The following is a 49,733-nucleotide window of genomic DNA, read 5'->3' as shown; positions in this document are numbered from 1 at the left end:
CCCGGCTGCGCCGGGTAACCACGGGCCTTCGGCCCGGGTTGCTTGGGCCTTCGGCCCTGCGCGGCGCGCGGAGCGCGCCAAAGACGCCGCCGCTGCGCGGCGGGCGTCGGGGCGCTGCCCCGACGGGCCGGCCCTGCGGGCCGGTGGCGGCTGCGCCGCCTCGGGGCGCGCGCTCCGCGCCCTGCCCCGGCTGGGTGGGGGCGGGCGCTGCGCGCCCTCAGGCGTGCGTGATGGGACCAGGGTGGCCGCTTCGCAGCCACCCTGAATGCCCGTCATGGGGGTGAGGGGTGGCGGGCTTCGCCCGCAGCACCTGACAGACCACCAAGGCCTGCCATGGGCGGGGTGACGCGGCAACAGCAGGCGGGGGCTCCGCCCCGATGGTGCGACAGGCGACTGAGAGGGGTGGGGGTGCTTCGCACCTGGGGTGGATCACTCGCTGGGGTGGTGTCGTGACGGGCGTTCAGCGTTCGCCTGCATCAAAGATGGCAGCGCGCTAGACTCTGGGATAGACAGATGGTCCCGGAAGATTCCACCAGACGCAGAAAACGACACCACCAGCGCCACGGAAAAATTATCCCGGACCACACCAAACCCCGAAAGAAGAAAGGGGAGAGAAATGCACCAGACGGGTGGGGAATTCATGGACGACGACGCGATCGGGCTGGCATTCGCGCGCGTCAGCGTCCAGGACGCCGCCGAAGGCAAGGATTGGGACGGGCTCGCCGCCGCTTTCACCGACGCCCGCGCTCGGGAGCAGCGACTGCGGGAGGAAGGGAAGCCGCTGGCGTCCCGCGCGGGCCAACAGGTCGTGGAGTGGCAGCGACTGATCGGCCTGGTGGCCGAGCTGGAGTGGCCGGCCTACGAGCTGGCCCTCGATGAGCAGGCGCAGGCTTGGCGTACCGAGCATGACGCCTGGGTCGCACAGGCCAGGGAGCAGGCGGGACGGCTTCTGAGGAAGCGTCTGGGGCGCGCACAGGAGGCGGAGCTGCCGGTGCATCTGTCCGGGGACGGTTGGAGGCGGCTGCAGACCCTGTCGCGGCAGTTGGGTGTCGGTCCGGACCGCGTGCTGGAGGTGCCGGCCGAGCACGTCCAAGCGGCGGGCGGCGAGGGCCTGGTCCAGGTCCCGGCCGTCTCCGTGGCCTACCCCCTGCAGCCCGGCGAGCAGGGGGCCGGATCGTGGCGCTGACGGCGGAGCAGGAGGTCGAGATCGACGTGCTGGAGGCCCGCATGGCCGCGCTGCAGCTGCTGATGCGAACCCAGGGCCGCGCGGGGCGTCACCGGGACGCGGCGCGGGCGGATCTGCACAGGGCCCGTTTGCAGTGGGAGCACGTGCTGGAGCCCCCGCCGGACGGCGGAGCGGTCGACGGATAACTCGTTCGAAAAGGCTTGGATAAGGAAGTGGTGTCGTCGTGATGAGCAAGGCGAAAAGGCTCCGTCCGCACCAGGAAAAGGCGTGTGATTCTTCCGTACGACTTCTGACGGTGCCGGCGTCCGGGATGGTGCCGCTGGAGGGGCTGCGGTGCCAGATCCGCGCGGCGACGGGCTCGGGCAAGTCCCTGACGGCGGTTCACGTCGCTTCCCGGCTCCACGCCGAGCGGGTCCTCGTCCTGGTGCCCTCGCTGCCGCTGCTGGAACAGACCGTGGCCGTCTGGCAGGCCGAGGGGCGCGGCGGGCGGATGTTCGGCCTGTGCTCCCTCACCGCCGGTGAGCAGCCCGGGATCGACTGCACCACCGATCCGGCCGAGCTGGTGGCGTGGACGAAGGGCCCCGGCCGCGTGACCGTGTTCGCCACCTACCACTCCCTCGGGCTCGGCTACCTCGAGCAGGCCCACCAGGAGGGCCTGGAGCCGTTCTCGCTCGCGGTCGTGGACGAGGCCCACCGAGTCTCAGGCTCGGCCGGGCGGCCGTGGGCGGCGATCCTGGACAACACCAAGGTGCCGGCCGATCGGCGGCTGTTCATGACGGCCACCCCGCGGTTGTGGCAGGCCCGGGACGAGGACCGGGAGCGGGCTGCGGCGGCCGGGATGGAGACCGCCGAGCTGATCGCTTCCATGGACGACGAGGCGTTGTTCGGGCCCGTCGCCCACGACTACCCGCTGGGCAAGGCCATCAGCGACGGTGTCGTCGCCCCCTACCGGATCCTGTGCGTCGACGTCCACGACCCGCTCCTGCACGAACTGGACCAGCGCGGCCTGGACGAGCGGTCGGTCGAGTACCGCGGAGCGCGCCTTGCCGCGCTGCAGACCGCTGTCCTCACCGCCGCCGCGGAGTGGGACCTGGGACGGGTCCTGTCGTTCCACCACCGGGTCGCGGAGGCGCGGGCGATGAGCACCGGCCTCCTGGAGACCGCCCGCACCCTATGGGAGCAGGACCCCGCATTGCACGCGCAGCCAGGGCAGATCGGCACCGCCTGGCTGGAATCCGCGCACACGCCCCGCGAGCGCAAGGCCGTGCTGGAGGAGTTCGCGGACCTGCTCAACCAGGACGGGTGGCGGCTGCTGCGCTACATCCTCGCCTCCGTCAAGGTCCTCGCAGAGGGTGTGGACACCTTCCACTGCGACGGCGTGTTCTTCGCGGACGTGCGCGGGTCCATGGTCGACCTGGTCCAAGCCGTCGGGCGCGCGCTGCGAATGAGCCCTGGGAGCGGCAAGGTCGCCACGATCGTGGTCCCGATCATGCTCGCGCCCGGCGAGGACGGCGACCACCAGCTGCTCACCTCGAAGGCGTACAACGGCCTGGCGAAGATCCTGATGGCGCTGCGGTCCCACGACGCGGCCGCGATCGAGCGCCTGGCGATGCCGCAGTCCGAGGGGGCCGAGGGGCTCGAGCGGAAGGCGCGCAGCACCACGGAGGCGTCGGCCGTCGGGGAGCGGGAGCTGCTGACCTTCTCCACAAGGCGCGACCCTGCCGCGATCGCCGCGTTCATCGCCACACGGGTCCTGGAGCCCGAGCGGGAGGAGTTCCGGCGGGGCCTGGCCGAGCTCCTGGCCTACAAGGCCGCGTTCGGGGATGTGAAGGTGCCCTACGCCTGCGTCGCGCCGTCGGGGCACCGGCTCGGGGTGTGGGTGGCCGACCAGCGCCGCTACAAGGCCGCCGGCGTCCTGGACGACGAACGCATCGGCCTGCTGAACGAGCAGGGGTTCGTCTGGAGCCACTTCGACACGACCTTCACCGACAACCTCACCGCCATCGCCGGCTACGCCCACGAACACGGGCACGCCTGCCCGCCCAACGACGCGGTATGGAACGGGCTGCCGGTCGGCACCATCATGAAAAACGCCCGCACCGCCCAGCGCCGCACCGAGAACCTCCAGCGGCGTGCCGAGGCCGGAGAGGAACACCTGGACTGGACCGGCGCGCTCAGCCCCGACCGCAAAGCCGCCTACGACGCCATCGACCCCGCCTGGTGCCCCACAGGGTGGTCGCTGGAGTGGCAGAGGTGCTTCACCCTCGCACGGCGCCACGTCCAGGCCGGCGGAGTGCTGCTGGGCGCAGAGCCAGGCAGCGTCGCGGTCCAGGACGAGGACCTCGCCGGGTGGGCCCGCACCCAGCAGCTGCGCTGGGAACAGCTCGGCCCGGCACAGCAGTGGATGTGTCAGCACGCCCTCGGACTGGAGCCACTCGCGGCCGAGGAACGCCCCAAGGGGCCCGTAAGCCACGCGGAGAAAGAACGCCGGAACCTCGCCGCCGCCGCCCAGTACCGGGCGCGTGAAGGCCACCTGGACGCCCCACGCACCCACAAGGAACCGCTCGTACTGGACGACGGCAGCACCGAGCTGATCAGCCTCGGCCTCTACCTCGCCAACAGCCGCAGCCGACGCGCCACCATCCCCGCCGAACGCAGGCAACGGCTCACCGAACTCGGCATGCGCTGGCAGTAGAGCAGTGGGGGCGCGGACGGAGCCGCCCTGAGGGTCGGAATGGCGGTCCCGGCTGAGCGGCTGGTCAGATGTCTCCGGCGCGGGCCTGGGCGTACCAGTCGGGAACATGGTCGTCGGGCAGCGCGAGGATGCGCAGGATCTTGGCCAGCATCTCGGGAACGGCCTCGGCGGCCAGAGCCCGGGTCTCGTCCAGGGCGCGGGTGAACTGGACGGAGCCGACGGGCACGGTCCAGGTCTTCTGCTGCTCGTGCACGTAGTCCTCCAGGCCCTGGTGCCGATGGACGACCCGCAGGTCGAACGCGGCGAAAGCGTCGTCGACCTGCGGGTCGTCCAGGTGGATCAAGAACGAGAACTTCACCAGTGCCCTGCCGCCCTTGTCCGGCGAGGTGAACATCGCGCCGCGGTGGTGGTTCCAGCCACCCCGGGGGGTCGCCATCAGCCTGATCGCGTCATTCGGCTCCTGCTGCGCCTCGCTGAACCGGAACTTGCTCTGCAGCATCCCGTCGACCGTGCCGAAGACATCGCTGTGCAGGATGTTCACCTCCTGCATGACGCCTTCCAGGAAGTTCCGCCGCTCCTGAGCCTCCTGCTCGGCCAGGTGCGGCGCGGCGGTCAGGGCGACCAGACGGTCCTGCATCTCCGCGAGTGACGCCGCGGCCCCGCGCAGCTCGGGCGGCTCGGCCAGGCAGGCACGGACTTCCTTCGCGAGGGCGGCCATCGTCGGTCGGCCTGCCGGGGTGATCCGGGTGCAGTGCTGCATGAGCCGGTCCAGTTCCGCCGCCCACGGCAGGGCGATGTGCCCCTGGAGCGTGTACTCGCCGCCGGCCCGGTACTCGCCCGGCAGCGGCCAGCGGACCCGGCGCAACAGCACCCACATAGTCTTCGCCAGCGACCAGACGTCCGCCGGACCGCCGTCCACGTCGTGGCCAGGTTCGAGCATCTCGGGGGCGTGGAAGTTCGCCGGCCCGAGCTTGGCCGTCGAGCTGGTGAGGTCGGCCTTGTCGGGGAAGGTGACCAGTCCGAAGTCGCCGATCTCCCACCGGCCGTCGCGGTAGAACAGGTTCGACGGCTTGATGTCGCGGTGGTGGACACCCTGCTCCGCCAGAGCGGCCAACGTCTCGGCGTAGGAGGCGACAGCCTCGAGCATCGTCTCGTCGGCTGGAGTGTCGCCGAGGGCCTGGTCCAGCGGGACGGCCATCGGCATGACGTACCAGCAGATCTCGCGTGTGTCCTCGGGCACGTGCGAGTCCACGAGCGGCACGACGCCCTCGCCTGTATAGCCGCGCAGGAAGGTGATCTCGTCCGCGAACCGCTGGCGACGGTCCGCCATGGACCGCCCGAGCCCGAACATTTTGATCGCATACCGGCCATCGTCACCGTCTCGGCGAGCCTCCCAGACCTCGCCGTTGCCGCCCCTGCCCAAGTAGGCGCGCCCAACCAGGGTCCACTCCCCCAGCCTGGCGCCTTCCTGCGGCTTCCAGTTCTTCCCGTCGACCCGTCCCACCATGCCATCCGATCTCACGCCCGACCCATCGCGTGGATTCTCCTGCTCTCACCCGCCGACTGCGAATCGGACTTGCCCTTCAACTCGACGTGCCAGCGGCACCGTTCAGAAGATTCCCACGCGGACGGCCGGGAGCGGAGGCCGGGGGTGCTGGTGCCCCGGACGCCGTGTTGGATATTCGATCGCCGCTCGGCAGGTGGCCTGCGAGCGCGGGCGACACCTGTGAAGGTGCCCTCGGCATGCGCTGGTGAGTATGGGCCGCCGGCTCACATTTTGGCGGCGTGTCAGGTCCGACCCTGCCAGTCTGACCCCTGGCGGAACTATTGTGCTCACAGGGAGGGAATCCGTGGCCAAGGTCAGCTCGCGTCGAAGAATCGAACGGGCGGGCGTCAATGCCTTACGGTCACTGCTCGAAGAGCACGATCACCTGGTACAGGAGATCGACGGCGGCGCGGACCACGGCGAGGATCTCTACGTCGCGGTGGTCCGAGAGGGCAGGCGGACGGGGCATGTCGTAGCCGTCCAGGTCAAGAGCGGCCAGAAGTACGCCCGGGCCCGGGGCTATGCCATCCCCGTCGACGACCACCGCGAAGACTGGAAGCAGAGCCGGATCCCCGTCATCGGAGTGGTGTACGACCTCGACAGGAAGCAGTTGTTCTGGACCAACCTCACGCAGGAGCTACGGACAGGCAACGACGCCAACTGGATCCACATCCCGCGTACAAACGAGCTCTCCCGAGAGACGATCGACCGCTTCATCACGGCAGTAGAGGTATTCGGATCACCGCAGGCCAGCCGCAGCAGGGCAGAGGGCCTCGGCGGTTGGGCAGGCGTGACCGCGCCGGATGCCGCCGGGGCACCGGGCCATCGGCGGGATGACCCCCGAGGGGTCGGCACCGGACCAGGGCTTGCCGCGACAGTCGCCGCACAGCAGTCGGTCGTCCGTGTCATCACTGTCAAGGGCATTCTCGGGAGCATCAACTTCGACGGCCACACCGTCTCGATCCGCAAGGACGGCTTCGGCCCGCGCATGAAGGGGGTCCAGACGATTCCCGTCGTGCAGATCGAGCGCGTTATCGTCAAAGCCGCCACGAGCATGGTGCATGGCTACATCCAATTCGTGACCCGGCACCAACCCCCGGCATCCGACAGGCGCCTGAGTGCAGCCTTCGGCCGCCCGCACCGCGAGGACCCCGACTCCATGTCCTTCCCGCGCCGCGCGAATGAAGAGATCATCGAGCTTAAGACCGCGATCGACAACGCCGCAGAACAAGCGCGCCGCTCGTCACGCCGTCGATGACGGGCACGTCAGCATCCGAACCCGAACAGACGCCCGGTGGCGAGTCGTCGTCGGAGTCCTTTAGCGCATGGTTTGGGGCGTTGTCAGCAGTAGCGGGGTTCCGGGCCGCGGGGGCGCAGGCCTGTGGGATGCCGGGGAGGGTGACTGCAGCATCCCGTTGACCACTTTCAGGCGAGCCGAAGAGCAGTCCTGCACCAAGCCCCTCAGAGGCAGCGATCCTGGAGGACGAGCAGCACCCGAGGTAGGAGGCGGGACCGTGGCGCAGGCCGGTGTTCTTCGAGTCGCTGCGCTCCCGGCGGAGACCGCGTGGTCGCTGATGGGCCGTATCGCCGCCCGCTACGCGATACCGGTCGCGGAACTGCGGGCGTCGTGGCAGTGGCGGAACACTCCCCCGCGCTCCCCAGGCTTCAGCGGTGTGCGGCCGGACGCCGAGGTCCTGCTCGATACCGCCGGACAGGACCTCCTGGCCGCCATGTGCGGCGCCGGACCCCACAGCCTGGCAGGCGCGCTGCCCACCTGGACCATCGGGCCGACGGCCTTCACCGAGCCCTCCCCGGAGGGGCGGCCCCAGGCGCGCTGGCAGGTGGGCGCGACGGCCCACGGCCCGGTCGCGTTCGCCTGCCGGCTGTGCACGGCCGGGCGCACAGGGCAGACGGTGGCGGCGATGCGGTACCGGAAGGGATGGCAGCGGGTGTGCCCGCGCCACCAGCGCTGGATGCTCGGGGCCGGGGACGGACACGGCCTGGAGTACCTCGACCTGACCGGCAGCCCCGACGTCACGGCGGCGCAGCGGCGGTGGCCGGCGGTAGCTCGACGGGCGGCGGTAGCTCGACGGGCGGCGAATGCCGGGGTGGCGCCGGGGGCGGTGTTCGCTCTCGCCCATGCGGTGGTGTGCCAGTGGTGGGACCTGGCCTTGGAATGGCAGGAAGAACGGATCTGGCCGACGCGGCTGCATCAACTCGCCGGCGGGGACGCCGGAGGGCGGCTTTGGTGGTGGCGGGCGGTCGCCCGCGAGCCCGCGGTCTTCCCCGAGACTGTGGCTCTGGCCGAGGCGCTGCTCGACCCGGCCGTGGCGCAGATGGTGTGGCGCGACAGCGGCGCGGAACGCGTCCGGCCCTTCCCGCTCGACGGGGAGTTCGGCCGGGAACTGGGGCGCAGGCTCGGGCGGCCCTGGCTCGCTCACGTGGATGCGGTCCCCGACAGCAGCGTGCTGAACAGGTGGTGGGGCGCGATCGTGCGCCGGCGCCGCGAGGTGGGCCAGCCCGGCGACCGGACCTGGGACCCCTGGTGGATCCCCCGCGAGGACCAACCCGCGTCCGTCGCACTGCAGTTGTGGACCCTGGCCCAGCGGGCGGAGGGCACCGCCACCTGGCGGGCTACCGTGCCCAGGCCGGAACGCGCCTGGATCAACGAGAAGATCCGCGAGGCAGTCGAGCTCCTGACCGTCCTGGACGTCCACGACACCGCGCCCCTCGCCGATGCCACCCGGAACCTGCTCGACTCCCTCGGTCAGAGCATCGACGCGCTGGACCGCGCCGTCATCGCCGTCACGAGCGCCGCCCACAGCGCCGGCGTCCCCCTCGACCACCTCGCCGCCTGGACCCGCGTCCCCGCGGAGGACCTCCAGTGCGACATCGACGACCACCGCGCCGACCTGGAAGACCAGTACGGATACCGACCCGGTCCAGGACGCGTATGAGCGGGGCTGCGAAGCAACCGGGGTCAGGGGCTGACCGAGTCCGTTCGCCGGGTGTCGGGGACAGCGGGAGCGGGTAGGCCCGGCTCGATGAACAAGGCCAGGTACCGGAAGGCCCCGTTCGTCCCGGGCTGCAGCGAGTACGGCCGCCAGCGCAGGGGATACGTGCCGCGCAGGACTCGCGTGTTGGGGGTGTAGTCACCTCCGCCCCACAGCAGCGTGCCGGCCAGTTCGCCGCCTTCGTGCAGGCGGAACTCGTGGTCACGGGGCTGCTTCCGCGACGGCTTCGGCTCTACCCACAATGCCGGCTCGTTGGTGACCATCAGCGCCAGGCCGTTCTGGTCCGGCCGGTCGCAGAACCGTTCCAGCCGCGCGACGTCGAAGACGAAGTCCCGCCGGGCCAGGTCAGGGGCTCCATGCGACTTCAGGACGTACTGCTCCTGCGCGGGGCCGGCAGCCAGTGTGCCGTTCCAGGCACGCTTCACGTACTTGAACTCCACCGCTGTGCGCTGCGATGGTCCGATGCACAGCAGGTCCAAGTGTTCAACGTCCCCTGACGCCGTCTGCTGCACCTCCAAGCGGCACTCCACCTCCGGTGCCAGCTTCCACAGCACCCGCGAGAAGGCGTGCTGCAGGTCCGCCTCCGAATGGAACACCGGCCGCACCGCCGTCAGCTCCGCCATCACCGCTGACAACGCCACCCGGCCAGCGACAAGATCTTCCATGCTTCGAGCCACCCCTCCTGCCTCAAGGCTCCCCGGGGACATCCTCGCCCGGCTCGACGCGGCAAGGGCGAGACCACCGGTAATGATCTTGCCCGCAGGCCGGGTCCTATAGCGCCACAGGGATCGCGACGCCGGACGTTTGCCGCCCTCTCCATCCTTTCGGATGCACCGCCGGGCATCGCTGTATCTGCGAGACCGCTGCCTACTTGACTCGCGTCATGGACGATTCGGGTGCCACGCGGGCGGCTGGTGCTGGAGTCCCGGCGGTGGAAGCGGCCTTCGCCTCGGGATCGGGGCGGGTGGCGCAGTTGCGGTGGGAGCAGGCGGCGGCTGCGGTGCGGTTCGAGGACTTGGGGCCGGTGTCGGCGTTCCCGGTGATCCCGGGCAAGCGGTGGGGACCGGGGTCGTGGTGGTCGGCGACCACTGGCCGGCATGTGGCCCACGGATCTGCGGCGATGCTGGTGCAGTTGATGCTGCTGGACCGCGACCGGTCGGTGACCGGGCTGGCGGGGCGCCCGGTAAGGATGGTGTGGCGCGAGGAGGATGGGTCGGTTCGCTCGTGGGTGCCGCAGCTGTTCGCCCGCTACGCCGACGGGTCCGGGATGCTCGCAGACTGCCCCGGTGCTCCGGGAGCGGGCGGCGTCCGGGCGCGGCGCGCCGGTGAGGTGCTGGCGGTGGCGTGCGGTCAGGTGGGGTGGGTGTACCGGCGGTTGGAGCCGCCGGGGCTGGTGGTGGCGGGCAATGTCCGATGGCTGGCGGGGTACCGGCATCCGCGTCACCGCGGCCGGCCGGGTCTGCTGGAGGCCGTGCTGGAGGCGTTCTCCCATCCACGGCCGCTGACCGAGGGCGCGGCCGTGGCAGGTGAGCCGCTGGAGGTACTGCCGGTCGTCTTCCACGCCCTGTGGTGCGGGTACCTGGACACCGCGGTCGGCGAGGTACTGCACGAGCGGATCCGGGTTGGGCCCGGCCGCAGCATCCACCAGCCGTCGGCCGAGGCCCCATCCCCGCGCACGAGTGCAGACGCCTTCCCGGACGCGGGCGCGGGCGGCGCCGGTACGGCCGCGGGGGTGGGACGATGAGCGCGGCGCGGTGGCGGCCGGTGATCTCGGTGGGCTGCCATGTCGTCTTCGAGGGACGTGCCTGGCAGGTCGTCGCCCTGCGGGACGCGGTGGTGAGCCTGGTCGACGAGCACGGGACGGCAGCCGCGGTGCTGGTATCGCACCTGTGCGAAGCCGAGGGCTTCCAGGTGGCCGGCAGCCGACCGGTGGCCGACGTACCGCAGTGGGGCCTGTTCGAAGGGGTCCCGGAGCGCCAGCGCGAGCGGGCGCTTGCCTGGCAGCGGCACATCAAGGAAGTCGAGACGGGGCTGCCCGTCGGCGCCGGAGGCGAGCCGCGCCCGCAGTACCACCCGGAGCGGACCACAATGGCCGAGCGGGAGCAGGCCAAGGCCGATGAGCTGACCGCGCTGGGCTGGCCCGGAGTGAGCCGGTCCACCGTGACCCGGATGCGCTCCCACTACCGCCGGCAGGGGCTATGGGGGCTGGTGGACCACCGCACCACCCGTAGTGCCAGTCGCACCGGGCGCGCGGACGAGCGCGTGGTGGTGGCGATCATGGAAGCGCTGCGGCGGCAGCGCGGGCGCTCCAAGGGAACGGTGCGGGGCCTGCGGCACCTGACCGGGCAGATCCTGGAGGAGACCCACGGCACGGGCGAGGTCAAGCTTCCCCCGGAGTCGACGTTCCACCGCTTGGTCCGCGCGCTGGCCGATCCGCAGGAGCTGCCCGGCCGTCCGGCACGCACCGCGACCAACCCGGCTCGGCCCTACCGCCCCACCTCGGTGCTGCGGCCCGGTGAGCAGGTCATGCTCGACACCACCCGCCTGGACATCATGGCCGTCTTCGACCACGGCATCACCGGACGCCCCGAACTGACCATCGCCCTGGACGTGGCGACCAGGTCGATCCTGGCCGCGGTCCTGCGCCCGGCCGGCACCAAATCCGTGGACGCGGCGCTGCTGCTGGCCGAGATGGCCACCCCGCACCCCATGCGGCCCACCTGGCCGCAGGCGCTGGAGCTGTCGCGGGCCGCCGTCCCCTACGAGCGGCTGCTGTCCTTGGACGAGCGCCTTCAGGGAGCGGCCGCGCGCCCGGTCATCGTGCCCGAGACCGTCGTGGTCGACCGCGGCAAGGTCTTCGTCTCGGAGGGCTTCCTGGCCGCGTGCGAGACCCTGGGGGTGAGCGTGCAGCCCGCTCCCCCGCGCCAGCCCGCCGCCAAAGGGCCAGTCGAACGCACCTTCGGCTCCATCAACACGATGTTCTGCCAGTACGTGGCCGGCTACACCGGCTCCAACCCGACCCGCCGCGGCCGCGACGTGGAAGCAGAGGCGTGCTGGACGCTGCCGCAACTCCAGGACCTCCTCGACGAGTGGATCACCGCCGGGTGGCAGAGCCGGCCCCACACCGGACTTCGGCACCCGATGATGGCCGCCGCCGCCCTGTCGCCCAACGAGATGTGGGGCGCCCTGGTCGCGGCCTGCGGCTACCTGCCCATCCCGCTGACCGGCACCGACTACCTCAACCTGCTGCCCACGGTGTGGAAGGCGGTCACCGAGCGCGGCATCCGCGTCGACCACCGCACCTACGACCACCACATCCTCAACCCCTACCGCGGCCACCCCTCCCCCGCCGGCGGCAAGCAGGGCAAATGGGAGGTCCACCACAACCCGCACGACCTACGGCAGGTCTGGATCCGCCTGCCCGACGGGAACCTGACCGAGATCCCCTGGATCCACCGCGACCACACCTCCTCCCCCTTCAACGACCACATCTGGCAGTACCTCAAAACCCAGGTCCACCGCCGCCCCGACCACCAGGCCTACGAAGCCGACCTCCACCGCGCCCTGGACGACCTCCTACACCGGGCCCGCACCGGAACCGGCACCCCGGCCGAACAAGCCCGCACCACCCGCCACCTCCCCACCCAGGCAACACCACCGACAGCCCCCGCAGCAGCCCCCCGCGGAACACGCCGACCAGAAGCACCCGCGAGGGCACCCGAGCCCGCAACCGCCCCCCTCCCGCCCGGGGTCCCGCCCCGAAGCAACGGGGACCGGACCGCGGGCACGGGCACGGGCACCAGCGGGCCGGACCAGCACGGGCTCGGCGCCGGCACGCAGCAGGGGTGGGGCGAGAGCCTGGACGACTTCGACGACGACTACGACCCCGACGAGGACGACCGCGACGGCGGCCCGAGTGCCGCCGCGGCCGGTTTCGCGCTCTACGACGCCCGCAAGGAGGCCGAGCAGTGGTGACCCGCCCCCAAGCCCCAGCACACGAGCGGGAGCAGGAACCCGGGGCAGGAGAGGTCGCCCCGACCACCTGGCAGGAATGGCAACGCTTCGCCGCCCAGCCCCCGCCCGCCCCACCGCGACCCGGCCAGCCGCGGCGCAGCGTCGAGGACCGGATCGCCTACCACTCGCGGTTCGTCACCGTGCGCACCCCCGCCATCGAGAAAACCTCCCGCGAGGTCCGCACCCTCATGGTCCTGGGGCGCCACCAGCACACCACCGCCCGGCCCGCCCTGATCGTCACCGGACCGCCGACCACCGGCAAGACCACCCTGCTGCTGGAGATCGGCCGCACCTGCCACCTGGCCGAGCACGCGCGCACCGGACCGGTCCCCGGCCGCATCCCCGTCGCCTACCTCCTCGTGCCGCCCGGCGCCACCGCGAAGACCCTCGCCCTGGAATTCGCCCGCTACCTCGGCATCCCCCTCACCTCCCGGATGACCCTCGCCCAGATCACCACCGCGGTCTGCCACACCTACCAGCAGGCCGGCGTACACCTGGTCCTGCTCGACGAAGTCCACCGCCTCAACCCCCGCACCACCACCGGCGCGGGCGCCGCCGACTTCCTCAAAGACCTCACCGAACGCATCCCGGCCACGTTCGTCTACGCCGGCATCGACGTCACCCGCACGAGGCTGTTCACCGGCACCGCCGGCCACCAACTCGCCGGACGCTCCCAACTCATCGACTGCGACCCACTACCCGCCGCCCACGGCGCGGCCACCCCGTTCCGTCAGCTGGTCGCCGCCATGGAAGACGCCCTCGACCTCGACCACCACCGCCCCGGCACCCTGCCACGCCTGGCCCCCTACCTCCACCGGCGCACCGCCGGACGCATCGGCAGCCTCTCCCGCCTCCTGCGACGCGCCGCCATCACCACCCTCCTCGACGGCACCGAGAAGATCACCAAAGCCGTCCTGGACACCATCGCCCTCGACCACCTCGCCGAACAGCACTACCGGCCCCGAACACCCGGAACCCGACGGCGATGACACCGACCACCACCGCGCCTTCGGCAAAGCAGCAAGCCGCGCCGACCGGCCTCCCCAACACCCCAGAACGACAGGCCGCACCCGTCCCACACCACCACGCCGCACCCACCGCCGACCGGCCACGGCCCGCGCCGGCTACAACACCGGCTCCGGCAGCGGGATGCCTCCGAGTGCGGCCCATGCAGTTCGAGAGCACCGCCTCCTACCTGCACCGGCTCGCCCACGCCTACCGCCTGACCCTCCCCCAGCTCCTGGACGGCCTCCACATCACCACCCGCGGCCGACCCGCGAACAACCCGGGCACCGGCACCACCGAGATCCGCCTCACCCCCGCCGCACAACAGCACCTGGCCACCTTCACCCGCACCCCGGCCGAGCGCCTGGCACAAGCCCTGCCCCGCCTCTCCGACACCGCTCCGCGCCCGGCCCGAGCACGGCACCACAGCGTCCCGGCAACCGGCCCGGCCCTCGCAGCCTGGTACCCGCCGGACCCCGACCAGCAGCCCGTGCCCTCCTGCCCGGCCTGCACCCTGCGGCACACCGCCGGCACCACCGGCCACGCCCTGGCCTACCTCCCCGACCACCTGCTCCACTGCCCCCACCACAGGTACTGGAGCACCCGCCACCACGCCCTGGACGTCCACACCCAGCCCGACCTCACCACCTCCCAGCACCACCACCGCAGACTCCTGCGCCACCCGGCGGGCGCCGCTTCCCTGACCTGGGCGCAAACCATCACCACCCGCTGGTACGACCACCAACAGCACCCCGCACTGACCCGCCGCTGGACCAAACGCCTCAACCAACTCACCACCACCAACCCACAAGCGGCCGCGAGCCGGCCCTCACTGACACACCTGGCCCGCCAAGCGGTGACCTACCCCGAGACCATCACCCTCGCCCGACACCTCGCCCACGCCCGGATCACCACCACCCCAACACCCCACCCGAAACGCCACACCGACCCCGCCACCACACACTTCCTGACCCACCTCGCCCACCACCTCCACCTCACCGCACTCCACCCCCACACCAGCGACCCCCTGTGGAACTGGATCCACCACCACACGCAACGATGACCTGGGCCTTTCTGGCTTGGTCGCTCACAGCTACCATGGCGTTCTTGGCCGTAAGGGGGACGGGTGCGATTCGAGCAGCGGATGTACGCCCGCGTGAAGTTCCTCGAACTGATGGCCGATCTCTATCAGACAGCCTTCGAGGACTTCTTCCACCGGGTCATGGTCACCCGCCATCCCAACTTCCTCGACGTACGCACCCACGGCAACCTCGGTGACCAGGGCGCGGACGGACTCACCCTCAGCAGCCGCAAGCTCTACGCCTGCTACGCCCCGCAGACGGTCAATGCATCGGAAGTGAAGACGAAGTTCACCAAGGACCTGGGCAGCGCCATACGTCAGCGCAACGGGCAGTTCGACACCTTCGTGTTCGTCCACAACGACCGGCGCGGGGTCCATCCCGAGGTCGCAACAATGCTCTCCGCCGCGGATGCGGCCCACCCGGACCTGGCGTTCGAGCAGATGGGGACGCGCAGCATCTGGCAGGAGTGCATGGGCCTGGAACTGAACCAGGTCGAAGACGTCCTCGGCTGCGAGATCCCGGTCAAACCCACCGTCTACGGGGTGGGCATGGACGACCTCAAACCGCTGCTGCAGCATCTCAAGGAGCTGCGGACCGAGTCGGACCCGCTCATGGAGCTGCCCCAGGTCCACGACGAGAAGCTCGCCTTCAACCAACTGCAGGGCGAGTCACGCGATGACCTGCTGCGCGGTATGCGGCACACCCATCTGGTGGATGCCTTCTACGGCGGTGGCATCCGGGCAACGGAGCACGACGAGGTCGCCCGAGGGTTCCGCATCTTCTACGAGCAGGTCCGCAAGCAGTATGACGACCCCGACGACGTGCTGTGGCAGCTGGAAATGTACGTCCTGGGCAACGAGCGCCAGCGACCTCAGGTGCACCGCGCGGCCTGGGTGGTCCTGGCGCACTTCTTCTTCCGCTGCGACATCTTCGAAGCGCCTCCCAGCGGCTGGAGCCCGGCCGGGCTGGTAGGGGCACAGCCGTGATCACACCGACCAAAGGCATCGCTCCGGACCGCTGTCTGCTGGCCGTGGGCGCCCAGGTCCTCCTCCAGCTCGACGAGCCGCGGACCGTGAGCCAGACCTGGGCGCGCCTGAAGACATGGCGTCGCGAACACCACCACTACTCCCCGGTATCGTTCGGCTGGTTCGTCTTGGCCCTGGACGTCCTGTTCGGAATCGGTGCGGTCGAACTGCACGAGGACCTGCTTGTGGCAAGGAGTGCAGATGCTGCGTCGCCTCAGCGCTGACGACGCCCGGTTCAAGGAGATCGTCTTCCACGGCGGCCTGAACCTGCTTCTCGCCGACAAGACGGACACCTCCGCGTCCACCGACAGCCGCAACAGCGCCGGCAAGTCCAGCATGGTCGAGCTCGTCCACTTCCTCCTTGGAGCGCGAGGCGACACCCGAAGCCCCTTCACCAAAAGAGCGCTGAAGCAGATCACCTTCGGCCTGGACCTGGACTGGCCCGGGCTACCCGAGGCGCTCCACGTGAGCCGCAGCGGCGCACGGCCGGCGTTCGTGACCCTGCAACCCGACGTGACCGCGCCCGCCCCGGACTCCCTGTTCGACTTCGAGCGGCAGGGCCCGGTCGAGATCCCCATCGAGCAGTGGAACCATCTGATCGAACACCGGCTGTTCGGGCTGGGCGGCGACCATCCCGGCGTCAGCGGCCGGACCCTGCTCTCCTACCTGGCCCGCCGGGTCTCCGCCCATGGTTTCAACGAAGCCGGACGCACCTTCTCGCGCCAGGCTGCCGCCGACGCCACCACGAACCTGGCCTACCTCCTCGGCCTGGACTGGCAACTCGCCGACGGCTACCGCCAGCTCGCCGCCCGCGACGCCACCCGCAAACAGCTCCGCAAGGCCGTCAACGACCCGGTCTGGGGACAGATCGTCGGCTCCACCGCCGAGCTACGCGGCCAGATCGCCCTGGCCGAAGCCCAGGTCCAACGCCTCCAGGCCCAGGTCGCCGCCTTCCAGGTCGTGCCCGAGTACGAACACCTCAAGGACCAGGCCGACGAACTCAGCCGGCGCGTCAAGCAGCTCTCCCAAGACGACATCATCGAGCAGTCCAACCTCGAGGAGCTGCAGCAGGCCGTCACCGAGACAGCCGACGTCGACACCCAGTACCTGCAGCCCGTCTACCAAGAGCTCGGAATCGTACTCAGCGACCAGGTCCGCCGCCGCTTCCAGGAAGTCGAGGCGTTCCACCACTCCATCGTGCGCAACCGCCGCCGCTACCTCGACGAAGAGATCAACGACCTCACCGCGCGCCTGGCCGAACGCCGCACCGAACGCGCCCGCCTGGGCGAACAGCAAGCACAACTGCTGCGCCAACTCGCCGAAGGCGGCGCCCTGGAGGCACTGACCTCCCTCCAGCAGGCCCTCGCCCGCGAACAGGCATCCCTGGGAGCACTGCGCCACCGCTACGACGCCGCCCAGACCCTCGAAGCCAGCTCCCGCCAGATCACCGCCAAACGCATCGAACTCCAGCAAGCCGTCGACACCGACCTCGACGAACGCGCACAGCAGACCAGCGAAGCCACTCTGCTCTTCTCCCGCTTCGCCCAAGCCCTCTACGGGCCCCGCGAAGCGTTCCTCGCCATCCAAGCCGGACGCGAGAGCCTGACCATCACCCCCCGCATCGACAGCGACGACAGCCGCGGGATCGGCAACATGGTCATCTTCTGCTTCGACCTGACCCTGGCCGTCCTAGCCCACCGCCACGGACGCGGCCCCGACTTCCTCATCCACGACAGCCACCTCTACGACGGCGTCGACGACCGCCAACTCAAAGCGGCACTCCAACTCGCCGCAGACGTCACCCGCGAAGAGAACATGCAGTACATCGTCACCCTCAACACCGACGACCTCGCCAAAGCCACCCGCCAGGGCTTCGACGCCGTCCCCTACATCCTCGACACCGTCCTGACCGACGAACCCACCGGCGGACTCTTCGGCTTCCGCTACTGACCCACCCGCAGGACTCCCCGCACAACCGGCCCACCGAGCCGATGACCCGCGCCCGCACGGCCCCACCCGCGACCCATCCCGGACGGCCCATCAGCAGGCCCCGGCCAACGACCTATAGCGCCGTCACCACACCTGCAACACAGAGAAGATCAGCCAGTACATCAGCACTATCCCAGACAAACAGCGAAACCTGCAGGCCCAGGCCATCCTGATACTCCCAGACACAGAAAACAATCAAGGAATCAGCGGAGCCAGCCGCCAACGCCCTCCCGAACACCCTCCAACCAACCAGCGAAACCCCACACCAAACGAAGATCAAAAATCACAATCAGTGGGACCCCATAGTGGCCTGGTGTGGGAGGGAGGTTGCGGGCAACCTCCCATTTCCTCCGTCGCGGCCCATCGGAAGTGGTGGTGGGCCGTGCACAGTGGCCACAGGGTCTCCGCGGACACCTGCTTGCAGCGGCCGGCCCCCCCGCCGGGAACGGCCACGAGGCGGCTGGGGCGGGCGCAGTTTGCAGGCCTCGGCGAAGCGTTCCAGGGTGGGCAAGCCGGTGCCCTGCGGCGGGCCCTTGTCGAGCAGGGGCAGGTCGGTTCCGGTCAGGCGCTGCAGGTAGGCGGTGGCCAGAAGCAACGGGCGGGCCCAGGGCGGGAGGCAGTCACGATGCCGGAGCAGTCGAATTGAACGGCCTGCCGCCCACCCAACGCGAACGCCTCTCCGCCCTCGCTGTGGGGGTCTACCGGGCCCCGGCAGAGGCGGCCAAGCCCGCGAAGACAGCCTCCGCAGGCCGCGCTGGGGCGTTCGAGTGAGGCCTTACGGCACTGGCCCGGTGCAAGCAGCGGGACGGCACCGTCGAGCGCATCCCTCGCAGCCACGTCGAGACCATCACCGACCGACGAGAGGGGACCGAGGTGACCAAGAGCCGGCGGGCCAAGCTCGGCGAGGAGCGGCTGGCCACGTCGGCGTCACTGGGGCGGGACCTCTTCCGTGCACAGGTTCACAGGCTGCGGGCGGTGATGTCGCCTTGGCCGGTGGTGGCGCGGATGTCGAGGACGGCGGCACCGTCGTTCTTCAGGGCGTTGCTGACCCGGCCGTGACCGGTGCCGGCGTCCAGACAGGCCGAGGCGCCGGGTGCGGCGCCGACGGTGATGTCGCCCATGTGGGTGTGCAGCACCACCGCGCCGCGCGTGGCCTCACCGATGCGGATGGCGCCGCGTGCGGTGCTGATCTGCGCGGGGCCACGGAGGCGGCCGACCTCGACGTCGCCGTCGACCGCGGTCAGGCGCAGGCTGGTGGCTTCATCGAGCTTGATCTGCCGGTAGGCGCCCTCGAAGACGACGTCGCCCAGGCGGCCGACGCCGCGGAACTCGGTGCTGGCGGTGGTGGCTTCGAGGTGGGAGCCGGTCGGCACCTGGACGGTGACCTCCACCGAACCGGTCGGGCCGAAGTACTGGTTCTTCGGCTCGGCGGCGCGGATCTTCAAGACCCCGTCGGTGAACTCGACCGCGACCTGCCCGGCCGCCTTCACGTCCCGGCTCTTGCCGGGGTTGCTCGGCCGGACCTCGACGGTGGCGTCGCTGCGGTCGGCGGCGATGACCTGGATCCGGCCGGCGGGGACGTCCACGAGGGCGGAGACCGGGGCGGCGGTGGCGAACTTCTGCATCGTTCTCTCCTTGCGTGCGCTTCGTTTCTGACATCGAGAACGCTACGTTGCGTTCGCATCTCAAGCAACCATTCCCCTGCAGAAAATCGACATTCATGCAGGTAGATTGCGCAATATCGTTGCACTGACCGAGAATCTAACGCAATGACAGACACCTGCATCGTTGCGTTGAAGTAAAGCGAACGCTACCGGCGCCGGACACCACACCAACCCGGGGTCCTCGACCTCAGCGTGTGGGGACCTGGACCATCCCCGCGCCCGGGTGGCCTTGGTGAGGCAGTCGTCTTTGCCGCAGGCGGAGCGGATGTACTGCCCGGTCTCCAGGTTGCGGAGGTTGGCGTACTGGACGCGGACCTTGATGGTCTTGCGGCCGGAGGCGACCAGGTGAGGTCGTCCGCCTCGCCCGGTACACCAGCTTCGAGGAAATGCCCGACACCGAGGGCCCGGCCAACGTCAACCCCGACGCCCCCGGAACGAGCAACCCACCAACACCCGCCTCATCCACGGCCCCGAGAAGGATCGCTCGGCATCCTCGCCATCGAGATCGAGCGCGTCACCCCCGAAACGAGCTGACCCAGGACCACCCTCACGCAGGCCTGCGCGAACCGCGCAGGCCTGCTCCCGTTCACGGCCAACCGCCGGGCGGGACAGTCGCCGAGCAGGGCTCACCTCGAAGAGGCCCTGATGCGCCGTCTGCCGTCGTGCGCCGTCACCGCCCCCGTGCTCGGGTCGACCACCGCCTGCAGCGGCCCCGTTCCGCCCCCCACTGGTCGGACCCGAGGCGCTGCTGCGCGGTGTACCAGTCGGTGGCGACGGCCTGCTGGGCCGCGGCGAGGGTGACCCGACAGGCCACCCAAGGCGGTGCTGTCGCGGGTCAAGACCGGCGGTGCCCCACGCCGCCGAGTACTGCCCCGGCATCGGCCACGGCCACCTCGCCTTCGTCCGCCGTCCCCTCGACAACCAGCACGGACGGACCCGAAAACACCACGCATACAAGCTCGTTGACATCCCGCATGAAACGTCAACGACAACCATCACACATCGTTGCCGCCGATTACGGGACACGGCCTTCTGCCGGACGGTCCCCCAGACAGCCACGCACGATGGGCGCCCGGCGGCGCGGGCTGTTGTTCCGTCCCTGATCGCGGCTCAGGGCCTGATCAGGGGTCATTCAGGGGCATCCCCCACATCCACCGCACCTGCCCCTCGGAAGGATGGGACACAGCGGGTTGTGCCAATGCCGAGCCGCATCAAAGACGACAGCGGCACAGTCGGCGGACAGGGAGGCACACGGTGAGCGGCTCTGCGCGGATACCGGGGCCGGGCACCGTCAGACGGCAGGCGTACCGGTGGTGGGTCCATCTGGGACTGATAGTGACCACCGTCGTCTCGCTCGTATTCGAGCCGGTCCTGACAATCCACATCCTGGTGGGACTGGTCTTCGTCGGACTGGTCGTGGCGCACCTGGTCCAGCGCCGTCGCGCATCGGCCAGGCTTGGGTCACGTCTGGTCCGGGTCCAGACCCTGTACGGCCGCGGCGGCAGGCTGGCCCTCGCCGACGCACTGCTGGCGGTGATGACGGTGGCCATGCTGGCATCCGGTCTGTGGGACTGGCTCGACTGGCATCCGACTCGGATCCGTTGGCACGCAATCACCGGCGTAGTTCTGACCGCGCTGCTCCTGGTGCACACCATGCGGTGCCGGGCTCGCATTCGGCACTCGCGGGTGCGCTGACAACGTGCCTTTCCGACAGGCTTCCCGCCGGCCACTGCGACATACGGATCACGAACCACCGCCGACCCGCTGGGAAGTTACCGGGACGACTCCCGATTCGCGATCCGCAGCCGTCACGGGGAGACGACCATCCCGAGAGGTCGTGCGCGTCATTCCCCGACTGACGGCCACCACGTTCGCACCCCGACCGTGAGGCCGTGACATCAACTCCCGGACCCCGGCGCCGACTTCGGCACTACCGTCAATGCCGTGCACCTGGTCGTGCCCGGGCTCGCCGACGGCCCCGGTACCGCGGACCTCGTGGTTGGGTCGGCTACCAGCGATCCGCAAAACCGCACATGCCAATCTGAACGTAATGCCGAGGCGTTCTCGCAGGTCAATGGTGCAACGCGCACCGCGTTTCCTTGTGTCTCCCCGAGGACCGGCTCGGGAGAGCGGCCTCCGTATCCGCCGCGGTGCCGCTCGAACGCTGCTTCAAGGTAGGCGAGGTCACCGTCGGCCGACGGCACCAGCGCGGTGTGAATTCCCTCGCGGGAACCGCACGGGACCCGGCACCGCCACGCCGGCGGCGGCCACGGTCCCGATGAACCTCCTGCGCTTCAACGTGCTGCCCTCCGAACCGTGCGCGCCGGCACCGCCGCGACGCTGCGCAGGCCCGGCTCACCCGCTCCACAGTCAGACCGCAGGCCCGCGACCGGCTGGAACCAGGGTCTCCTGCGGAATCCGCCGTACTGTCTCCCAACGCTTGACATCGGCGACGTCGAAGGGCTCGCCGAGATGCTCCTCGACCATGCGCGCCTGTTCCTCCCCCGTGAGGCCAGGTACTTCACGAATCGTCCGCAGCAGCACGCCGATACCGTCCGGACACACGCCCACGACCGCACCGCCCCGTGGACGACCGACTGACGCCGTCTCAATTGCGGTACCCCGAACCGGCACCCCGTCACCGAAATACCCCCCCATGACCGGCACTCCTCCGCCTCGCGCCCGGTGCTTCACTCGGTGTAGCCGCTCGGCAACACAGGCCCCCGTGGTCAACGACCGCCGGGCGGCCCCGGGAAGGAGCACCCAGGTGACGATCGACCCGGCCGACTTCATACCCGCCGACCTGCGGGACTTGGCGCGTACCCTCCCGGCACCGGTCTGCACCGACGTGCAGGCCGCCCCCATCGAGGACCGCCGGCCGCCGTATGCGTGCCCCCAGTGCAAGACCCGGACACAGCCCGCCCCGCGAGCGCGGCACCGACAACGACCGGCCGCGCGAGCCTGCTTCCCCCGTGGCAGCTCCCGCCGCCGTGGACGGACCCCCGCGCAGGAGACGCTGGGACCGCAGCGCTTGCGGTCACAGAAGAAGCGCCGGACCCGCAGGCGTATCGCAGGCTTGCGGCCGATCGCGGGCCGCTCGCTCAGAAGCCGTTGTCGTACCGATCTTGGCGAGTGCCCATTCGAGTGTGATGATTCGGTCGGGTGATGTGTCAACGCCAGGGCACACGGCATTCCGCACGGCTCGTGGGTGCTGTGACGAGAGGTGCCTCCTGTAAGGGTCGGGAGGTTGACCGCCGGCCACAACTTCCGCAACTGGTCATGGACCCTACTGGCCGGACACTGATGAGCGGGCCCCAGTCCGAGCCCGAGAGTGCTGGTGGGGCGACCGCGATCGATCCATCGTTCGACGGGGCCGCTTGCTCGTGATGGCCCACGCCCCTAGTGGATCCCCTCGGGGGGCTGTGCGCCTGACGCCCCCGGCTGTCGGCGCCGGCTGACGGCACCCATGATGATCTTGATCGCCAGTCCGAGGACAACGAGATCAGCGATCATCTGCCCGGTGACCACGAGCCGGGCTCCATCGCTCTTAGCCGTAATGTCGCCGAACCCGACCGTCGAGAAGACGGTAACGGCGAAGTACAACGCGCCAGTGCGCGTCAGCGACCCGTCGAAGTTGTCGGCCGACATCGCGGCCATGACGACATATGTGCTGGCGAACAGCAGCAGGAACAGCGGAACGCTGGTGGCCAGGGCTTCGACGGCCCGTAGTCCCGGGAACGGTGACCGGATGATCGAACGGACCTGAAACGCGACCAGTCCGATGAAGATCACCAGCCCGATTACCAGCATCGTGACGGCGGACCAGGTTGAGGAGCGGTCCAGGGGCAGCAGAAAGTACAAGGTCACCAGCGCGGTGGTGGATCCCACGATCCGCAGAACAGCCCGCACGATCATGCGGTGCGGGAGCCTGGCCCCCCGCCGGGCGTCCGGCCCGGGGCCGGCACTATCAGTCACTGGTCGCGGCGTGTGTTGGAGGCCTTCTCACCGACAGCGGCGCGCACCCAATCGTGAGCACTGCCGGGGTCGAGGGAGGCGAGAAACTCCGTGAGCGAGCCAGTCCAGCTGTCGATCGCACGTTCGGCCGCTGCTGCGGCGACCATCTGCCGTGTGTCTGTGTCCTCGCAGCGAACCAGCGTGATGGCGGCATGGGGGCCGACTTCCGCGAGGATCCTGTGGGCTTGGTGCTCGGTGGACCCGACGTGTCCTTTATGCACTTCAGCGGCGTGGGCCCCGACCATTGCCCCTTTCAGGGTGGAGAACAGACCCATGAATCCGACCATCCATGAGAGGGAGATGCGGAGCAGGGCGCTCGCAAAACCGTTGGCCGTCAGCACGCGAGACTGCGTTAGCCTCAGCGAGCCGTCGGGGTTTCCGCTGACCACTACAGCAGTCGTACGGCCCTTGCGGGCCTTCCTGCGGAAGCCTCGCCCGAGCGACGCCAGCATGTGTTCGGCGCGATGGCGGTTATCGAAGCTGGCGAGGACTACCGATTCCTGCCCGGGTTGCGCGACCGATGGGGTCTCCGACGTCATAGGGGGCGTCCTTCGCAGCCGAGTGACCGAGATCAAGACCTGACTGAGGGCAAAGCCAAGCCTGCCTGATGGGCTTAATGTCCCATTTTAGCTGGCCAGAAGCCCGTTTCTATCGATCACGGTGGCCGTGGGTTGGAGTGTTGCGGCTCGGTCGGGTGATGTTGGGTCCGGGTGCGCATGAAGTCAGGGCCTCCGGCGCAGCTCGGGGTTGTCGAAGACCATCGAGCGCGCCAGGAGGCCCTGATGTCGCAGTTGTACGCCCTTGTCGAGGTTGGCTCCAACTCCGCTGTTCTCGAGTGTGATTGTCTCGCGCACCGGTTCGGGAACGCCGGGGACCGGCCGTACAGGAGGCCGAGGTATCCGTCCGACATGAGGGACGGGGAGTGGGCGGTGGTGCGCGACGCGATGCCCGTGCCGTCGTGGCTGGAGGGGCGGGGCGGTCAGCCGGAGGGGTACTGCCATCGGCAGATGGTCGACGCGGTCCGTTACCTGGTCGCGGGCGGCATCGCCTGGCGGGCGATGCCGGTGGACTTCCCCGCCTGGGACCGGGTCTACGCATTCGCCCGGCGTTGGCGCATCTCGGGTCTGCTGGCCGAGTTGCACGATCGGTTGCGCGGCCTGGTCCGCGAGGACGCCGGGCGGGATCCGGAGCCCACCGCCGGCATCGTCGACTCGCAGACGGTCCGCGCGTCTGCGGCCGTGCCGCGGGCCACGTCCGGGTGGGATGGCGGGAAGCGGACGCCGGGCCGCAAACGGCACGTGGTCGTCGACGCGCTCGGCCTGCTGCTGGTCGTGATGGTCACCGCCGCCAGCGTGCAGGACCGCGACGCCGCCCGGCCGCTGTTGGATCGCCTGTGCGCGCGCTTCGCGAGGATCTCTCTCGTGTGGGCCGACGGCGGCTACGCGGGCCGACTGGTGACCTGGGCCAGCGAGAAGCTCCAGTTGAGGTTGCAGATCGTCAAGCGAAGCCACGACGCCTCAGGATTCGTGGTGCTGCCGCGCCGGTGGGTGGTGGAGCACACGTTGAGCTGGCTGGTGCGCACGCGCCGCTTGGCGCGCGACTACGAGACGCTGCCCGCCGTCCATGAGCAGATGGTGCTGTGGTCGATGACGATGCTCATGACGCGGCGGCTGGCCCGGCTGCCAGGGTGAACCTGCCCGGGACCGGCTCGGCCAGCCAGCCCCGGCCCACCAGCCGCTTCGCCTTCACCCGCACGCCTTCCACCCGGGCCGGGAGCAGATCCGAACCCAGGGCGGTCGTGATCTCCTGACAGCTCATCACCCCGCTCCCGCCAGCGCGGCGGTGCTCGACCAGCACGGCGATGATGCGCTGGTAGTCAAACGCCAGTACGCCCGCTGGCAGCCCGGGCCGCCACACCGGCACGATGGACCCGCCACGGGCCGCCTTCGGCGGCACGACCTCGGGTGAGGGCTCCACCGGCTCGCAGGCCGCCGATCCCAGCGTGGCTTCACGGTCGACCTGGGCCGCCGGCACCGCCTGCGGCGCGCACAGGACCTGCCCGACGCGCTGCCGGGCGCCGACCCAGCCCTCCCAATCCGTCTCCGCCTCGGCCAACGCGGCCAAGACCCGGTCAGCTTCCTCCCGAAGCCCTTCCACACGCTCGCGCGCGGCCAGCTCCCGCTCCTCCAGCAGACCCAACACCGACGGCATCCGGCACCTCCACCGACGAGACAATCCGACGGCACGACCCTGCGTCGCTACGAACGACTTCACACCTGACCTGCAGAAACACACCGATCAGGTTCGGTACGACAACGGCTTCTCAGGACCCGTCAGTAGGACGAGTGGACGCGCCGACCGGCAGTCGCGCAGCCCGGGGCACCGCGGTGGCTCCCCGCGTCCCGCCGCCTCGATCACCAGCAACCCCGGGCTGACGATCAGCCGCTCCAACTCAACATCGACGCCGGGAAACAGCACACCCCCGATCGCGCGCAGACCCCTACCAGGAAGATCCCGCGAGGAAACCATTCGCCATGCCGCCCGCTGACCTGGCCTTTCACGGACTTCCAGTCAGAACCGATTTCAGGAAGCCTCATCAGGGCCGGCATCAAGAGCACGTATGGAAATCCTGCCGTCCTGGCCCCCTTGTGGATCTCGGGTCCACGGTCATCGATCGCCGCACCCGGACTGACGGGGACGCAGGGACGGAGGGGGAACGACGGTGGCCTGGAAGAACACGAAGCAGCCGAGCCCGACCGCAGCAGTGCCGAAGCTCAACGACGACCGGCTCTGCTGGCTCGCCATACGCGACCACATCGACAAGCACAGCCGCAAACTCGGCTTCTGGGGCTGGCTCTCGACGCTCGCCGGCGCCAGCGGAGGCGGCCGCGGTGTGGGCGGCGGTGCCGGCGGGGCCGTCCGTATGGGCGGGGACATGCGTCGCGAGTCCATGTCCGACAAGAAGCTCGACTACGCCGTGGCCGTGGACGCCGCCTCCGAACAGCTGACCCACCAGGAACGCCCCCACCTCCGCGCCACAGGCCAGATCCCGGACTGGTTCGTCGACGATGTCGAGCAGCGCGTCGCCGCCCTCCGCAAGCAGCACCGCTGAGCCGAAGGCGCAGCCACCGCTACGCGTTCCCACGCTTCAGGTGCACGGCCAACGCCAGCAGCAGGAAGCAGTCGACCGACCAGCTGACAGGCCACGCCCACGGCCGTCCCGGGCCTCACCGTGCACGTCATCCCCACAACGAACCCGACGACGGCGAATGCCAGCCTGCTCGGCTGACTGATCCTCAGCTTCGGTCCACGCTCGACTCCCGCCCCGCCACGCGCGCGGACAGCGCCATGATCCGGTACGAGCCACACCAGTTCAAGGTCACAGCCGGACCTGCTCCCAGAGTGCTGAACGACACGTTGGACAGCGATGCGGGGGTGGCTCCGCGACATCCACGGTGCACATGAGTCGAGCCGTGCAGGGGCAGCCTCCCTGCGGTTCGCGGGCGACGACACGGTGCCCGCAGCAGCCGGCACGCAGGACCGCCGGCCGCCGGTCGCGGACGAGGATCAGATCCGGATTGACGACCACGACATCGTCGTCCGCTGACCTACTTCCCCATGCGATGGAGCATGGCGGTGGAGGCATCTGCCTACGCAGCGGGAGTCGCTTCGTCGATGCCCCCCTCCAAGCCCCGCAGGAACAGCGAGGCGAACCGCGCCACCTGGTCGGCGTGGGAACTGCACCAGCTCGCGCGGCGTCGCTTCCTCGCCCGGCTCCCCCTCGTCCTCGCAGGCGTCTCCCCCATCGTCGTCCAGGACGTCCTGCGGGACGTCGGCCGAGTCACAAGGCGCCTGACGGGGTTCCAACGCGCGCGCGGCCTTCGCTGCGGCTTCCCGTTGTTCCCACTCCCGGGCGCGACCGTCGCGGTACGCCTTGGACTGGCAGCCCCTGCCACACCACTTCCTGGGCCGCCCCCGCTTCCCACCGGACTCCCTGCCCGAGATCGGCTTCCCGCACCCCTGGCAAACCGGCGTCCCGGCCGCAGCGCCAGCCTCCACCTCATCCATGAACCGAGAGTATCCGCGCGCGTCCCAACTTCCAGCCGCGCGCGCCGAAATGACGAGCTGTCACCGCAGCGCCGTCGCCCGGTTCACGCCCACAGGCGCGCAGACGGCGTCATGGCCGGGGATGCTCTTCGCTCCCACTCCATTGAGCGATCAACGAAGGACCAGGGGCCGCCATGGGCCCGGCGACGTGCGCCGTCGCCGGACCGGTCGCGGCGCGGTGCGAACCGACTCGTCGGGCAGTCCAGACAGGCGGGGCTGTCGGCTTGCGGTGATGCTCCTGTGTCGATTGTCGCGGGGCCTTTGACGTTGTGTTGTGGAGCTGTAACGGCGCTGGCCTGGGCGATTGTGTGTGTCAAAGTCGTTGCTGCCACCAGTGATCGCGTTTGTCCAGGGGCCGGACCGGACAGGTCGCCGCCGGATGCGGGGCGACAACATCGAAAGTGAGAAAGGCATGGACTCCATGCGTACGAAGATCGCCCGCCAGGGTCTGTCGGCTGCCGCGCTCGTCGCCGTCGGGCTGGCGCTGACCGCGTGCAGTGCCAGTGGTTCGGCCAGTAGCCCGGCTTCCTCCTCCGCCGGCTCGAATGGCGTGCAGTCCTCGACGGGGAGCACCGCCTCGGCTTCGGACGAGCCGACTGCCCAGAGCAGCTCCGGCTCCACGGGAAGCAGCTCAGGTACGGGGGGCGACTCCGTGGCTGGGGCGGCCTGCCACACCTCGGGCCTGTCGTTCAGCAGCTCCTGGGGCATGGCGCAGGGCGAGGTCCTGATCAACTTGAAGAACATCGGGTCAACGACGTGCTCGATGCACGGCTTCCCGGGCGTGGACCTCAAGGGCCAGGACGGTACGGTCAGCGCTGCGCGCAGCACGATGGCCGTGCCCACGGTCCGCCTCTCGCCCGGGCAGACCACCAACTTCACCCTGCACTTCCCGCCCAACAACACCGGCGGCAGCGGGGTGACGTTCACCAGCGCCGTGGTCACCCCGCCGAACGAGACGCACTCCCACACCATGTCACTGGGTATCAACGTTCCCGCCGACAGCAACTCCGCCCCCGTCATCACGGTGGACCCCGTAGGCGCCGGCAAGTGAATCCTCGCGGAGGTCACCCCCCTGAGGTCACCCCCCTGAGGTCACCTCCCTGAGGTACACGGTCCCTGCGCCATCGTCACGGCGGATCCGGTGGGAAGCACGCGTCGCCGCGCTGCGGCACCCAGGGACCGCGCGGTAGGCCTGCGCGGCCTGGTCACCCTGCGTGACGACTTCGGCGATGCTCGCCACGTGGCCGCCCGATCTCCACGCGGTTGATCGGCTGTCAGTCCCGAAGGAAGAAAGCTCTCGAAGTCCCTCGCCCGGCGCCGACCGCTCGCTGCGGCGGTCCTGGCGAACGCGGTCAACACAAACACCTCGCCCACGCCGAGGGAGGCAGAAATGCTGAAACTCCTGGGGCCGTTGGTGTACAGGAGGTCTACCGTGGGCCCATGGTCAACATAGCGTCGCGTGTCGAACTGAGTGCGCTCACCCTCGACGACGAGGAGGAGTTCTGCGCCCTGGTTCGGGCGAGCGTCGAACTGCACCACCCGTGGATGCAGTTGCCCGCGAGCCCGGAGGAGTTCCGGGCCTGGATGCGGCGTTTCGAGGACGGCAGCAATCTGGGGTTCCTGATCCGAGTGAGGGAGACCGGCAACGCGGCCGGGGCGGTGAACATCAACTCGGTGATCCGGGGCCGCTACCAGGGCGCGTCCATCGGTTACGCGGCCTTCGCCCCCTCTGCAGCGAAGGGGTACATCACCGAGGGGATCGCCGCCGTCATGGAGTACGCATTCACCCAGCTGCGGCTGCACCGGTTGGAGGCGTGCATCCAGCCCGGCAACAAGGCGTCCCTGGCCGTGGTGCAGCGGCTCGGCTTCCGCTTCGAGGGCGTCTCCCCCAACTACCTCTACATCAACGGGGACTGGAGGGATCACGAGCGGTGGGCCGCCACCGCGCCGAAGCCATGGACGCCCGATCCCTCGCTGCCGGCTGTCTGACCCTCCCGACAGGCGCTGCCCTCCAGTTCCCCCTCGTAGACCTGTGCGATGAGCTTCGCTGTTGAACGACACGTTGGACGACCACGTGTGGCGCGTCGGCGACAATCGCGCTGCACGTGATCCCTGGGTCACAGGCCAGTCTCCTTCCGGTTCATGGGCGACGACACGGTACCCACGACGGCCGGCAAGAGGGATCACCGGGTACCGGTCGTCGACGTCGATCCGGGCCGAGTAGAACTCCTGCTGCCGCGGGCACGGTTGATGTGTTCGGGCCGCCGCGGGCCCTTGGCAGGATCGGGACACCCGCGGCCGCGTGCGGTCCGGGACCGGCTCGGTGAGGCACTCCGGCTCCGACCTCGCCCGGCACGCTGCTCCGCCTGCTCAGCGACTCACGTCCCGCTGTCCGAAGCGGAGCAAAACGCCACCGCGCTGCACACGGCAGACTCCCGGGCCGTACCAGGCCTCAACAGGCACGGTCACGCTGCTGCCGCGCTGCACGAAACGCCATACTGCTGCCTCGGCTGCTTCCCGGACCACCGCGCCCGCCGGAGGGCCCCCACAGGGATGCGCTGGCAATAGCCCCCCAAGACCGCAGCGGCGGGGTGCCCCGCGCAACGAGCCCCCACACGCTCTGCGAGCTTCCGCGCAGGTCCCAGCTGTCCCGCGCCTCACCGCAGGACAACTGCAACACCAACACGGGACACCCGCGGGACAGCACCACGGGACACCCGTGAGAGACCGGATCGCATCCGGTGTCAGATGCAGGACCCCATAGCCACCCTGAAAACAGATCAGCGACGGGCAGTCCACAGCCACAGCATCCGCTCACGGCTCGCATGCTGCGCAACGCTGAAGATGTGCAAGAAGGCAACGTGGCCGCTGTCGATGAGGCACCGTGCAAAGACCCCGGCAGCCGTAGCCGCCGAGCTGGTTGGGGCTGCTGGCTTCGAGGAGGGGGTCGGCTTGAAAGAAGCGGCCGGTGGTGGGGTTGTAGGTGCGGGCCTGTGACGCTTCCAGAAGCCAGCGGGCCGCTGGAGGTCGGTCACCGCGCCTCTAGACGCGTTCGTCGGCTGGGCGGACGCGTCGTACCGCGTCTGATCGGGCCCGTCGGTAGCACGACGGTGTGGGAGAGCGGCTGGACCGCCCCCTCCCAGATCGGCCTGACCAGGCGCGGGTGGAAACCGGACCTGGCCGTCGACGGCCACGTCACCGCAGGCGGCGTGGCCATCCACAGGAGGCCAAGAACGATCCGTACGGCCTCCTGCGCTGCTGCCACCCGGCGCGAGCGGCCCGAGTGCCGGCGGAGGCGAGCCGCAGCGACTCCAGTGAGCAGGGCCAGCCCAGCGGCACACAGGGCCAACAGGTACTCCTTGCCAATGCCGCGCCCAGGCCCGTCACCGGGACTGGGATGGTGGAGTCAGGCGGCTGCTGGGCAAGACCGGTACGTGGCCACCGGCCGTCCGCCGTGCGTACCACGAGTCCGTCGTTCTGATCCGCCACGATCACCACATGCCCCGCTGCGACGAGGAGCACCACCAGCGAGGTCGAGTCCAGATGGAGCCTCGCACCGGTGGTGTCCTCGGCGTATCCGCCGCTGCGCCGCAGGAACAGCTCGCGCCCGGCCGACAACTGCCAGGCCGTGAACCAGTGACGTCCCGCGTCCCGCGTCTCCTGGACCAGGGCGTGCCCGGGCACCACCCGGTAGCAGTGCTCAGGTGCTCCCGGCACGCAGTCCTCAGTGCGGAGTGACAGCCTGGGCATCCTGGAGGGGTCCGTCGGCGTCGGGAAGGTCTGCGAGACCTGCCAGTGGAGGCCGTCGTCCGACGTCACCAGGGTCTGGCCGGTGCCCCCGCCCCGGCACCGCCGAACTCCAGTACCACGACGCTGCCCTGCTCAGTGCCCACCACCGCGTCGCTGAAAGGCCGCCAGTACCCGCACCCGGCCACCATGACCAGCGCCAGCAGCGAACCAAGCATCCCGACCAACCGCCTCCGCAGCTTCCGCCCGGTGACCCACCCCTGCGCCATGCTCCCCAACTATCAGTGACCGGAATCACGGCCAGGGCACAGGGCGGCTTCAATCGACCGGCCACTTAGCTTGACTCTGTCGGTGATCTTGGTGGCCCTGGGCTGAGTGGCGTGGTCAGTGGGCAGGTTCGTGACGGTGGTGCAGGCCGACCCAGTCGCGAGGTGCACGTTGTCTGTCCGTCCCCGTTCCGGCGAGCAGGTTCCCGCTCTGACTGTGCAGGTTGCGCGGGCAAGCAATCCGAACGGGACGACGGCGATGTGGGTGCGGGACCGGTTGGACGGACTGTGGCATGACGACGATTTCGCCGGCTGGTACCCGCGCGATGGACGCCCGGGTCTGTCACCTGCCCAACTGGCCACGGTAAGCGTGCTGCAGTTCCTGCTGGGACTGTCCGACCGCGACGCCGCGGAGGCCGTGCGGTGCCGCGTCGACTTCAAGTACGCGCTCTGCCTTGAGCTGGACGATCCGGGCTTCCACCACAGCGTGCTGTCCGACTTCCGGGAGCGGCTGGTGCAGGACGGGCGCGCGGACCGCCTCCTGGACCTTGCTCTGGCCCGCTTGAAGGAGGCCGGTCTGGTCCGCGAGCGCACCACCCAGCGCACCGACTCCACCCACGTGCTGGCCGCGGTGCGCGACTTGACCCGGCTGGAACTGGTCACCGAGGCGGCCCGTGCCGCGCTGGAGGAGGCGGCCCGCACGGCCGGGCACCTGCTGACCGGCCTGGTTGATGAGGACTGGTGCCGCCGCTATGGCCGCCAGGTCCGGCTGGGAAAGAACCCGACCCGGCCCAAGACCCGGATCCTGGCCGCCAGCAACGACGCCTGCAGGCTGCTTGAACGCCTCCACCAGCACGGGCTGGGTTACCGGCCCGGCCCGCAGGCCGAGGCCCTGCGGCGGGTCGTCGTGCAGAACTACTACCGTGACGCGGCAGGCCACCTGCGCTGGCGCACCGCCGAGGACGGCGGACTGCCACCTTCAGCAGCAGCGATCGTCTCTCCCTACGACACCACGGCCCGCTACGTCCGCCACGGGCACATCATCCGCTGGAAGGGGTTCGCCGCCACCTCACCGAGACATGCGCCCCGGGCAGCGGCGCTGCGGCCCGGTGACGCGGCCTGGATCAGACAGCATGACGAGGTACGAAGGAGGCATCGTGGACAAGAAGATCACTCGCACCGCAGCCAGAGCCGGGACAGACGGCGACGCACTGCATGCCCGTGGACTGCTGAAGCGGTACGGCGGCGTGCCCGTGGTGAACGGGATCGATCTGCACGTCTCCCGCGGTGAGGTTTTCGCACTGCTCGGCCCGAACGGGGCGGGCAAGACCACCACGGTGGAGATCCTGGAGGGCTACCGGCGGCGCGACGGGGGCGAGATCGAGGTGCTGGGCCTGGACCCGGGGCGGGAGCGGCAGCGACTGAAGCCGCGGATCGGGATCGTGCTGCAATCCACTGGGGTCGACCGGTATCTGACGGTCAAGGAGACCGTGGCGATGTACGCGAGTTACTACCCGCGTCCACGTCCCGTGGGCGAGGTCATCGACCTGGTGGGTTTGACCTCCAAGAGCGACAGCAGGGTGATCCGCCTCTCCGGAGGCCAGCAGCGGCGCCTGGACATGGCGGTCGCCCTGGCCGGGGACCCCGAGCTGCTCTTCCTTGACGAGCCCACCACCGGCTTCGACCCGTCCGCCCGACACGAGGCCTGGCACGTCGTCAAGGACCTGGCTCAGCTGGGCAAGACGGTGCTGCTGACCACCCACTACATGGACGAGGCCCAATACCTGGCCGACCGTGTGGCGGTCATGGCCGCAGGCAGGATCGTCGCCGAGGGGGCCCCGGACAACCTTGCCGGCCGGAACAGCGCCAGGACACGGGTGCGCTACGCCCTACCGCCGGGGGCGGTGCCACCGGACGGCCTGGGCCAGGCAACGAACGTCGCGGACGGCTACGTCGAGTTCGTCCCCGACGACCTCGCGGCCGCCCTGCACCGGCTGACCGGCTGGGCCTTGGAGCAGGCCGTCGATCTCGACGACCTGCAGATCATTCGGCCCTCCCTTGAGGACGTCTACCTGAGTCTTGTCGCCTCCGTCACCGACGCCACGACGCCGGCCGGGGAGCCTGACGAGGAGGCGCGGTCATGAACCCGCTCACCGCAGCGTTGCGGCAACTGCGCTACATCAACAAGATGTTCTGGCGCAGCCCGGCGTCGGCATTCTTCACCTTCGCCTTCCCGCTGATGTTCCTGGTGATCTTCACCGCCCTCCTCGGGCACGGTGTGGTGGTCGTCGGCGGCCGGCCGGTGCATCAGTCCACCTACTACGTGGCCAGCATGGGCTCCTTCGCCGTGATCAGCTCCTGCTTCAACAACATCGCCATCAGCATGACTTTCAGCCGGGACGCCGGTGTCCTCAAGCGCACCAGCGGCACCCCCCTCCCGGCCGCCGCCTACCTGGGCGCGCGTGTCATTCACGCGCTCCTGGTCGCAGTCCTGCTGGTCGCTATCACCGTTGCCTTCGGCCGGTTCGCCTACCAAGCCGACGTGCCGACCGGGAGCAGCCTGGTCCGCTTCGCCGTGATGCTTGTGGTCGGCGCGGCAAGCTTCTGCTCGCTGGGGTTCGCGATCACCGCAGCGATCCCGGACTTCGACGCGGCCGCACCCATCGTCAACGCCTCGATCCTGCCCCTGCTCTTCCTGTCGGGCATCTTCATCCCGCTCGGCGACAATGCACCTGCCTGGATCCAGTGGACCGCGCGGATCTTCCCCGTCAAACACTTCGCCGACGGCATGCAGGCAGCCTTCCTCGGCACCGTGTTCCGCTGGACGGACGTACTCGTCGTCGCCGCATGGGGCCTGGCCGGGCTGATCGTCGCCGCCCGCTACTTCACCTGGGAGCCACGGGTCTGACGGGACGAGCACAGGCCCCCATGGTCCTGGCGCGGATCCGTCCGGCGACCGATCATATGGCAGCCCCCATCACGCCCTGGTCAGGGAAGGCTCGCGAGTGGCGGCGCTCTGACATCGGACACCGGTCCTTCACGGACACCGCGGAGATCACAGTGGAGGCGTGGTCACAGGCGGTGGAGGGGTGCATCGGACATTCCATGCGCGCGCTGCTGGCGGGCTGGGCCGACACGTCCGGGGGCGACGGCCTGCACGGACCCCGACTAGTAATCCAGTGAGAGTTCTCCGTTTTCCCTGGTCAGCGGCCTGGTGGTCGGGAGTGTAGCCGGGCTGCGGCAGGGTCTGAGCGGTGTTCGGCAGGATGTCGCGCGAACGGGTGGCCGCGCCGCATGTAGTGGCAACGCCGTGGACAGCCCCTCGGTGTGATCGACGATCTGACGGATGTGTGGGACCGGGAACTGAACGAACTCCTCCTGCGGATCGGGGCCCGGTTTACCCGGGTCGAGCCGCGGCGCCGGATGCGGGACTACGTGTGCGGGCTGCTCGGCCCGGTGGGCCGCAAGAACAGCTGGCAGTTGGCCGAGTTCGCCGGCCACCCGGCCCCGCACCGCCTCCAGCACCTGCTCGCCCGCGCCTGCTGGAACGCAGACGAAGTCCGCGACGACCTGCAAACCTACCTCGCCGAACAACTCGGCACCCCCGAGGGTGTCCTGATCATCGATGACACCAGCTTCGTCAAGAAGGGCACCGTGTCCGCCAGCGTCCAACGCCAATACTCCGGCACCGCCGGACGCACCGAGAACTGCCAGATCGGCGTCTTCGCCGCCTACGCATCCACCAAGGGCCACGCCCTGGTCGACCGCGAGCTCTACCTGCCCAAGTCCTGGACCGAAGACCGGGAACGCTGCCGAACGGCACGCGTCCCCGACGATCGGGGCTTCGCCACCAAGCTCGAACTGGCACGGACCATGATCAAGCGAGCCCTGGCCTCGCGACTGCCCATCGGCTGGGTCACCGCGGACTCCGCCTACGGCCAGGACTCCCAATTCCGCCGCTACCTCGAAGACGCAGGCCTGTCCTACGTCGTCGCCGTGCCCAAATCCCAGCAGGTCCACGGTCCGCGCATCGACCACCTCTTCACCCAGGCGCCGGCTGAGGCCTGGCAGCGGCTGTCCGCTGGACAAGGTGCCAAGGGCGAGCGCGTCTACGACTGGGCCGCCGCGCGGCTCCCGTCCGTGTGGGAGTTCGACGGTGACCAGCCCACCCACCAGCGCTGGATGCTCGCTCGCCGCAGCACCGCCCGGCCCAACGAGATCGCCTACTACCTGGCCAGTGCGCCCCTGGACACCACCGTCGCGGACCTGGCTCGCATCGCGGGCTGTCGTTGGCGGATCGAGGAATGCTTCCAGAGCGCGAAGAACGAGTGCGGCCTGGACCAGTACGAGGTCCGCCGCTTCGTGGGCTGGTACCGGCACATCACCCTCGCCATGCTCGCCCACGCGTTCCTCGCGGTCATGGCCGCCCAGGAGCGCGAAAAGGGGGTGGCGCCCGGGACGCGCCCGACCTCGTGGACCTCACACCGGCAGAGATTCGCCGTCTGCTGGCAACTCGATCCCGCCACCATCCTGCGTCCCACGACCACACCCTGACCTGGTCGATATGGCGCCGCCAACACCAAGCACACGCACGGCGTTGCCACTACATGCGGCGCGGCCACCCGTTCGCGCGACATCCTGCCGAACACCGCTCAGACCCTGCCGCAGCCCGGCTACACTCCCGACCACCAGGCCGCTGACCAGGGAAAACGGAGAACTCTCACTGGAGTACTAGCTGCGGGCATCTAGCGGACGCCGGACAGGAGTTCTTGAGCGAGCTGCGCCTGACGCACGACGCTGTTGAGGGCGCTGGACTTCCCCTGCTGCGGAGGTTTTCCCGCGGTCCTCGAGCGTAAGGTGTGTACATGACCGACCGTGATGATGATGGCGCGGGTCGCGGGGGCCGTGGCCGCGTGGCGCGTGACGCCTCTGCCCAGGATGGTTTCGAACCGGAGGTTGCGGCGATCCTTGCTCGTCACGCACCTGCCCCGGCACGTGAAGTCCTGACCACAGCCGTGCAGGCAATCGGGCTGGATCCACGCGTTGACGACGCACCCAATGGGGCAGGCGTCGTCCTGCACCTTTCAGAGGACGACGCCCGTCAGCTCGCGAACTACCTCAGTGGTCCGCCGGTTGATCCACCGTCAGGCACGCCCCTTCTGCGGGCAACCGTAACGAATCGTGCTGCACAGCCAGGCGGCGCATAGGCACCACCAGAGATCCCATCGGCTAGTGGCAGTTGAGGTAGGCCACTGCGCTTTGACCGACATTGGTTCCGTACACTCCGAGGTATTCGGCCTCGAGCGACACGATCGTGTAGAACGGCTGCTTCACGACGGAGAATACGCAGCTGGTGGGCGCATTCACGTAGCCGCTGCATGAACGCCAACCCGAGTCACCGTGGCCAACGTTGGCTCCACCTGTGAGCGGGCTCCCTCGCTCAAGGTCGACGACGAGGCGGCATGCCTGCGGAGCTGGCGTTGAGCAGCCGGCGTACTTGGACTGCCCGTAGACCGTCCCGCCTGATGTGACCTGGAAGGGTTCAGCCGCGGTGACGTTGCACCAGGCCTCTATGCCGGCACCTGGGCGTTGGCTGCTCGCCGGCGCCGCCACCGGGTTGATGTTCGGGTTCAGTGCGGGGTCGATGGTGACGTGCCCGGACTTGGTGATGACCGTGCCAACCTGAGCGTGGACAATTGGCACTGGGGCCGTGGCCGCCGAGGCCGTGGTGGCACTGGCAGCGAATGTTGCTGCCAGCAGCGCGGCGAAGAGTGTGGTTATGAGATTCCGGATGCGCAAGTTGCACTCCTGAGGCGCCGGGTCTAGGGGTGCTCTGTACACCCTCTGTGTCCGCTGAGATGCCACTCTAAGGAGCCGTGTGTGGACTAACCACGTCCCAATTGACACCTGTCTGATTTCTACCCTGCGCAGTCCGGAATTGACCTGTCCATGTCGCTATTGAATGGTTCTGTCCGAGGGGAGCAAGCCTCCCTTGACCCGGGGCCGGAACATCAAAGGGCCGTGGCGCCCGGTGACCAGCGGCCCCCGGTCGGCTCAGCCATGCCGTGAGTTCACCGAGGTCGTGCGTCAGCCACAGCTCCCCCTGCGTAGATTCAGCGCCCTACGTCAGCCGGGTCGAGCACAACCCACGCCGGGGCACCGCCGCCGCCATCCTTACGTCGTGGGTTCAACGGTGTCGCCGGGCCTCGGTGAGGGCGTAGGCCGTCCATCGCGACTGCCCGACGGCCGGAAGCGCTGCGCGTGGCCGGGCCGCCACCGCCGCTGACCATGCATCAGCCGGAACGCGGCCTCCCAGAGGGCGAAGCGCAGGCCGCCGAGCAGGCGAGAAGACCCCCAGTACCTGGGTCGGGTCGCGGCTGACGCAGCATGTGATCGTGTTTGATCGATTACTTTCGGCGATGATTTTTTGACGGGAGTTGCACAAGCGGGGGCCCGAACAGGTTTGCTGGCTGGTGGGAGCGCCCGGCTCCCCGGTGTGAACGCGGCTGCGGCACCGCCATGTTGATTGGGGGAAACCCCGATGCACAACCTGTACCAGCTCGTCAGCGCCCTGGTCGCGCTCCGCGTCTTCGCGGGCGACGGGCGGCGCATGGTGCGCAGGCTGCTCGGCGCAGGCGTCCGTTCCGGGTTCGAGCAGCTCGCCCGCGAGCGGCAGGAGGCCGTCCGAACGGTCGACGGCCGGTGTGAGAGGGGGTGGTAGTGGTGACCGAGCTCGATGACACGACCGCCGGGCGGGCCGGCGGTTTCATCCCCGGGCGGCCGGTGCCGCCGAGTTGGCCGCTGCTGCCCGAGGCGGCAACGGACCTGCAGGTGTCGCTGCCGGTGGAGTTCCGGGCCTGGGTCGATGTCCGCCGCATCGTCGAGCCACATCTCCGCACTGACGGTTTCCGCGATCACAAGCCGCTCATCGAAGATCCAGAACCCCTGCTTCGGGGTGACCTTCAACGCTGCCCCAAACGGCACTATCCCCAGCCGGACCGTGTCCAAGCCGATCAGGCTCGACAGCCGATCCAACTGGCCATTCATCACCTCTGCTGCCCCGTACCGCACGTACAAGGCTGGCTCCCACACCAGGATCAGGAACTGACGCCCCGGCTCGTACAGCAGCGCCTGACGCTTCATCCGCGCGCGGACGCCGTCGTCGATGTCATTCGCCGTGCCGTGCAGATCGGACACGTTGGTGAGGATACTGCGGGCGTAGTCCGGGGTCTGCAGCATGCTGGGGATGACGGATGGCTCGAAGGCGCGGATCACCGTGGACTTGCTCTCCTCGGAGACGGACACCTCTTGCCGCACACGATGTCCGCCGGCGAGTTGGCGGCGCCACGACCGGTAGCGCGGCTCCAGGCCACGCAGACGGCCTTTCAGCTCGGCAGCGGCGTCTGGCTGCTCCACGGCCACGGCCCAAGCGTCGAGGTCAGCCGGGGTTGGCGTCTGCTTGCCGCTCTCCAGCTTCGACACCTTCGACTGCGTGCAGCTGAGCCGCTCGGCGAGCTCGCGGCCGGTGAGCCCGGCCTCGGCGCGCATCTCTCGAAGGCGCGCACCGAGGTACACCCGGGCTTGCTGGAAGTTCGGTGCTCACACGGTGGACGCTACCGTCGCGGCGAACCCCTCGTAACGCATCGCGTAATGCCAGGCAGCATCGCGGGCCTGACAGGCCGCCAGGACAACCTGGGGGTCGTCGGTGACGTCCAAGTGCGTGGCCCACCCGGACTCGTCCCACGCGAACGTGGCCACGAACCGGGAGTCGAACAGCCACAGGTCATCGTCCGGAAGGCCGAGCCTGACGGAATCCTCTCGCCGCAGGTAGCGGATGTCCTCGCCGGCGTCGAGGTTCACGGGCACGCTGGCGAGGCTGTAGCGCTGGTTCTCCGTGGACGGCTGATCGATGACGCGCACCCGCTCCACGCGCCGTCCCTGGCCTGTGATGCGCCGCATGACGGCGTACCAGGAGCCGCTGGGGTCGATGTCCAGGGGCTTGCCGTCAAGCCATCTGCGGTAAGTCTGGCTGCGCTCGTCGGCCGCGTACGCTCCGCGGGTCTCCAACCGCCAAGCGGTGTGCTCGAAGCCGCTTTCGAAGAACTCGGTGATCTTGTCGCCGGGGATCGGCAGCACGCGGGCCTACTCCTTCGGCGAGAAGCGGGTCAGCAACTCGCGGGGGACCACGACGAACGTCTCGCCGGGGAGCACGTCGCGGAGCTGGGTCAGGGCCTCCTCGTCGGTGAGGACGTCGCCCTGAACGACGACCCGGCCGTCGTCCGTCTCGTACAGGGTGGGGCACTGACCGTTGTCGCTGGTTGAGCCGATGAACTTGAGCTTCACGGTGGTCACCTTTCGCTCGTTCCCATTCTGTCCGTGCTGGTTGGCACCGTAGCGAGAATCACCGACAGCGCGAATGACGCCCAGATTCCATACCAGGGCGCCGGGACGCGGCTCGCAAGGCCGTCGCTGATCCTGGGGTCATGAGCGACGGAGAAACTATTCGGCGCTTCAACGTGAGCAAACCCCGTGGTGAGGGTGTCCTGGTGCTCGTCTGGGAGTCCGACGACAGAGGCATCGGCGGACGCAGGGACGTCGACGAGCGCATTGCCGGCACGTGGGCGGATCTCGCTGCGCTCGGCGCTGAATACGAAGTCCCCCGCGGGCACTGGACCATCGACGACGACGCGCAGGAGGCTCTCCGCCGCGAGCCAGGCACGGCAACGAGTTGACGCTGGATTCCGACACCTGGTGACGGATCATGCCCGGGACGCCCTCACCTCGACTCGTGGGCGTGGCCTGTTCGTGCGGGTTCAGGCGCCTGAACCCATGGGCGGTTGACCGACAAGGTAAATCCGGTTGCGAAGTTCGGTCTCTGCCCAGTCCAGGCCTGTCCAGAGGTCCAGCCAGACCTGGTCCTTCCTGTCTGCAGGTGTGTCCAGTCGGACCGCGACCCAGCTGAAAGTGCCGGTGAGGATGTCCCGCTTCTTTGCCGTCACAGACAGCGCGAAGGAGACGGCGAGTCCGGCCCTGGTGACGATGATCTGGTCGTCATGGTCGGGGCGACGTCGGCCGCCTGTGAGGTAGCGGGGTGCCTCGAGGATCTTGACCCAGTCCAGCACCGCCGCCGGCGCCTGGCCGGTCAGGCACTGCGCGATGGAGTCCCGAACTGCCTGGGCAGGGTCGTCGCCAAGCCAGCCGAGCCAGTGGTCGGGCTCGGTGAGCTTGGCGAAGTCGTCCCTGGGAGGACTGTAGTTCGGGTTCTCCTTGAACTCGCCCGTCAGCTTTCCGTCCGGGCCGACCATCCAGGCGCCCTGAACCGCCTCGCCGGGGATGTAGCCGTTTGGGTCGCCGATGTAGTCGGAGTCAATCACCGCGACCGATCCGCCGGGATGCGCTGCGGCTTCGGCCACCAGTTCGGGCGGAGGCGACTGCAGGATGCGCCGACGCTCCGCTGAGATGTCCTCCATGCGTTCCAACCCCTCGCCGTGTGGTCGACAGCCTCCTGGCGGGCCTCAGATGGCCGCTCCCGATCCGGCATGTTCGCATGCGCAGCGAGGGATCTTCGCGTCAGGGTAGCCACGGTCACTATGCCCTGGAATGACACAAGGGGTGCGGACGCAGGGTCGTTCACCCTGTTCCACACCCCGGCCAGCAGGATGGCGTCCCTTAAGCGGAGACTGCTCCTACCGGGAACAGACCTGGTGGGCGGGGACCCAGGTGCGGGCGAAGAAGCCCTCGTGGCGCTTGCCTTGCCGGTCGCGGTGGGCCGGGTGCCAGGTCCGCACCCACTGGCCCTTCACCACGTGGGACCGCGAGGAACGTCGGGCGATGGCCGTCGCCTCCAACGCGCCGTTCTCGGAGTGGAAGCAGACCTTCACCGACCCCCGGCTGTGTTCCGCGATCGTGGACCGGGTCACCTTCAACGCGCACATCATCGAGACCGGCGAGGAGTCCTACCGGCTCCAGAAGACCCAGGAAGCACGCCGGAACACCAAGTAGGCCCGCCACCACGGCTGTCACTGCCGGCGCATACTCTCTGCCCATCGATCAAGGAGGGGCAATGGGCTTCACAGGTGACTTCGTCCTGGCACGCAGTGATCAACCACTTCATGAACTGGCCTGGTTCGCCGCCGGATGCGAGGAGGGGCACTCCGACTGCCTGTCCTCCTGCTCGCCTCGCGCGGGCGGCTGGCAGACCGTTCAGATCCACCACGGGGTTCGGGACTACGCACTCCCCGCCTTCCAGAACCTCGTCGCAGCCACCGGCGCCCCGATCCTGATCGCGAAGGTGATGGACAGCGACGTCTGTGAGGTCCGCGGTCTGGCTCCTTCTGGGGCCCGATGGTCGACGTTCCTCGACCCGGTCATGGCCGCCGAATACGACATCCCGGAGCCGCCACCAGGTGCCGCCGACCTCATCGAAAAGTGGGCCCAGGAGGCTGGCTTCACCCCCGATCCGACCCGACTCAGAGAAGTCCTGGTCAAGCGCGCGGACCCGTTCGTCGAGGACCTGATCTTCGAGTTGATCGACTCGTGCGGTTTCCCGCCGAGCATCCCCACCGAACCCAAGTAAGCCCGACCGAGGCCGGCGACTCCCAGGGGGACTCGCCAGCCTCCGCCATGCTCGCCCGGACGGGGCACCAGTGCCACCCGAGACCCGAGTCGAGTCGGGGCAGTCGGCACGTGGACCTGTCGGGGGCACGCGCATCAGCCGACCACTGCCCACAACGCTACGGATCCCCGCACCCCCGCCGCCATCGAAACCACTCGGACAACGTGGGGCCAAAAGAACCTGCTCAAGCGGCGCGAAGCGGTTAACCGCACGCCCCCTGACGTCTCCCCTGGTCCCAGAAGTTCTTGTTCAACTGGGGCCAAAAGTTCCGCGCAAAATCACTTTCGCGAGTTCGGCGTCAAGGTACCCCTGCACAGGGGCGAACAACCCGTACGGCACCAGCTCGGGCAGCTCAGCGAGTTGGGCCCAGCGGACTTCGGCGAGTTCCTCGTCGGCCGCGACCGCCGCCGTGCCGCGCTCGACCGTGCATGCCACGTACGACATGTGCCGACCGGTCTTCGGATGCACCCGCTCCCCGAGCACCTTCACCGCCGAGACAGTCAACCCGGTCTCCTCGAGCGTCTCCCTGACAGCCGCCTGCTGCGCCGACTCGCCAGCCTCGATCTTCCCGGCCGGGAACTGCCACACCAACTCGCCCTCGGGCACGGCACGGCGGACCATCAGCACCCCGCCGCCCCACACCACCACCGCAGCTGCCACCGGCCTACCGTTCATCGTCCCGCTCCGCAACCCTGGCCCATCGCGCGAACGACCAAGTCCTGCCCGTCGACCAGGTCCTCCCCCAGCTGGCAACTATCCGACACTGGATATCCCGGGCCATCGTCCGAACACCGGCAAACCGCAGTGAACCGATCTCCAAAAGCCCCGCCCCGCGACCGATCGGGCCGATAGCGTCGTGCGCATCAACGCGCAGCTCACCGAAGGGTCTTCGAGGGTGACCGACTTCCCCAGCTTCCACGAACTGCCCGGACTCACCTCAGACGAGCACCAGGCGCTGCGGTCGATGAGTCGGGCCTGCCAGATCGCTGACGGGGAGCGTCAGGCGGCCTACGCGACCGCCTCCCGGTTGAGCCGGCTCTCCGACGCCGTCGAGGACCTCGAACCCGGCACCGACGGCGGCCCGACCAGCTTCCGCGAACTGACGCACGAGCTCGCCGGTCAAGCGTGGGACTGGGATACCGCTGTCGAGCAGATCACCTGCCGGTACGTCACCGCGTACACGGTGCTCGGCATCACTGTGCTGGACCGGATCGTCCACGGCAAGCCGCCGCTGACGGCCGAGCAGCTGCACCGCTTGACGCGCGAGCCCAGCCTCGGCGAGCTGCGCGCCGCGCTGCTGATCCCGGTCCGAGACCTGCTGGTCCGCCGCAGCGAGGTCGAGATCACCCGTCAGGAGCACCGGCGAGCGGAGCTGGTGGACCGACTCGGCAGCGTCAAGGCTGCCATCCAGACGTGGCTGGAGGATACGCCGGACCACGTCGTCGACCAGGCGCGGATCAGCGTGTCCGGGGCCAAGGACACCGATGAGGTGTGGACCGGCCTGCTCGACCCGCTGATCGCGGTCGCCGAGCAGACCCCGTACGAGATCAGCAACCACCTGCGCGGATAACAGGAGAGGGTCAGCGTGCCGAACTTCCCCGCCCCCGAAGCCCTGGCCGGCCTCACCACCGCCGAGCGTCAGGCGCTGCGGTCCACCACGCGGGCATGCCGCCTGCTCATCCCCGCCTCCTTCGAGTCCCGGGCGCTGCTGGAGCGTCTGGCCTCCCAAGGCGACGACATCGAGGAAGACGAAGCCGAGCTCCCCGACACTCTCCAGGCCGGCACCGCCGCGATGGACGACCTCACCGCGGTGGCCAGGGCCTGGCACGAGAACGCCCGCCGCCTCGCCGTCCAGCACGCGGCCGCACTCACCGTCCTCGGCACCGCAATCCTGCAGCGCCTGGCGTACGACGAGCCCCCATCGGACGTCGACCGGCTGTCAGCCCTGCAAGAAGAGCCGACGATCGGCGACCTGCACCGCGTACTGCTCGTCCCAGCCGCAGACCTCCTGCCCGGGGACGCCAACATCGAGTTCGCACAGCAGTGACGCGACGACGCATTGCGTGCTCTCGACGGGCTGCGCGAGGCACTGCGCAGCCCACAGATGCTCGGCGAAGTCAGCACCCGGCTCCTCGACGGCCTACTGATCACAGAGATCAACAAGATCAACCACGACCCCGTCTGGGAGCACCTGCTCGAACCGCTCCATCTGCTCGGCGGCAACACACCCTTCGACATCGCCCGCCGCCTACGGACCACACCCGCCGCCTCCCCGAGCTGACCGCGCCCGGGCCGAAGAGCAACGGGACCACCCCGCCGACCAAGCCAGCACACCCGCCACCCCCGCAGCTGCCTGACCCGCCCCGGCGCGAACCCTGACGGGTGGCCGCCTGTGTGGGGGCTTGGCCCGCCACGCGGCCAACCAGCGCCGACCCGCTGTTCCAGCTCAACTGCCGGACTTTGGCTTGGAATGCGACGACAATGTGCAGTGAGCAAAGGAGGAGAACACGATGGGGCTTGAGTTCTCGGGTGTGAGGCTCGGAACCAGTGGTGATGGAGCGGTGTTCGCCTTCTGGGGAGAGGCCTTCGGTGTTCCGCCGGGGCTGAGCGTGGTGGGCCCGGACGTCGGCGGGATGGGACAAAGGCAGGTCCGTGGCCCGTTTGTGGCTCTCATTCCGACAAGTGAAAGCACAGTGGCGGCTGAATGCGCCCGCCTTGTGGCGTGCGGTGCCACAATTCTTGGGAAGTACCACAACGGGTGGGGGTGCGGGTGGGTCGAACTCGCCGATCCTGACGGAAACCTCTTCATTGTCGAATCACGTGAACCTGAGGATTTTGAGGCGCTGCTCGCCACACCTAGGGAGACGGCGGACCCGTTTTGGAGTGACGCAGTCGACCGACGGTAGGGCGGGCAGCGCCTACCGAGGCGTCAGCAGTACTGGTACTGGTACAGGCTCTGGTTCGTGGTGAATGCGGTCCCGGCGCTGGACCGCTCCTCCAACTCGGTCCAGGTCCGCCACATCCGGTGGTCCGCGCGTACGCCAGCAGACCCGCTTCGTCCGGCGTGATGGTGGGAACCATCGCCCGCACGTCCAGCATCCTGTCCGCGCCGACCAGCTCGACGGCGCTCTCCCGTTCGAGCCCGGACACATCAGCCGCGAACACCGCCCTCTCGCCTTCGAGGCCGAGCAGCACCCGGTCGCCGGCCGCGACGAGGACGTCCCTCGCCTGGGCCAAGGGCAGCCGCAACGGCGTTTCGTTTCGCACCAGGCACTGGTCCTGCCACAGGGGAATGACCTGGGTACTGGCCCTGGTCAGCAGTGCCTCGATCCAGTCCGAGTCTCCCCGCCGATCAACGACACGGTCGAGCCCCAACCCGCTGTAGTACACCGCTCCTCCTGGATCACAGTGTCCGCCTGTCCTCGACACTAGCGGATACGTCCGCCGACACCCTCCGCAGGAGGAATTGTCAAATCCTGTGGACTGACCCGACAGCCCAATAGCCGGTCGATCAAGCAAGCGGCTTGCGGTAGCGGACGTACTCGTTTCGCCGCCGGAACCCCACACTCTCGTAGAGGTCGTAGGACCGGTGCGGATTTGCAGTGCCCGTGAACAGCCGAGCGGTCGTTGCACCCTGCTCGCGAAGGCTCCGCAGCCCGTCCAGCAGCAGGACCCGGCCGATTCCGAGGCGTCGCTGGTCCGCCCGGACACTCAGCTCTTCCACCTCGCCCACGGTGTGGTCGTGACGGCGGATGGAGCAGAGAGCGACACCGACCATGTCCTGCCCGTTCCAGGCAGCCCTCCAGCATGCCGGGTCGGCGGTGTCGACGAAGTCCTGGAAAGGCCATCTCTGTGTGAAACTGCGGTCCGCGTACGAATCGACGACCGTCCTCCAGGCCGCACGGTAGTGGCTTGTCCCGATCGGCCCTGTCCGTATCCCGCCCGGCAGTTCGCCGCCCGGCTCGGGCACCTGCTGCAGATCGCCCAGCTCCAGCTCGACCAGGCTGAAGACACGTCGGTAGCCGGCTGCGCGCAGAAGTGCCGTGGCGTCCTGCTCGGAGGTCATGGCGTTCGCGCCGATCACTGCCGTCCGCGCCGTTCCATGCTGTTTGACGAGCTGGCGGATCCGCTCTTCGGCCCAGCTCAGCATGGCTGAGCCGATGCCCTGGCCGCGATGCTCGGGCAAGAGGTGGCCGCGGTGCAGGTACAGCCACGTATCGTCCCGCTCTTGCCACCACCGGATCGTCGAGTAGCCGACGACGCTCCCGTCGAGCACCACCAGGATCTGGTTCTTGGACGGCTCCTCCAACTTGGCTGAAGCTTCGGCGATCTCGGCCGCTGTCGGGAGCCCTTCCACTACCGAGTGGACATCGACCCGGTCCCGCTCAACACACCCCAGCCGCACCGCGGCCATGGCGCCGTGGTCTTCGTTGCCGCGATACGGCCGGAACCCGAAGCCGACCGGAAGGTCCTGTCCTGCCGTGCCATCCAACATGTCCGGATGTTCTCGAACTTCGAGCCAGGTCCGCCACCCTATTCACGCCGCGGTCGTCTGCGGCCGTTCAACGAGCTGGCCGCGTTCAAAGCGGGCCCCAGCGCGGACGAGGGCAACGAGGTGGGGTGCATTTACGGCTCGCCAGCGGGCCTGGGCGGACTCGACGAGCTTGAAGACCATCGCCAGGGCGGCGGCCCGGGATCCGGCGCCCTTGGTGACCCTGGTCCGCAGACGGACGGTCGCGAAGGTCGACTCGATGGGGTTGGTTGTCCGCAAGTGGATCCAGTGCTCGGCGGGGAAGTCGTAGAACGCCAGCAGCTCATCCTCGTCATCGACGATCTTCTCGACGACCTTGGGGAACTTCGCGCCGTACTGCTTGGCGAACGCCTTCACCGCGGCGGCCGCGTGCTCCTTGTCCTCGGCGTTGTAGATGTCCTGGATGGCCTTCTTTGCCGCGGGCTGAGCGGACTTCGGGAGGCTGTCGAGGCAGTTGGCCGTCTTGTGAACCCAGCACCTTTGGTGGCGGGTTTCGGGGAAGACCTCGTTCAACGCGTTCCAGAAGCCCAGGGCTCCGTCGCCGACGGCGAGGACGGGAGCGCGCATGCCTCGCCGCTGGCAGTCCCGCAGCAGGCTCGCCCAGGACTGCGAGGACTCGCGGTAGCCGTCGGTCATCGCGATCAGCTCCTTGGTTCCGTCCGCGCGCACGCCCATGACGACCAGGACCGCGGCCTTCGCCTCCTCCAGCCGTATGCGTAGGTGGATACCGTCGGCCCAGACGTAGACGTAGTCCGTGGCGGACAGGTCGCGCTCGCTGAACGCCTTGTGGTCGGCCTGCCACTGGGCGGTCAGCCGGGTGACGGTGGCCGGGGACAGGCCGACCGAGGAGCCGAGGAACTGCTCGAGCGCGGGCACGAAGTCCCCGCTGGACAGGCCGTGGAGGTAAAGGAGCGGCAGCACCTCGCTGATCTTCGGGGACTTGCGGCACCACGGCGGCAGGATCGCCGAGGAGAACCGCTTGCGCTCGCCGGTTGCCTCGTTGATGCGCTTGTCGTTGATGCGTGGGGCCTTCACCTCGATCACCCCGGCCGCGGTGGTGACCTTCCTGGGCTGGTGATAGCCGTTGCGGACCACCAGGCGGCGCCCACTCTCGTCTCGCTGGTCGGCCAACTCGGCTACGTAGGAGTTGACTTCAGCCTCCAGAGCGGCGGCCAGCATCCGACTCGCGCCCTCGCGGACGATGTCGTCGATCAGAGAGCCGGTCTCGGTCGTTCCATCGGCATTCACTACGCTCAGCACGAACGTGCCTTCCCAACCGACGGTGCAACGTCGGTCTACTCGATGACCAGAAGTCGATCACTCGGGAAGGTACGCCCTTCGCGTCCAACCCGAGGCCGATCCACAGGTCATGAGCATTGCTCCGGCGGGGCTGACCCCGGCCTCTCACGGAACCCGCGCCAGAGCATTCTGATTCCCCACTCACGGCCACCTGATGGGGAATCATCTGGCCGCCAATGTCACGGTGAGTGTTCGGCGGTCCTGGCCGTGAACGTGCTCGGAGGCGACGCCTGGCGGCGTCACTCCCCGCACCAGCGGGGTCAACGCGACCCGTTCGCCAACGGGCACACGAAGCAGTTGCCCAGCTTGGCCTCCGGCCCGTTCCGCTACAAGACCCACGCCGACGAGTACCCGAGGGCCGCACGACGGCACGCGAAGATTCCGGTGAAGCAGGCCGCCGCCGCCCCCTCGGCGCTGAGCCTGCTCCATCCGTCGGAGGGGATCACCGGCTACTCGCCTGAGCAGTTCCTCGTCGACCCGGCGAACGAGGCGGAGACGGACATCCCCGGCGGCCTGGACGCGGACGCGCACGTTGTCCAGCTGGACTTCGAGGAGGCCCGTCCGTCCCTCAAGCTGGACCCGAGCGCAGGGCCGCTGGATGACTTCATCGCCCTGAACAACCGGGTGCTGTCCCGCTTCACCGGGGACGAGCGCGCCCGGATCGGGGTCTACACCGGCACCGGCGCCGCCAGGTGGGCTGGGGGCCTGATACAGGTGAGCTCTCCTATTCAACTGTCGTCAGTTCGTCGTGGTGTCCAGCCGGATGGTGACCGTAGGTGATCCCCGGCGGCGTACCGGCTCCAGGTCCCTCCGCCCTGTGCAGTGAGCTTGGCGGTGGTGACCGGGTGGTAGCCGAGGGCGTCGGTGACGACGGGGGCCGGCATCTCCAGAACGCGCTGGCGGATAGCCGCCGCCCGGCTGGCGGTCGTGGCTATGCCGAGGTCGTTGATCAGGTCGGCGAGCGCGTAGGGGTTCATCGGCTGTGCGGCCCGTCGGCCGAGGAAGAGCCAGCGGGAGTCGCGGTTCGTGGCGGTGTTCATGTTGTCGCGGTTGTCGATCCACTCCAGCAGCAGGTCGGTGGGCGGAGCAGACCCAATTCGCGTTCCATTGCCGCCGCGACGGTGAGCAGGAGGTCGTCGCGGTGGTGCGGCCCGACAAGCTGGACCGCGCAGGGCAGCCCCTGGGGAGAGAGCCCGACCGGGATGCTGACAGCCGGGTTGCCGGTGTCGTTGAAGGCCGCGGTGAAGGCGACGGGCAGGGCCCGGTCGCGGAACATGGCGAGGGTGTCGGGACCCTCGGCCGGCCATGCGGTGGTGGGTGCGGTCGGGGGTGAGCAGCAGGTCGCAGTGGTCGAATAGTCCCGCCGCCCAGGCGTCCAGGCGTCCTCGGTGGTGCCAGTAGCTGGTGAGTTCCTCGGTTGTGACGGCACGTCCGCGCTCCACTGCGGCGGCGAACCAGGGCTCGAACGCGTCGGCGTGGTCGCTGAACGCGTCGGCGAGGGTCTGGTAGCGGCGGTGGGTGAGGACCTGCTGGCGCAGCAGGAGCGTGTCCGCGAACTCGGCTGCGCCGGGATACGGGGTGTGGACCTCGGTGATCTGGTGGCCGAGCCGGGCCAGCAGATCGGCTGCGGTCTGCAGTGCCTGGCGGATCGCCGGCTGTGGGTCGGCCACGCCGAGGGTCGGGTTGACGGCGATCCGCAACCGGCGAAGGGGGGTCGCCAGGCCGCCGCCGTCTTCGACGGCATGCTCGCGGGACTGGCCGGCGACCCCCACCCGAGCGACCACGCACCCGACCCGGACGAGGACGGACGCCCATAGCGGACGGCTGAAAGCGCATTGGCTGAGCTTGCTCCGTTTTGACGGACAGGTTCGTTGTGTCGTTCAGGCTGCTTGACGGACTTCGAAGTGGGCGGGGCTGAGGTAGCCCAGGCTGCT

45 protein-coding genes and 4 pseudogenes are annotated in these 49,733 nt (G+C 69.1%); 29 read left to right on the top strand and 20 right to left on the bottom strand.

Features of this window, described 5'->3' with window-relative positions; genetic code table 11:
* Nucleotides 1–640 precede the first annotated feature (640 nt).
* Genes ABH940_RS34145 through ABH940_RS34135 form a run of 3 tightly spaced genes read left to right on the top strand, consistent with a single transcriptional unit; the run spans nt 641 to nt 3,881 of the window.
* The gene (locus tag ABH940_RS34145) at nt 641–1,186 is read left to right on the top strand and encodes a hypothetical protein (protein WP_370107053.1); all 546 of its coding nucleotides are present in this window, start codon (nt 641–643) and stop codon (nt 1,184–1,186) included.
* Nucleotides 1,177–1,371: a hypothetical protein gene (locus ABH940_RS34140; protein WP_370107052.1), complete on the top strand. Its 195-nt coding sequence runs from the start codon at nt 1,177–1,179 to the stop codon at nt 1,369–1,371. Before ABH940_RS34145 ends, ABH940_RS34140 begins: the two co-directional genes overlap by 10 nt.
* A gap of 41 nt (nt 1,372–1,412) precedes the next feature.
* A complete protein-coding gene (locus ABH940_RS34135; RefSeq protein ID WP_370107057.1) occupies nt 1,413–3,881 on the top strand; it encodes a Helicase associated domain protein in 2,469 nt (822 codons plus the stop codon).
* A gap of 64 nt (nt 3,882–3,945) precedes the next feature.
* On the opposite strand, the gene ABH940_RS34130 is transcribed toward ABH940_RS34135, so the two are convergent.
* Complete coding sequence (locus ABH940_RS34130) at nt 3,946–5,388, bottom strand: serine/threonine protein kinase (RefSeq protein ID WP_370107055.1); 1,443 nt, start codon at nt 5,386–5,388, stop codon at nt 3,946–3,948.
* A 343-nt stretch (nt 5,389–5,731) separates the two neighbouring features.
* Between ABH940_RS34130 and ABH940_RS34125 the strand changes: the two genes are divergently transcribed.
* Nucleotides 5,732–6,685, top strand: a complete 954-nt coding sequence (locus ABH940_RS34125; protein WP_370107051.1) for a DUF4365 domain-containing protein — start codon at nt 5,732–5,734, stop codon at nt 6,683–6,685.
* A gap of 256 nt (nt 6,686–6,941) precedes the next feature.
* The gene (locus tag ABH940_RS34120; protein ID WP_370107050.1) at nt 6,942–8,384 is read left to right on the top strand and encodes a DNA-binding protein; all 1,443 of its coding nucleotides are present in this window, start codon (nt 6,942–6,944) and stop codon (nt 8,382–8,384) included.
* Between the two features lie 23 nt (nt 8,385–8,407).
* On the opposite strand, the gene ABH940_RS34115 is transcribed toward ABH940_RS34120, so the two are convergent.
* Nucleotides 8,408–9,106 carry a hypothetical protein gene (locus ABH940_RS34115; protein ID WP_370107049.1) on the bottom strand — a complete coding sequence of 233 codons (699 nt, stop codon included), beginning with the start codon at nt 9,104–9,106 and terminating at the stop codon, nt 8,408–8,410.
* A gap of 218 nt (nt 9,107–9,324) precedes the next feature.
* Here ABH940_RS34115 and ABH940_RS34110 point away from each other — a divergent pair, with 218 nt between their 5' ends.
* The 7 genes from ABH940_RS34110 to ABH940_RS34080 all read left to right on the top strand — a co-directional run bounded on the left by ABH940_RS34110 (nt 9,325) and on the right by ABH940_RS34080 (nt 17,517).
* Nucleotides 9,325–10,185, top strand: a complete 861-nt coding sequence (locus ABH940_RS34110) for a TnsA-like heteromeric transposase endonuclease subunit (RefSeq protein WP_370107048.1) — start codon at nt 9,325–9,327, stop codon at nt 10,183–10,185.
* Nucleotides 10,182–12,416, top strand: coding sequence for a Mu transposase C-terminal domain-containing protein (locus ABH940_RS34105; RefSeq protein WP_370107047.1), 2,235 nt, complete (start codon nt 10,182–10,184; stop codon nt 12,414–12,416). Before ABH940_RS34110 ends, ABH940_RS34105 begins: the two co-directional genes overlap by 4 nt.
* Nucleotides 12,410–13,444 carry a TniB family NTP-binding protein gene (locus tag ABH940_RS34100; RefSeq protein ID WP_370107045.1) on the top strand — a complete coding sequence of 345 codons (1,035 nt, stop codon included), beginning with the start codon at nt 12,410–12,412 and terminating at the stop codon, nt 13,442–13,444. The genes ABH940_RS34105 and ABH940_RS34100 overlap by 7 nt, the downstream gene beginning before the upstream one ends.
* 179 nt (nt 13,445–13,623) lie before the next feature.
* Nucleotides 13,624–14,523 (top strand): TniQ family protein, encoded by a 900-nt coding sequence (locus tag ABH940_RS34095; RefSeq protein ID WP_370107043.1) that lies wholly within the window; start codon nt 13,624–13,626, stop codon nt 14,521–14,523.
* 63 nt (nt 14,524–14,586) lie between these two features.
* Nucleotides 14,587–15,528, top strand: a complete 942-nt coding sequence (locus ABH940_RS34090; RefSeq protein WP_370107041.1) for an ABC-three component system protein — start codon at nt 14,587–14,589, stop codon at nt 15,526–15,528.
* Complete coding sequence (locus ABH940_RS34085; RefSeq protein ID WP_370107040.1) at nt 15,525–15,791, top strand: ABC-three component system middle component 6; 267 nt, start codon at nt 15,525–15,527, stop codon at nt 15,789–15,791. Before ABH940_RS34090 ends, ABH940_RS34085 begins: the two co-directional genes overlap by 4 nt.
* On the top strand, nt 15,769–17,517 hold the full coding sequence (locus ABH940_RS34080; protein WP_370107039.1) for an ABC-three component system protein: 1,749 nt from the start codon (nt 15,769–15,771) through the stop codon (nt 17,515–17,517). The genes ABH940_RS34085 and ABH940_RS34080 overlap by 23 nt, the downstream gene beginning before the upstream one ends.
* Before the next feature lie 998 nt (nt 17,518–18,515).
* Here the strand turns inward: ABH940_RS34080 and ABH940_RS34075 are convergent.
* A complete protein-coding gene (locus ABH940_RS34075) occupies nt 18,516–19,181 on the bottom strand; it encodes a DUF4097 family beta strand repeat-containing protein (RefSeq protein ID WP_370069934.1) in 666 nt (221 codons plus the stop codon).
* A gap of 1,293 nt (nt 19,182–20,474) precedes the next feature.
* Between ABH940_RS34075 and ABH940_RS34070 the strand changes: the two genes are divergently transcribed.
* Nucleotides 20,475–20,915 carry a hypothetical protein gene (locus ABH940_RS34070; RefSeq protein ID WP_370107038.1) on the top strand — a complete coding sequence of 147 codons (441 nt, stop codon included), beginning with the start codon at nt 20,475–20,477 and terminating at the stop codon, nt 20,913–20,915.
* Nucleotides 20,916–22,619: 1,704 nt separating this feature from the next.
* Here the strand turns inward: ABH940_RS34070 and ABH940_RS34065 are convergent.
* On the bottom strand, nt 22,620–23,108 hold the full coding sequence (locus ABH940_RS34065; protein ID WP_370107037.1) for a potassium channel family protein: 489 nt from the start codon (nt 23,106–23,108) through the stop codon (nt 22,620–22,622).
* Between the two features lie 83 nt (nt 23,109–23,191).
* A complete protein-coding gene (locus ABH940_RS34060; RefSeq protein ID WP_370107036.1) occupies nt 23,192–23,773 on the bottom strand; it encodes a hypothetical protein in 582 nt (193 codons plus the stop codon).
* A gap of 369 nt (nt 23,774–24,142) precedes the next feature.
* Here ABH940_RS34060 and ABH940_RS34055 point away from each other — a divergent pair, with 369 nt between their 5' ends.
* Nucleotides 24,143–24,925: an IS5 family transposase gene (locus tag ABH940_RS34055; protein ID WP_370107035.1), complete on the top strand. Its 783-nt coding sequence runs from the start codon at nt 24,143–24,145 to the stop codon at nt 24,923–24,925.
* On the opposite strand, the gene ABH940_RS34050 is transcribed toward ABH940_RS34055, so the two are convergent.
* On the bottom strand, nt 24,891–25,445 hold the full coding sequence (locus ABH940_RS34050; protein WP_370107034.1) for a hypothetical protein: 555 nt from the start codon (nt 25,443–25,445) through the stop codon (nt 24,891–24,893). The genes ABH940_RS34055 and ABH940_RS34050 overlap by 35 nt on opposite strands.
* Nucleotides 25,446–25,956: 511 nt before the next feature.
* On the opposite strand from ABH940_RS34050, the gene ABH940_RS34045 reads away from it, so the two are divergent.
* The 3 genes from ABH940_RS34045 to ABH940_RS34035 all read left to right on the top strand — a co-directional run bounded on the left by ABH940_RS34045 (nt 25,957) and on the right by ABH940_RS34035 (nt 29,330).
* Nucleotides 25,957–26,346, top strand: coding sequence for a hypothetical protein (locus ABH940_RS34045; RefSeq protein WP_370107033.1), 390 nt, complete (start codon nt 25,957–25,959; stop codon nt 26,344–26,346).
* Between the two features lie 1,407 nt (nt 26,347–27,753).
* Nucleotides 27,754–28,392 (top strand): DUF4232 domain-containing protein, encoded by a 639-nt coding sequence (locus ABH940_RS34040; RefSeq protein WP_370107032.1) that lies wholly within the window; start codon nt 27,754–27,756, stop codon nt 28,390–28,392.
* Between the two features lie 389 nt (nt 28,393–28,781).
* Nucleotides 28,782–29,330 carry a GNAT family N-acetyltransferase gene (locus ABH940_RS34035; protein WP_370069942.1) on the top strand — a complete coding sequence of 183 codons (549 nt, stop codon included), beginning with the start codon at nt 28,782–28,784 and terminating at the stop codon, nt 29,328–29,330.
* Nucleotides 29,331–30,536: 1,206 nt separating this feature from the next.
* Here ABH940_RS34035 and ABH940_RS34030 read toward each other — a convergent pair.
* Both ABH940_RS34030 and ABH940_RS34025 read right to left on the bottom strand, forming a co-directional pair.
* On the bottom strand, nt 30,537–31,058 hold the full coding sequence (locus tag ABH940_RS34030) for a hypothetical protein (RefSeq protein ID WP_370107031.1): 522 nt from the start codon (nt 31,056–31,058) through the stop codon (nt 30,537–30,539).
* A 98-nt stretch (nt 31,059–31,156) separates the two neighbouring features.
* Nucleotides 31,157–31,357: a hypothetical protein gene (locus ABH940_RS34025; RefSeq protein WP_370069946.1), complete on the bottom strand. Its 201-nt coding sequence runs from the start codon at nt 31,355–31,357 to the stop codon at nt 31,157–31,159.
* A 367-nt stretch (nt 31,358–31,724) separates the two neighbouring features.
* Here ABH940_RS34025 and ABH940_RS34020 point away from each other — a divergent pair, with 367 nt between their 5' ends.
* From ABH940_RS34020 to ABH940_RS34005, 4 genes and pseudogenes are all read left to right on the top strand, one after another.
* Nucleotides 31,725–32,645, top strand: a complete 921-nt coding sequence (locus ABH940_RS34020; protein ID WP_370107030.1) for a transposase — start codon at nt 31,725–31,727, stop codon at nt 32,643–32,645.
* Nucleotides 32,602–33,498, top strand: a complete 897-nt coding sequence (locus tag ABH940_RS34015) for an ABC transporter ATP-binding protein (protein ID WP_370107029.1) — start codon at nt 32,602–32,604, stop codon at nt 33,496–33,498. Before ABH940_RS34020 ends, ABH940_RS34015 begins: the two co-directional genes overlap by 44 nt.
* On the top strand, nt 33,495–34,262 hold the full coding sequence (locus ABH940_RS34010) for an ABC transporter permease (RefSeq protein WP_370107028.1): 768 nt from the start codon (nt 33,495–33,497) through the stop codon (nt 34,260–34,262). Before ABH940_RS34015 ends, ABH940_RS34010 begins: the two co-directional genes overlap by 4 nt.
* A gap of 422 nt (nt 34,263–34,684) precedes the next feature.
* Nucleotides 34,685–35,770: pseudogene (locus ABH940_RS34005) on the top strand (IS701 family transposase); the annotation flags it as partial.
* An 813-nt stretch (nt 35,771–36,583) separates the two neighbouring features.
* Here the strand turns inward: ABH940_RS34005 and ABH940_RS34000 are convergent.
* The 4 genes from ABH940_RS34000 to ABH940_RS33985 form a co-directional block, all read right to left on the bottom strand.
* Nucleotides 36,584–37,153, bottom strand: coding sequence for a hypothetical protein (locus ABH940_RS34000; RefSeq protein WP_370069952.1), 570 nt, complete (start codon nt 37,151–37,153; stop codon nt 36,584–36,586).
* A 375-nt stretch (nt 37,154–37,528) separates the two neighbouring features.
* A complete protein-coding gene (locus tag ABH940_RS33995; protein WP_370069954.1) occupies nt 37,529–38,929 on the bottom strand; it encodes a helix-turn-helix domain-containing protein in 1,401 nt (466 codons plus the stop codon).
* A 24-nt stretch (nt 38,930–38,953) separates the two neighbouring features.
* Nucleotides 38,954–39,490 carry a DUF6879 family protein gene (locus ABH940_RS33990; protein WP_370069956.1) on the bottom strand — a complete coding sequence of 179 codons (537 nt, stop codon included), beginning with the start codon at nt 39,488–39,490 and terminating at the stop codon, nt 38,954–38,956.
* Between the two features lie 6 nt (nt 39,491–39,496).
* Complete coding sequence (locus ABH940_RS33985) at nt 39,497–39,697, bottom strand: hypothetical protein (protein ID WP_370070137.1); 201 nt, start codon at nt 39,695–39,697, stop codon at nt 39,497–39,499.
* A 140-nt stretch (nt 39,698–39,837) separates the two neighbouring features.
* On the opposite strand from ABH940_RS33985, the gene ABH940_RS33980 reads away from it, so the two are divergent.
* Nucleotides 39,838–40,086 (top strand): hypothetical protein, encoded by a 249-nt coding sequence (locus ABH940_RS33980; RefSeq protein WP_370069958.1) that lies wholly within the window; start codon nt 39,838–39,840, stop codon nt 40,084–40,086.
* 81 nt (nt 40,087–40,167) lie between these two features.
* Here ABH940_RS33980 and ABH940_RS33975 read toward each other — a convergent pair whose 3' ends face one another.
* On the bottom strand, nt 40,168–40,824 hold the full coding sequence (locus tag ABH940_RS33975) for a hypothetical protein (RefSeq protein ID WP_370070139.1): 657 nt from the start codon (nt 40,822–40,824) through the stop codon (nt 40,168–40,170).
* A 130-nt stretch (nt 40,825–40,954) separates the two neighbouring features.
* Here ABH940_RS33975 and ABH940_RS33970 point away from each other — a divergent pair, with 130 nt between their 5' ends.
* Nucleotides 40,955–41,356: an ATP-binding protein gene (locus ABH940_RS33970; RefSeq protein WP_370107027.1), complete on the top strand. Its 402-nt coding sequence runs from the start codon at nt 40,955–40,957 to the stop codon at nt 41,354–41,356.
* A 61-nt stretch (nt 41,357–41,417) separates the two neighbouring features.
* Nucleotides 41,418–41,930, top strand: coding sequence for a hypothetical protein (locus tag ABH940_RS33965; protein WP_370069964.1), 513 nt, complete (start codon nt 41,418–41,420; stop codon nt 41,928–41,930).
* 288 nt (nt 41,931–42,218) lie between these two features.
* On the opposite strand, the gene ABH940_RS33960 is transcribed toward ABH940_RS33965, so the two are convergent.
* Nucleotides 42,219–42,644 carry an NUDIX hydrolase gene (locus ABH940_RS33960; RefSeq protein WP_370069966.1) on the bottom strand — a complete coding sequence of 142 codons (426 nt, stop codon included), beginning with the start codon at nt 42,642–42,644 and terminating at the stop codon, nt 42,219–42,221.
* 220 nt (nt 42,645–42,864) lie between these two features.
* Here ABH940_RS33960 and ABH940_RS33955 point away from each other — a divergent pair, with 220 nt between their 5' ends.
* From ABH940_RS33955 to ABH940_RS33940, 4 genes are all read left to right on the top strand, one after another.
* Nucleotides 42,865–43,539: a hypothetical protein gene (locus tag ABH940_RS33955; RefSeq protein ID WP_370107026.1), complete on the top strand. Its 675-nt coding sequence runs from the start codon at nt 42,865–42,867 to the stop codon at nt 43,537–43,539.
* 15 nt (nt 43,540–43,554) lie between these two features.
* Nucleotides 43,555–44,016, top strand: a complete 462-nt coding sequence (locus tag ABH940_RS33950) for a hypothetical protein (protein ID WP_370069970.1) — start codon at nt 43,555–43,557, stop codon at nt 44,014–44,016.
* A gap of 12 nt (nt 44,017–44,028) precedes the next feature.
* Nucleotides 44,029–44,250: a hypothetical protein gene (locus ABH940_RS33945; RefSeq protein ID WP_370069972.1), complete on the top strand. Its 222-nt coding sequence runs from the start codon at nt 44,029–44,031 to the stop codon at nt 44,248–44,250.
* 229 nt (nt 44,251–44,479) lie between these two features.
* Nucleotides 44,480–44,875: a VOC family protein gene (locus ABH940_RS33940; protein ID WP_370069974.1), complete on the top strand. Its 396-nt coding sequence runs from the start codon at nt 44,480–44,482 to the stop codon at nt 44,873–44,875.
* 136 nt (nt 44,876–45,011) lie between these two features.
* Here ABH940_RS33940 and ABH940_RS33935 read toward each other — a convergent pair.
* From ABH940_RS33935 to ABH940_RS33925, 3 genes and pseudogenes are all read right to left on the bottom strand, one after another.
* A pseudogene (locus tag ABH940_RS33935) lies at nt 45,012–45,359 on the bottom strand (NUDIX-like domain-containing protein); the annotation flags it as partial.
* A 121-nt stretch (nt 45,360–45,480) separates the two neighbouring features.
* Complete coding sequence (locus ABH940_RS33930) at nt 45,481–46,464, bottom strand: GNAT family N-acetyltransferase (RefSeq protein WP_370069976.1); 984 nt, start codon at nt 46,462–46,464, stop codon at nt 45,481–45,483.
* A 42-nt stretch (nt 46,465–46,506) separates the two neighbouring features.
* On the bottom strand, nt 46,507–47,760 hold the full coding sequence (locus tag ABH940_RS33925) for an IS256 family transposase (RefSeq protein WP_370069978.1): 1,254 nt from the start codon (nt 47,758–47,760) through the stop codon (nt 46,507–46,509).
* 309 nt (nt 47,761–48,069) lie between these two features.
* Between ABH940_RS33925 and ABH940_RS33920 the strand changes: the two are divergent.
* Nucleotides 48,070–48,483, top strand: a pseudogene (locus ABH940_RS33920) (5-methyltetrahydropteroyltriglutamate--homocysteine methyltransferase); the annotation flags it as partial.
* A gap of 44 nt (nt 48,484–48,527) precedes the next feature.
* Here ABH940_RS33920 and ABH940_RS33915 read toward each other — a convergent pair.
* The 3 genes and pseudogenes from ABH940_RS33915 to ABH940_RS33905 form a co-directional block, all read right to left on the bottom strand.
* Nucleotides 48,528–48,839, bottom strand: a complete 312-nt coding sequence (locus ABH940_RS33915; RefSeq protein WP_370070149.1) for a hypothetical protein — start codon at nt 48,837–48,839, stop codon at nt 48,528–48,530.
* Nucleotides 48,836–49,075 carry a hypothetical protein gene (locus tag ABH940_RS33910; protein WP_370070151.1) on the bottom strand — a complete coding sequence of 80 codons (240 nt, stop codon included), beginning with the start codon at nt 49,073–49,075 and terminating at the stop codon, nt 48,836–48,838. Before ABH940_RS33910 ends, ABH940_RS33915 begins: the two co-directional genes overlap by 4 nt.
* A gap of 109 nt (nt 49,076–49,184) precedes the next feature.
* Nucleotides 49,185–49,469, bottom strand: a pseudogene (locus tag ABH940_RS33905) (hypothetical protein); the annotation flags it as partial.
* Nucleotides 49,470–49,733: the final 264 nt, after the last annotated feature.

Source organism: Streptacidiphilus sp. BW17, assembly GCF_041262485.1.
GTDB lineage: Bacteria > Actinomycetota > Actinomycetes > Streptomycetales > Streptomycetaceae > Streptacidiphilus.
Note: the sequence above shows the minus strand (reverse complement) of the source record. Positions and strands in the feature narration are given on the sequence as shown.

Coding starts and splice junctions, on each gene's coding strand:
- ABH940_RS34145 (WP_370107053.1), top strand. CDS start 641: ATGGACGACGACGCGATCGGGCTGGCATTCGCGCGCGTCAGCGTCCAG.
- ABH940_RS34135 (WP_370107057.1), top strand. CDS start 1,413: ATGAGCAAGGCGAAAAGGCTCCGTCCGCACCAGGAAAAGGCGTGTGAT.
- ABH940_RS34130 (WP_370107055.1), bottom strand. CDS start 5,388: ATGGTGGGACGGGTCGACGGGAAGAACTGGAAGCCGCAGGAAGGCGCC.
- ABH940_RS34115 (WP_370107049.1), bottom strand. CDS start 9,106: ATGGAAGATCTTGTCGCTGGCCGGGTGGCGTTGTCAGCGGTGATGGCG.
- ABH940_RS34110 (WP_370107048.1), top strand. CDS start 9,325: ATGGACGATTCGGGTGCCACGCGGGCGGCTGGTGCTGGAGTCCCGGCG.
- ABH940_RS34105 (WP_370107047.1), top strand. CDS start 10,182: ATGAGCGCGGCGCGGTGGCGGCCGGTGATCTCGGTGGGCTGCCATGTC.
- ABH940_RS34095 (WP_370107043.1), top strand. CDS start 13,624: ATGCAGTTCGAGAGCACCGCCTCCTACCTGCACCGGCTCGCCCACGCC.
- ABH940_RS34080 (WP_370107039.1), top strand. CDS start 15,769: ATGCTGCGTCGCCTCAGCGCTGACGACGCCCGGTTCAAGGAGATCGTC.
- ABH940_RS34075 (WP_370069934.1), bottom strand. CDS start 19,181: ATGCAGAAGTTCGCCACCGCCGCCCCGGTCTCCGCCCTCGTGGACGTC.
- ABH940_RS34060 (WP_370107036.1), bottom strand. CDS start 23,773: ATGACGTCGGAGACCCCATCGGTCGCGCAACCCGGGCAGGAATCGGTA.
- ABH940_RS34055 (WP_370107035.1), top strand. CDS start 24,143: ATGAGGGACGGGGAGTGGGCGGTGGTGCGCGACGCGATGCCCGTGCCG.
- ABH940_RS34050 (WP_370107034.1), bottom strand. CDS start 25,445: ATGCCGTCGGTGTTGGGTCTGCTGGAGGAGCGGGAGCTGGCCGCGCGC.
- ABH940_RS34040 (WP_370107032.1), top strand. CDS start 27,754: ATGGACTCCATGCGTACGAAGATCGCCCGCCAGGGTCTGTCGGCTGCC.
- ABH940_RS34035 (WP_370069942.1), top strand. CDS start 28,782: ATGGTCAACATAGCGTCGCGTGTCGAACTGAGTGCGCTCACCCTCGAC.
- ABH940_RS34025 (WP_370069946.1), bottom strand. CDS start 31,357: ATGGCGCAGGGGTGGGTCACCGGGCGGAAGCTGCGGAGGCGGTTGGTC.
- ABH940_RS34010 (WP_370107028.1), top strand. CDS start 33,495: ATGAACCCGCTCACCGCAGCGTTGCGGCAACTGCGCTACATCAACAAG.
- ABH940_RS33980 (WP_370069958.1), top strand. CDS start 39,838: ATGAGCGACGGAGAAACTATTCGGCGCTTCAACGTGAGCAAACCCCGT.
- ABH940_RS33975 (WP_370070139.1), bottom strand. CDS start 40,824: ATGGAGGACATCTCAGCGGAGCGTCGGCGCATCCTGCAGTCGCCTCCG.
- ABH940_RS33970 (WP_370107027.1), top strand. CDS start 40,955: ATGACACAAGGGGTGCGGACGCAGGGTCGTTCACCCTGTTCCACACCC.
- ABH940_RS33965 (WP_370069964.1), top strand. CDS start 41,418: ATGGGCTTCACAGGTGACTTCGTCCTGGCACGCAGTGATCAACCACTT.
- ABH940_RS33960 (WP_370069966.1), bottom strand. CDS start 42,644: ATGAACGGTAGGCCGGTGGCAGCTGCGGTGGTGGTGTGGGGCGGCGGG.
- ABH940_RS33940 (WP_370069974.1), top strand. CDS start 44,480: ATGGGGCTTGAGTTCTCGGGTGTGAGGCTCGGAACCAGTGGTGATGGA.
- ABH940_RS33930 (WP_370069976.1), bottom strand. CDS start 46,464: ATGTTGGATGGCACGGCAGGACAGGACCTTCCGGTCGGCTTCGGGTTC.
- ABH940_RS33915 (WP_370070149.1), bottom strand. CDS start 48,839: ATGAACACCGCCACGAACCGCGACTCCCGCTGGCTCTTCCTCGGCCGA.
- ABH940_RS33910 (WP_370070151.1), bottom strand. CDS start 49,075: ATGTTCCGCGACCGGGCCCTGCCCGTCGCCTTCACCGCGGCCTTCAAC.